This window comes from Pseudoalteromonas sp. J010 (assembly GCF_003934235.1).
Classification (GTDB): domain Bacteria; phylum Pseudomonadota; class Gammaproteobacteria; order Enterobacterales; family Alteromonadaceae; genus Pseudoalteromonas; species Pseudoalteromonas peptidolytica.
This window is the reverse complement of the sequence record NZ_RDBW01000028.1, coordinates 1-57,671: the sequence shown is the minus strand read 5'-3', so window position 1 is coordinate 57,671 and position 57,671 is coordinate 1. Positions and strand designations below refer to the sequence as shown.

42 protein-coding genes and 1 pseudogene (1 of these 43 running past the window's edge) are annotated in these 57,671 nt (G+C 42.0%); 35 read left to right on the top strand and 8 right to left on the bottom strand.

Annotated elements, in window-relative coordinates:
• Both EAG18_RS15185 and EAG18_RS15180 read left to right on the top strand, forming a co-directional pair.
• Positions 1-1,883 carry the 3' portion of a collagenase gene (locus EAG18_RS15185; RefSeq protein ID WP_125253227.1) on the top strand. The gene continues 913 nt to the left of window position 1, outside the view, so the window shows 1,883 of its 2,796 coding nt (coding positions 914-2,796); its start codon lies off the left edge, out of view; it ends in the stop codon at positions 1,881-1,883.
• 339 nt (positions 1,884-2,222) lie between these two features.
• Complete coding sequence (locus tag EAG18_RS15180; RefSeq protein WP_125253226.1) at positions 2,223-2,975, top strand: transporter substrate-binding domain-containing protein; 753 nt, start codon at positions 2,223-2,225, stop codon at positions 2,973-2,975.
• A gap of 135 nt (positions 2,976-3,110) precedes the next feature.
• Here EAG18_RS15180 and EAG18_RS15175 read toward each other — a convergent pair whose 3' ends face one another.
• Positions 3,111-3,551: a VOC family protein gene (locus EAG18_RS15175; protein ID WP_125253225.1), complete on the bottom strand. Its 441-nt coding sequence runs from the start codon at positions 3,549-3,551 to the stop codon at positions 3,111-3,113.
• Between the two features lie 160 nt (positions 3,552-3,711).
• On the opposite strand from EAG18_RS15175, the gene EAG18_RS15170 reads away from it, so the two are divergent.
• The 11 genes from EAG18_RS15170 (at position 3,712) to EAG18_RS15120 (ending at position 15,208) form a co-directional block, all read left to right on the top strand.
• Positions 3,712-4,890 carry a sensor domain-containing diguanylate cyclase gene (locus EAG18_RS15170; RefSeq protein ID WP_125253224.1) on the top strand — a complete coding sequence of 393 codons (1,179 nt, stop codon included), beginning with the start codon at positions 3,712-3,714 and terminating at the stop codon, positions 4,888-4,890.
• 117 nt (positions 4,891-5,007) lie between these two features.
• A complete protein-coding gene (locus tag EAG18_RS15165; protein WP_125253223.1) occupies positions 5,008-6,069 on the top strand; it encodes a DUF2066 domain-containing protein in 1,062 nt (353 codons plus the stop codon).
• Between the two features lies 1 nt (position 6,070).
• Complete coding sequence (gene hda / locus EAG18_RS15160) at positions 6,071-6,775, top strand: DnaA inactivator Hda (protein ID WP_125253222.1); 705 nt, start codon at positions 6,071-6,073, stop codon at positions 6,773-6,775.
• An 83-nt stretch (positions 6,776-6,858) separates the two neighbouring features.
• Positions 6,859-7,839 carry a phenylalanine--tRNA ligase subunit alpha gene (gene pheS / locus EAG18_RS15155; protein WP_125253221.1) on the top strand — a complete coding sequence of 327 codons (981 nt, stop codon included), beginning with the start codon at positions 6,859-6,861 and terminating at the stop codon, positions 7,837-7,839.
• A 13-nt stretch (positions 7,840-7,852) separates the two neighbouring features.
• On the top strand, positions 7,853-10,240 hold the full coding sequence (gene pheT / locus EAG18_RS15150; RefSeq protein ID WP_125253220.1) for a phenylalanine--tRNA ligase subunit beta: 2,388 nt from the start codon (positions 7,853-7,855) through the stop codon (positions 10,238-10,240).
• A 2-nt stretch (positions 10,241-10,242) separates the two neighbouring features.
• Positions 10,243-10,542 carry an integration host factor subunit alpha gene (gene ihfA, locus EAG18_RS15145; protein WP_099641651.1) on the top strand — a complete coding sequence of 100 codons (300 nt, stop codon included), beginning with the start codon at positions 10,243-10,245 and terminating at the stop codon, positions 10,540-10,542.
• 111 nt (positions 10,543-10,653) lie between these two features.
• On the top strand, positions 10,654-12,240 hold the full coding sequence (locus EAG18_RS15140; RefSeq protein ID WP_125253219.1) for an EAL domain-containing protein: 1,587 nt from the start codon (positions 10,654-10,656) through the stop codon (positions 12,238-12,240).
• A 563-nt stretch (positions 12,241-12,803) separates the two neighbouring features.
• Entirely contained in the window at positions 12,804-13,541 is a 738-nt protein-coding gene (locus EAG18_RS15135; protein WP_275557311.1) for a nucleotide-binding protein, read from the top strand.
• Positions 13,542-13,658: 117 nt separating this feature from the next.
• A complete protein-coding gene (locus EAG18_RS15130) occupies positions 13,659-14,048 on the top strand; it encodes a hypothetical protein (protein ID WP_125253217.1) in 390 nt (129 codons plus the stop codon).
• A 53-nt stretch (positions 14,049-14,101) separates the two neighbouring features.
• On the top strand, positions 14,102-14,587 hold the full coding sequence (locus tag EAG18_RS15125; RefSeq protein WP_125253216.1) for a GNAT family N-acetyltransferase: 486 nt from the start codon (positions 14,102-14,104) through the stop codon (positions 14,585-14,587).
• A 108-nt stretch (positions 14,588-14,695) separates the two neighbouring features.
• Positions 14,696-15,208 (top strand): hypothetical protein, encoded by a 513-nt coding sequence (locus tag EAG18_RS15120; protein WP_125253215.1) that lies wholly within the window; start codon positions 14,696-14,698, stop codon positions 15,206-15,208.
• A gap of 216 nt (positions 15,209-15,424) precedes the next feature.
• On the opposite strand, the gene EAG18_RS15115 is transcribed toward EAG18_RS15120, so the two are convergent.
• On the bottom strand, positions 15,425-17,047 hold the full coding sequence (locus EAG18_RS15115; RefSeq protein WP_125253214.1) for an alpha-glucosidase: 1,623 nt from the start codon (positions 17,045-17,047) through the stop codon (positions 15,425-15,427).
• Between the two features lie 617 nt (positions 17,048-17,664).
• On the opposite strand from EAG18_RS15115, the gene EAG18_RS15110 reads away from it, so the two are divergent.
• The 5 genes from EAG18_RS15110 (at position 17,665) to EAG18_RS15090 (ending at position 28,368) form a co-directional block, all read left to right on the top strand.
• Positions 17,665-20,520 carry a TonB-dependent receptor gene (locus EAG18_RS15110; protein WP_125253213.1) on the top strand — a complete coding sequence of 952 codons (2,856 nt, stop codon included), beginning with the start codon at positions 17,665-17,667 and terminating at the stop codon, positions 20,518-20,520.
• 318 nt (positions 20,521-20,838) lie between these two features.
• Positions 20,839-22,353 (top strand): tryptophan halogenase family protein, encoded by a 1,515-nt coding sequence (locus EAG18_RS15105; protein WP_125253212.1) that lies wholly within the window; start codon positions 20,839-20,841, stop codon positions 22,351-22,353.
• Between the two features lie 230 nt (positions 22,354-22,583).
• Positions 22,584-24,458 carry an alpha-amylase family glycosyl hydrolase gene (locus tag EAG18_RS15100; RefSeq protein ID WP_125253211.1) on the top strand — a complete coding sequence of 625 codons (1,875 nt, stop codon included), beginning with the start codon at positions 22,584-22,586 and terminating at the stop codon, positions 24,456-24,458.
• A 3-nt stretch (positions 24,459-24,461) separates the two neighbouring features.
• Positions 24,462-25,961 (top strand): MFS transporter, encoded by a 1,500-nt coding sequence (locus EAG18_RS15095; RefSeq protein WP_125253210.1) that lies wholly within the window; start codon positions 24,462-24,464, stop codon positions 25,959-25,961.
• Between the two features lie 10 nt (positions 25,962-25,971).
• A complete protein-coding gene (locus EAG18_RS15090) occupies positions 25,972-28,368 on the top strand; it encodes a glycoside hydrolase family 15 protein (protein ID WP_125253209.1) in 2,397 nt (798 codons plus the stop codon).
• Positions 28,369-28,422: 54 nt separating this feature from the next.
• Here EAG18_RS15090 and EAG18_RS15085 read toward each other — a convergent pair whose 3' ends face one another.
• Positions 28,423-29,442 (bottom strand): LacI family DNA-binding transcriptional regulator, encoded by a 1,020-nt coding sequence (locus tag EAG18_RS15085; RefSeq protein ID WP_125253238.1) that lies wholly within the window; start codon positions 29,440-29,442, stop codon positions 28,423-28,425.
• Positions 29,443-29,758: 316 nt separating this feature from the next.
• Here EAG18_RS15085 and glk point away from each other — a divergent pair, with 316 nt between their 5' ends.
• From glk to EAG18_RS22190, 7 genes are all read left to right on the top strand, one after another.
• Positions 29,759-30,766: a glucokinase gene (glk, locus tag EAG18_RS15080; protein ID WP_125253208.1), complete on the top strand. Its 1,008-nt coding sequence runs from the start codon at positions 29,759-29,761 to the stop codon at positions 30,764-30,766.
• A 4-nt stretch (positions 30,767-30,770) separates the two neighbouring features.
• A complete protein-coding gene (locus EAG18_RS15075; RefSeq protein WP_125253207.1) occupies positions 30,771-31,790 on the top strand; it encodes a LacI family DNA-binding transcriptional regulator in 1,020 nt (339 codons plus the stop codon).
• Positions 31,791-32,483: 693 nt separating this feature from the next.
• Positions 32,484-34,337, top strand: coding sequence for a phosphogluconate dehydratase (gene edd, locus EAG18_RS15065; RefSeq protein ID WP_125253206.1), 1,854 nt, complete (start codon positions 32,484-32,486; stop codon positions 34,335-34,337).
• Between the two features lie 23 nt (positions 34,338-34,360).
• Positions 34,361-34,981: a bifunctional 4-hydroxy-2-oxoglutarate aldolase/2-dehydro-3-deoxy-phosphogluconate aldolase gene (locus EAG18_RS15060; RefSeq protein ID WP_125253205.1), complete on the top strand. Its 621-nt coding sequence runs from the start codon at positions 34,361-34,363 to the stop codon at positions 34,979-34,981.
• A gap of 17 nt (positions 34,982-34,998) precedes the next feature.
• Complete coding sequence (gap, locus tag EAG18_RS15055) at positions 34,999-36,003, top strand: type I glyceraldehyde-3-phosphate dehydrogenase (protein WP_125253204.1); 1,005 nt, start codon at positions 34,999-35,001, stop codon at positions 36,001-36,003.
• 167 nt (positions 36,004-36,170) lie between these two features.
• Positions 36,171-36,815, top strand: a complete 645-nt coding sequence (gene adk, locus EAG18_RS15050; RefSeq protein ID WP_125253203.1) for an adenylate kinase — start codon at positions 36,171-36,173, stop codon at positions 36,813-36,815.
• A 566-nt stretch (positions 36,816-37,381) separates the two neighbouring features.
• On the top strand, positions 37,382-37,531 hold the full coding sequence (locus tag EAG18_RS22190; RefSeq protein WP_161972780.1) for a hypothetical protein: 150 nt from the start codon (positions 37,382-37,384) through the stop codon (positions 37,529-37,531).
• Positions 37,532-38,002: 471 nt separating this feature from the next.
• Here EAG18_RS22190 and EAG18_RS15045 read toward each other — a convergent pair whose 3' ends face one another.
• From EAG18_RS15045 to cmoA, 4 genes are all read right to left on the bottom strand, one after another.
• On the bottom strand, positions 38,003-39,325 hold the full coding sequence (locus EAG18_RS15045; protein ID WP_125253202.1) for a hypothetical protein: 1,323 nt from the start codon (positions 39,323-39,325) through the stop codon (positions 38,003-38,005).
• Between the two features lie 208 nt (positions 39,326-39,533).
• The gene (locus tag EAG18_RS15040; protein ID WP_125253201.1) at positions 39,534-39,953 is read right to left on the bottom strand and encodes a hypothetical protein; all 420 of its coding nucleotides are present in this window, start codon (positions 39,951-39,953) and stop codon (positions 39,534-39,536) included.
• Positions 39,954-40,470: 517 nt separating this feature from the next.
• Positions 40,471-41,439, bottom strand: a complete 969-nt coding sequence (gene cmoB / locus EAG18_RS15035; RefSeq protein ID WP_125253200.1) for a tRNA 5-methoxyuridine(34)/uridine 5-oxyacetic acid(34) synthase CmoB — start codon at positions 41,437-41,439, stop codon at positions 40,471-40,473.
• A gap of 8 nt (positions 41,440-41,447) precedes the next feature.
• Positions 41,448-42,173 carry a carboxy-S-adenosyl-L-methionine synthase CmoA gene (gene cmoA, locus EAG18_RS15030; protein ID WP_125253199.1) on the bottom strand — a complete coding sequence of 242 codons (726 nt, stop codon included), beginning with the start codon at positions 42,171-42,173 and terminating at the stop codon, positions 41,448-41,450.
• Between the two features lie 115 nt (positions 42,174-42,288).
• On the opposite strand from cmoA, the gene EAG18_RS15025 reads away from it, so the two are divergent.
• Positions 42,289-42,966 (top strand): DUF3334 family protein, encoded by a 678-nt coding sequence (locus EAG18_RS15025; protein ID WP_125253198.1) that lies wholly within the window; start codon positions 42,289-42,291, stop codon positions 42,964-42,966.
• A 392-nt stretch (positions 42,967-43,358) separates the two neighbouring features.
• On the opposite strand, the gene EAG18_RS15020 is transcribed toward EAG18_RS15025, so the two are convergent.
• Positions 43,359-47,090 carry a response regulator gene (locus EAG18_RS15020; RefSeq protein WP_125253197.1) on the bottom strand — a complete coding sequence of 1,244 codons (3,732 nt, stop codon included), beginning with the start codon at positions 47,088-47,090 and terminating at the stop codon, positions 43,359-43,361.
• 103 nt (positions 47,091-47,193) lie between these two features.
• On the opposite strand from EAG18_RS15020, the gene EAG18_RS15015 reads away from it, so the two are divergent.
• The 9 genes and pseudogenes from EAG18_RS15015 to EAG18_RS14970 form a co-directional block, all read left to right on the top strand.
• Positions 47,194-48,315, top strand: coding sequence for a hybrid sensor histidine kinase/response regulator (locus EAG18_RS15015; RefSeq protein WP_125253196.1), 1,122 nt, complete (start codon positions 47,194-47,196; stop codon positions 48,313-48,315).
• 383 nt (positions 48,316-48,698) lie between these two features.
• On the top strand, positions 48,699-49,541 hold the full coding sequence (locus EAG18_RS15010; protein ID WP_125253195.1) for a 2OG-Fe(II) oxygenase family protein: 843 nt from the start codon (positions 48,699-48,701) through the stop codon (positions 49,539-49,541).
• Positions 49,542-49,858: 317 nt separating this feature from the next.
• Entirely contained in the window at positions 49,859-50,770 is a 912-nt protein-coding gene (locus tag EAG18_RS15005) for a BadF/BadG/BcrA/BcrD ATPase family protein (RefSeq protein ID WP_125253194.1), read from the top strand.
• On the top strand, positions 50,770-51,897 hold the full coding sequence (nagA, locus tag EAG18_RS15000; RefSeq protein WP_125253193.1) for an N-acetylglucosamine-6-phosphate deacetylase: 1,128 nt from the start codon (positions 50,770-50,772) through the stop codon (positions 51,895-51,897). Before EAG18_RS15005 ends, nagA begins: the two co-directional genes overlap by 1 nt.
• Positions 51,898-52,311: 414 nt before the next feature.
• Entirely contained in the window at positions 52,312-53,445 is a 1,134-nt protein-coding gene (locus EAG18_RS14995) for a DUF5009 domain-containing protein (protein WP_125253192.1), read from the top strand.
• A 282-nt stretch (positions 53,446-53,727) separates the two neighbouring features.
• Complete coding sequence (gene nagB, locus EAG18_RS14990) at positions 53,728-54,522, top strand: glucosamine-6-phosphate deaminase (RefSeq protein WP_125253191.1); 795 nt, start codon at positions 53,728-53,730, stop codon at positions 54,520-54,522.
• Positions 54,523-54,669: 147 nt separating this feature from the next.
• Entirely contained in the window at positions 54,670-55,572 is a 903-nt protein-coding gene (nudC, locus tag EAG18_RS14985) for an NAD(+) diphosphatase (protein ID WP_125253237.1), read from the top strand.
• Between the two features lie 2 nt (positions 55,573-55,574).
• On the top strand, positions 55,575-56,753 hold the full coding sequence (locus EAG18_RS14980) for a cystathionine beta-lyase (protein WP_125253190.1): 1,179 nt from the start codon (positions 55,575-55,577) through the stop codon (positions 56,751-56,753).
• 699 nt (positions 56,754-57,452) lie between these two features.
• Positions 57,453-57,662, top strand: a pseudogene (locus EAG18_RS14970) (transposase); the annotation flags it as partial.
• Between the last annotated feature and the right edge of the window lie 9 nt (positions 57,663-57,671).

Here is a 57,671-nt window from a genome sequence, read left to right as displayed (position 1 = left end):
GCGAACTGGCAAGACTAAAGCTGTATGATGGTGCAGCAATACAAGACAACGTAGACAATCAACTAGTCTCACTATTTTCACGCTATGAGAGCTATGGCTTTGGGGATGGAGTATGGTTGGCTGCGGCTGATGTTGCAACGTATTACTCGGATTGTAGTAAGTTTAATATTTGTGACTTTGACAAAGAGCTAGAAGCGAAAGTTCTGTCACAGCAGCATAGCTGTAGCGACACCATTAAAATACGTGCACAAGAGTTAACACCCGTACAGCTTACATCTGCTTGTGAAAAAATGGAAGCAGAGGAAGTGCGTTTCCACGATATGCTTGAGACAGGTCGCTTACCCGTAGCAGACGATAACAATGATTTTCTTCAGGTTAATATCTTTAACAGTAGTTCAGACTATAAAAAATATGCTAAAGCCATTTTTAAAATAAGCACAGACAATGGTGGTATGTATCTGGAAGGGGATCCAAGCGATGTGAATAATATTGCCAACTTTGTTGCTTACGAGGCAAGCTATGCTAAACCCGAACACTACATCTGGAACTTAGAGCATGAGTATGTGCATTACCTTGATGGTCGTTTTGACTTGTATGGAGGATTTAATGCCCCAACCAAACCAATCGTGTGGTGGAGTGAAGGGGTTGCTGAATACATCGCAAACCTTAACGACAATCAAGCTGCTATCGATACGATTCAAGATGGCTCCACTTATACGCTAGCTGAAATCTTTAGCACCACTTACGATGGATTTGACCAAGATAGGATCTATCGTTGGGGATATTTAGGTGTCAGATTTATGTACGAAAGACACTTTGATGAAGTAAAGGCAATGCGACAAGAAACCAGAACCGCAAATTGGGATGGTTATCAAGAGCGTGTCAATCGTTGGGCGTCTCAGTATCAGTCTGAATTTGTGCAATGGTGTAATAGTTTGGTTGATGGCGGACAAAATAGCGCGCCGACATCACAAATTAATGGCCCATATACAGGGACTGCTGATCAAGCCGTTCAGTTTTCTAGTCAAGGAAGCATAGATCCAGATGGTGACACATTAACGTATCTTTGGAGTTTTGGAGACGGTAGTGAGAGCAACATCGCTAATCCCACACATAACTATACTCAACCTGGTGAGTATCAAGTAAGTCTTACGGTTATGGATCCTGCCGGTTTAAGTCATGTAAGTAATACGATTGCTTCCATAAGTGCAGCGTCATCAGAAAAGTTACGTTCAGGAAGTCCAGTAATTATTTCAGGTGAACAAGATGARCAACTTACCTTTTCCATTGACGTTGCTGCGGGTGTAGACAAATTAATTTTGACGACATCTGGAGGAACAGGAGATGTTGATCTGTATGTAAAAGCGGGAACAGCGCCAACATTCAATGAATTCGATTGCCGGCCTTATAAATCTGGTAACGAAGAAATATGCGAAATTGCTACCCCGGAAGCCGGCACTTATTACCTTATGCTACATGGTTACAATCGCTTTGAAAATGTTCAGTTATTAGGAGCGATCCAAACTAAGTCAACGGTTGAGGATATGTGCAAGTCTCAAGGTAGTATATCCAATGGCAGATTAACAGCCGGTAAAACGGTGTGTCTAGGTAGCCAAGATCCAATGTGGTTTAGCCTTGAAAATGTAAGTGCACAGCAATCAATTGTAATACAAACTGCCCATGGCAGCGGTGACTTGGGGCTTGAGTACAGTAATGGGGGATGGCCAAATGGTAGCAATGTGGAGGCTAGCTCTTTTAATCAAGGTAATGTTGAATGTATCGAGCTCGGTGCACAATCTTCGTATTGGGGATATATAAAAGTATCAGGTGCCCCAGCTGGTGCATCAATCAAAGTATCGTATAACGCGGGGAGCTGCAATTAGCTATAAAAGGGTAATCGACTATAATGTTTGAGGAGCTTTATGAGCTCCTTTTTCGTTACCCAGAGAATGATGTGACAGTTTTACTCAAAAGAGGCTAGGCTGTATTGATAATATAATACCAATTAGACTTAATACTTGCTCAATTTGAAAGTGTAAATCTGACGCTAACCGCGTTAAAAATTTCTTATTTAGAACAACTAAATAAGACTTTTTCCTTGCTTACTTGGATGTAGATACCATAGCGAGAGTAGAACGCGGTAGCGGAGTTATTGACAAGATTTTCCCGCCTCAAAATAGATCACGTAATTAAGATAATTGGTGTAAGTGATGAGGCCTGTGGTGTTAAAGATAGCTTTTCTTTCTATTTTTCTATTTCTGTTAGGGTCGTTTCCAGCATATAGCGCTCTGCAACAGACACTATATGTGTATCATAATAAGCCGCCATACATCACAGACTTAGACGCTCGTGAAGGCCTCTATTTTGATATTGTCAGGCTGATAAATAGCCATGCGACTGAGCTACAGTTTGACTTGCGATTTATTCCCCGCAAGCGTCTGGATAAACTGCTTCAAGAAGCACAGTTACCAGGCTTTATATTAGGGGTTAACCCAGCTTGGTTTGGGGACATAAAAAAACAGAAGTACCTTTGGAGCAGCCCATTAATGTATGACACGGATGAATTCGTATCGCATATTGAACATCCGTTTGAATATTATCATCCAAGCTCGTTGTCTGGCAATTTGGTCGGTACAATCGCTGGTTACTATTATCGATACCTTGATCAAAAAAATGAATATTCAAAAGTGCAAAGAGTAGATGTTAATTCTGAGGAAGCCTTGCTTGAAATGGTGTTGAAAAAACGGGTTAATGTTGCCATTGTCAGCCGCTCGACCACAGAGTATTTAGCCACTAAAAATGGTTGGAAAGAGGTGTTTTACTTTTCTCAAAATCCACATGAGACATATTACCGAGCGATTATGGCACCAGAGTCACTCAAAGCAGAATTTACGTTACTACAACATGCACTAGACTCTGAGTTATTTAAAAAGCAACTTGTGACATTGCTAAAAAGTTATCATTTAGTCTACTGAAAAATCAAACTACAGTGGTGCCAAGTGCATGCTAACGTGCAACATCAATTTTAACTACAACATGAGCGCTAATCGTTGAGTGTTTAACGGGCGGCATTAACGCTATTTTTCGAATCACGACAGCTGGGCGTTACGTTACCAGCTACCTGTATTTTCCATCGATTTCCACGGCTCTTGTGGTGGTAGTGCATCACCCTGTTGCAGTAATTCGATAGATATACCATCAGGTGACTTGATAAAGGCCATGTGGCCGCACCGAGGAGGCCTATTTATAATTACGCCGGCTTCTTGCAGTTTATGGCAAAGATCGTAAATATTTTCAACGGCAAAAGCCAAGTGCCCAAAATTACGACCGCCATCATATTTTTCGGGATCCCAGTTGTAGGTTAGCTCAATCGTGGGTGAAAAGCCTTCTCGCGCTTGCTCTGCTTGCTCAGGAGCTGCAAGATAAATCAAACTAAAACGACCTTGCTCACTGTCATACCGTTTTACCTCAATAAGCCCCAATAGATCACAATAAAAATTAAGTGACTCATTTAGATCGCTTACACGAACCATGGTGTGTAAATATTTCATTACTTATTCCTTCTGGGTTACTAACATCAATTTTAAAGCTTTACCTCATGGATTAAAAGCGAAGGCTTAACTTTATAAAAATGAGGCGGATTTCTGGCAATTTCTACATCGGGTAGTTAAGCTTTTTGACGATGGATAACGAATTAAAAGAAGGTGCTCGATGATGGCAGAACTTCCAGAGGTAATTGATAGCATGACAGACATCGTATCATGCTTAAATACAAGTGAGTCTTTGGAGCATTTTTTATTAAATGTTCACTGTATTGTGCAAAAAATTACCTATGCCGATAATTTTTATGTTGTGTTGCAACGTCAAGATGGCTCATTTGAGTTTCCTTATTTTCATGACGTCAAGGATAGTATTTCACTAGAAGAGTTAAATAATTTAACTACAGCTGAGTTAAACAAGACGCTGACCTATTATGCGCTTAGTTCAGATAGCGTAAAAAATTACACCGAGCACTCGCTAAAGGCACTCACTTCCACAGGTGTTATCGATATGCTAGGGAGCTTTCCCAAACAGTGGTTGTGTTTCCCATTAATGAATAAAGACAAGCATTTAGGTGCTTTTGTACTCCAGTCTTACCGCCGTCAAGATGAATACTCAGACAGCATGGTAGATCTTTTATACACGGTGAGTCATGTAATCGCTTCTGCAATGGATGCTTTTGCAAACCAGCAAGCATTAATTGACGCCAATCAAGCATTAAGAAAACACGAATTAGAGTTAGAAAAAACGGTACAAGCGCGAACCTTCGAACTTCAAGCGAGCCTGTCTGAGTTGCAATCAGAAATCGACAAACGCAAAGCGCTTCAAGAAAAGCTGGAATTTGATGCCTATCACGACAATCTCACGCAGCTTGCCAATAGAAAGTATTTGTTAAATGAGTTACAAAAATTATCCGCGCGTTCATCTCGTCAGCCAATTAATGTGTACCTAGGATATTTAGATTTAGATAATTTTAAACCAATCAATGACACTCATGGTCATCATAGTGGCGATGAAGTGCTGGTACATGTTGCTAGAAGATTGCAGGAGACAGTAAGGGAGTATGACTTTGTATGTCGGATTGGTGGAGATGAATTTGTGTTTGTTATTAATGAAAGCATTGCATCAGACATGTTATCTCGATTAACAGAACGTATTCGCTCTGAGATTAACCAAGATATTTTGTTGAGTAATGGTCAGCTTGTACAGGTCGGTTGTAGTATTGGAGTGGTGATTGCTGAAGGGGTGAGCGTGAGTGCTGAGTCGTTGTTAAAAAGAGCGGACAATGCACTTTATGAAGCAAAGAAGCAAGGTAAAAATCAGGTCTCATTTAGCTTTGAACCACGCTGAACTTGAGATTAAGATCCTTATATTTATCATGTTTTTATAATTTCTTTTGGTGATTGCATGTTGGCCTTTGCTTTACGTTGGTGATTGTTTTAGGATCAAGCTTTACAGATAAAACAATTGCATTCTATGACCATTAGGCTGATCTTTATTGCACTTATTTGCTTTACCTTGACGGCAAAAGCTGTTGAAGTTCAAAATCTATATGAGACTTCACTGACCGTTAGCGATAAATCTCGTGCGACACGGGCTAAAGCGAGCCAACAGGCGCTGTTAAAAGTATTACAAAAGCTCACCGGTAAAGCTGACGATTTTTCCCATTCGGCAATTCAGTCAAGCCTAAGGCGGATCTCGGACTACATGTTGAGATATGAATATTACGACATGCAAGGCGCAACGAAAATAAAGGTTGAATTTGAGCCGGGGAAAGTTGAAGAGCTGGTTAGAGAAGCAGGCTTACCTCTTTGGGGAAATCGACGCCCTATGATTGCTATTTGGATGGTAATTGAAGACAACTTTCAGCGTGATTTCGTGACACAAGAAAGCTACCCCCAATTAGAACGATTAATTTACGATACCGCTGATGAATGGGGAGTGCCTGTTGTTGTCCCCTTGATGGACTTGGTAGACCGAAGTAACGTTAGTATTGCTGAAGTATGGGGAAACTTTTCCAACGAAGTGGAAGCTGCATCACGTCGGTATGAAGCCGAACGTGTGATTACTGCAAGGTTGTTTCAACCTCCTCATACCAGCTCTTGGCAATTAGATTGGCGTTATACTGATGCAGAGCTTTTTGAACCTGAGCAATATGTTGGCGATAAACAGCAAGTGATCATTGATATGATAAATTATGTATCTAGTACCTTGGCTCAGCAATACGTAATAGATCCCAATCAAACGCAAGATGTGCACCGAACAGTGATTACGGTCGAACAATTATTATCCTTTGCTGATGTTGAGCATGCTAGGCGTAGGCTATTGTCTATGAGCACAGTGATGGATGTTGACGTCATCTATCGAGCAAAAACGGCTGTCAAGTTTGCCATTGAGCATACTTCAACAGTTTCTGATTTGCGTAAAACAATAGGCTTAGAGCAAAGCTTTAAAATATTCGTTGACCCTAGGGCGTACTACCAAATTGCCGATGATGGTAATTTAAAATATAACTGGGTGGGTCGCTAAGATGGAATCGCCACGTCAAATGGCATTGCCCGTCACATTACCTGATGACGAAACATTTTCTTCTTATTTCGGTGGTGAAGCTTCCTTAGAAGTAAGCCACCTAAAAAATGGCCTAGCTCAGCGCTCAACGGGGTTTCAATATACTTATTTGTGTGGATTAGCAGACTCTGGCAAGTCGCATTTACTCTATGCTACTTGTATCGAAGCTCAGGAGTTAGGGCTTTCCACCATTTTGTTGTCATTGCGAGAAGTACTCGATTTCGGTCCTTTGGTGCTTGATGGTTTAGACGCCTTAGATGTTGTGTGCATCGATGATGTCCATTTGGTTGCTGGGAACGAAGCATGGGAAAAAGCATTATTTAACTTTTTCAATCGCTTCAACGAAAAAGGTAAGTGTCTCGTGGTGACTGCAGACTTACTTCCTAATATGCTAAACCTGTCGTTACCAGACTTAGAATCGCGCTTGACGTGGGGTACGACATTTCAGATCCGCTCAATGAGTGATGACGACAAAGCCGAAGCATTGGTAAAAAGAGCGTATATGCGTGGCCTTGAACTTTCAGATGACTGTGCTCGATTTTTGCTCACTCGGCTGAGCCGTGACATGCGAGCACTGCTCGATGTACTAGACAAACTTGATCACGCATCCATGGCAGCGCAAAGAAAGTTAACGATTCCTTTTATAAAAGCCACTTTAAAGCTGTAACAGGGCTAGAATATCGCCTTGCAATTCAGTTATCATAAGAGATTAAATAACAGCAAATTACCTCAGCAAAGATCAGGTAGACAATGAATTTAGAAAATATTTTAGCGCAAGCGCTCGAAGCCGTAGAGCAGGCAAGCGAAATTGCGCACCTTGAGGAAGTTAGAGTTAACTACCTTGGTAAGAAAGGTGAGATCACCGGTCTTCTAAAAACGCTAGGCAAACTAGCGCCGGAAGAGCGTAAAGACGCAGGTCAAGTGATTAACCAAGCTAAAACCCAAGTACAAGATGCGATTACGGTAAAACGTGAAGCGTTAGCAAATGCAGCACTTGAGCAGAAGTTAGCCGCTGAAACCATCGATGTGACCTTACCAGGTCGTACTATGCCTGCTGGTGGCCTTCACCCAGTAACTCGCACTATTGAACGAATTGAACAATTCTTTGGTGAGCTAGGATTTGCTGTTAAATCTGGCCCAGAGGTTGAAGATGACTTTCATAACTTTGACGCGCTAAATATTCCTGAGCATCACCCAGCGCGTGCTGATCATGATACTTTCTATTTCAATCCTAAATTGGTACTGCGCACACAAACCAGTGGTGTTCAGATCCGTACAATGGAAGCAGAGCAACCACCTTTACGCATTATTTCGCCGGGTCGTGTTTATCGTAACGACTACGATCAAACACACACACCGATGTTCCATCAAGTTGAAGGCCTGATGGTAGATACTGACGTAAGCTTTACTGAACTGAAAGGGATCTTGCATGATTTCCTACGTAATTTCTTTGAAGAAGATATGGAAATTCGTTTTCGCCCTTCATACTTCCCATTTACAGAGCCTTCAGCAGAAGTAGATGTAATGGGGAAAAATGGTAAATGGTTAGAAGTGCTCGGTTGCGGTATGGTGCACCCGAACGTATTGCGTTCGGTAGGCATTGATCCTGAAAAATACACAGGTTTCGCCTTTGGTATGGGGGTTGAGCGTTTGACGATGTTGCGTTATGGCGTAACTGACTTAAGGGCTTTCTTCGAAAACGATTTAAAATTCCTAAACCAATTCAGATAAGAGCGACAAAAGTATGAAATTCAGTGAAAAGTGGTTACGCGAGTGGGTTAATCCAGCAATTGATACTGATGCACTATCTGAGCAATTATCAATGGCTGGTTTAGAGGTTGATGGTGTAGACCCAGTAGCTGGTGACTTCCAAGGGGTTGTTATCGGTGAAGTAGTTGAGTGTGAACAACACCCAGATGCCGACAAACTTAGAGTAACAAAAGTAAACGTAGGCGAAGACGAGCTACTAGATATTGTCTGTGGTGCCGCTAACTGCCGTGTAGGTTTAAAAGTAGCGGTTGCTAAAGTGGGCGCAACGCTGCCTGGTGATTTCAAAATCAAGAAAGCGAAACTTCGTGGTCAGCCATCACATGGTATGCTTTGTGCGTTCGAAGAGCTGGGCATGGCAGAAAGTTCAGACGGTATTTTAGAGCTACCGATGGACGCGCCAATTGGCCAAGATATTCGCGAATACTTTGGCTTAGACGACGTGACTATTGATGTTGACTTAACTGCAAACCGCAGTGACTGTTTAGGGATCAAAGGTCTTGCTCGTGAAGTTGGAGTACTAAACAGTATCGATGTAACAGAAGTGGCTATCACGCCAGTTACTCCAACAATTGATGACAAAATCGCTATTGAGTTAGTAAACAGCGAAGCATGTCCACGTTACTTAGGTCGAGTGATCAAGGGAGTTAACGTTAACGCAGACACCCCATTATGGATGGTTGAAAAACTGCGCCGTTGTGGCGTGCGCTCAATTGACCCTGTGGTTGATGTTACTAACTACGTTTTGCTTGAGTTAGGCCATCCGATGCACGCATTCGATTTAAACCAAATCGAAGGTGGGATCAAAGTACGCAACGCCCATGAAAATGAAGAGCTAGTATTATTAGATGGCAATACGGCGAAGCTTAAGCCATCAACGCTGCTTATTGCAGATGACAATAAGGCATTGGCCATGGCGGGTATTTTTGGTGGTGAGCGCTCTGGTGTTAATGAGCAGACAACAGACATTTTATTAGAAAGTGCCTTTTTTGCACCGTTGGCAATTGCGGGTCAAGCGCGTAGCTATGGTTTGCATACTGATGCGTCGCACCGCTACGAGCGTGGTGTAGACCCTGTACTGCAGCGTGACGCAATGGAAAGAGCAACAGGTTTGCTGCTTGAAATCGTTGGTGGTGAAGCAGGGCCGATTGTTGAAGCGGTATCAGAAACAGATTTACCAAAAGAGCGTGAAGTGACTTTACGCCGTGAGCGTTTAGATCGCGTTATCGGTTATCATATCGAAGATGCTAAAGTATCTGATATCTTAACGCGTCTTGGTTTATCGGTAACATTTGCAGGCGGCCAGTGGCAAGCAACAGTACCGAGCTATCGCTTTGATATCAGCATTGAAGAAGATTTGATCGAAGAAGTGGCTCGCGTATTTGGCTACAATAATATTCCAAATGTGGCGCCAACCGCGGCGTTAAAGATGACAGATCATCAAGAAGCGCGTTTGCCAGTAGCGCGTTTTAGAGATGAATTAGTAAGTCGTGGCTACCAAGAGGCGATCACCTACAGTTTTGTTGATCCAAAAGCTCAGCAGTTGTTGCACCCACAATCTGATGCGTTAATCTTGCCACACCCAATTTCAGTGGAAATGTCGGCAATGCGCGTAAGCTTGATGACGGGCTTAATCAATGCGGTTTCTTATAACCAAAATCGTCAACAATCACGCATTCGCTTATTCGAAACTGGACTGAAGTTTATTAAAGATGACAGTGCAGAAAACGGTGTACGTCAAACGGCTGTAATTGGTGGTATTGCCTATGGTAATACACATAATGAACACTGGTCAGTTCCTTCTCGCAAGGTTGATTTCTTTGATGTAAAAGGCGATGTAGAAGCATTACTGACACTATGTAATGATAAAGCACGTTTTAGCTTTAAAGCCGAAGCGAGTGATGGCTTGCACCCAGGCCAATCAGCTGCAATTTATGCAGATGGCAAAAAGGTCGGTTTTATCGGTGCAGTACATCCGCAGCTATTAAAGCCGTTAGAGCTTAAAGATACGCCATATGTGTTTGAAATTGACATGGCTGCTTTAGAAAACCGTCTGCTTCCTGAAGCGGTAAGCATCTCTAAATTCCCATCAAATAGAAGAGATATTGCTATTTTAGTTGCAGATGACGTAAAAATAGGCGATATTTTAGAGTGCATTGAGAAAGTTGGCGGAAATCAATTAGTTGACCTAAACTTATTCGATGTGTACAAAGGGCAAGGTGTTGAACCTGATCATAAGAGTTTAGCTATTGCTCTAACATTGCAAGCGGTTGATAGAACACTCGAAGAGAAAGACATCAACGCGGTTGTAGAAAACGTGGTGGCCGAATTGGCCAAACAATTCAATGCATCGTTGAGGGACTAGATATGGCGCTTACTAAAGCCGACATAGCTGAACACCTATTTGATAAACTGGGGATCAATAAGAAAGATGCCAAAGACTTAGTTGAAGCGTTTTTTGAAGAAATCCGCTCAGCGCTAGAAAACGGCGAGCAAGTAAAGCTCTCCGGGTTTGGTAACTTTGACCTTCGCGACAAGAAGGAACGCCCAGGTAGGAACCCAAAAACTGGGGAAGATATTCCTATCTCTGCGCGACGCGTGGTAACTTTTAGGCCAGGCCAAAAGTTAAAAACCCGTGTTGAGGTCGGCACAAGCAAAAACTTGTAAAAGTAAAAAAGCCTTGGTAGCGATACCAAGGCTTTTTTTAATTTGAAATAGTATCGTCATATACGCACGCTACACTCTGCGCCTTGTCGCATTTTGTGGAGTGAGAAGTATATGCGAGGAGCACACTCCTTAAGCAAGTTGTTAAAGAATATCTTTATTGCTTGGCTTTCTTGTAGTTTTGTTTTTTCGATAGCGACTTTATTTAGCTATGTGCACCTAAAGGAAACGGCAAAAGCGAACCTAGCTACCGTAGTAAATCGAATTGTCTCTGATATTGATAAAGAGTTTACCGTTGTTGACGACACACTCAAGTATGCAGTAGATCTCTCTCTAAACTGTGATCCGCACAGTCTTCATCATATGCGCAGGCTAGTGTTTGAAAACCCTGGTATGAGCGAAATAGGGATTATAGATCCCAAGGGAAAACTCGTCTGTAATTCGTTTGGAAGATTGACTCCCCCAGTTAACACTAGCACGCCTTTAAAACAGTCTGGTTTGAGATATTATGGCCCCATTATTACTGATTATTTGGAGCTACCAGCATTTGTTCTTGCCCGTACTCGAGATGATGGCTATGAGGTAAACGTGCTGATGCCAGATCATTGGCTGAAAAGAATGTTAGACATATCAGCTCACCATGATACTGATTTTGCAGCTTTAGTTGATAACACGACAGGCGTACCTATTTTCCTAAACGGTAATTATTCATTGCCGATCCGTCAGAAACTTTTTCCAGCTAAAAACCGACAAGCTGTAGAAGGGCACTTTGACGATGGCATTGTTAAATTTGCTTATATTTCCGTGATCCCGAGTTTGCCGCAGTTAAGCTTGATCATTGCCAAAAACGACGACCGTTTGGTCAAAATGGAATGGATCTGGGGGCTACTGTGGGGGGTCTTGTATTGCTGCTCTTGGGGCGGGTTAACCTTTCTGTTAATTAACTATGATAAACGTCAGCTGAGCAGTAAAACGCAAATTCTACGAGCACTTGCAAATGAAGAGCTTTTCAATGTTTATCAGCCACTAGTATGTGCTCAGTCAAAAAGTATTGTTGGCGTAGAAGTATTGATCAGATGGCGCCACCCGCTAGAAGGCATTTTGGGTCCCGCTTATTTTGTACCAGAGGCCGAGAGAGATGGCACCATACTGGACATTTCTATCACCCAAGTGGAAGAGGCAATACGAGACTTAAGCGAGATCTTATTGCAGCAACCGAAGTTTAAAGTGTCATTTAATGTCAATGGCTTATTGCTGGGATCAAAGCGATATATTGATACGTTGCTTTGCGCAAAAAAGTATATTTCATCACTCACCATTGAGTTAACTGAACGAGATGTGCTGACACAGGCACAAACCAAAACGGTCTTAAATGAACTTAAGCGTGCAGGCATTGAGATAGCTATTGATGATTTTGGCACAGGTTATAGTGGCTTACAGTATTTACAGAGCTTTCCAATAGATTTACTCAAGATAGACCAAAGCTTTGTAGCTTCGATAGGCTTAGACACACTTCAGTCTCCAGTACTCGCGGCTGTAATAGATATGGCGGAAAAGCTCGATAAGAAACTAATTGCAGAAGGAGTCGAAACACAGGATCAGGCGGATTATCTGCAAAGTCGGGGCGTCAACATTCATCAAGGATGGTTATATTACCAAGCGCTCGAGCTACCTCAGCTAAAGCACGAGATGAATAAGTGACTCGTCCTAGCATGGACTGACACTATTTGAAATTAAAACGCTCAATGAACCTCATCGGGCGCTTTGTATTTTAGTTACTGGAAAATGTATCACCCAACGGGTTGGATGTTAGCTCGGTTATCAAATATGGCCTTGTTAGCATTGTAAGGTAGGTCTCTTGCGGTTAATTGGCGCAATCAAGTTAGAGGCAACACCGATCAAAGTAGAGCGAACGAGTTAGCAGTTAGATAGCTGCTCAAAATCAATTAGTTAACCTGCTTAATTGCTCAGGCTAGCGGCCTCGTATGCTAAAAAAATATAATTGCTTATTAAGGCAAATTTAGGTGTAATGAATACATAATAAGCGCTGAGCGATGTAGGGAAAGCTTAATTAATAATAGATTAGCTGTTCAAACCAAATGATTTGGCTAATGTCTCTAAAAAGCAAATTCCCATAGCATAAACAACACCAACTCTGTTACACCGAGCAAGTAGCAGCTCAGTCCAACAAGCGATTATGCAACACAAATAGTATGTCGTATAAATACTAAAGTGTTATGTGTCAAACCAATCAAGGAGTAGATATGTCATTTAAAGACATGCTCAATGATAGAGTAAGAGTGATGCGCTCTAGTGGCGAAGAGCATGCAGACATCCCTGCCAGTGTTCAAAAAAATAAAATATTTATTCAGCAACCCGATATCCTGATTGAGGTGGGAGATTTTATTGAACGAAAAATGCCCAATGGCGGCATTGAATTGTACGAAGTTGTTGATCCTGGATTTCATGAAGGCCTTGGATCTATACCGGCAGGTTATCAAATGGTTGTCAAAAAATCAGATGGGAAAAAAGAACCTCAACTGGTCGCATCTCAGAGTGGTAATAATCCAAAGGTTTTTATCGTTCACGGACACGACGATCTAGCTAAATTAACTTTGGCTAGGTTTATTGAGCAGATTGGGTTAAATCCAATAATTCTTCATGAGCAGGCAAGTTCAAGTAAAACCATAATTGAAAAAATCGAGTCCTACGGTGACGTTGGGTACGCTATTGTTTTATATACGCCATGTGATGTTGGCTCAAAAGCAGGGGAGGAAAATAAGCCGAGAGCACGTCAAAACGTAGTGTTTGAGCATGGATATTTCATTGGGCGATTGGGGCGCTCTAAAGTTACAGCCCTCGTCAAGGGTGGCGTTGAAACCCCAAATGATATTAGCGGTGTTGTGTATATCGATTTAGATGAGCGTGGCGCGTGGAAAATGGATATTGCAAAAGAACTACAGCATGCGGGCTATGAAGTTGATTTAAGTCGTGCACTATAGATCACATAACAAACAGCTCAAATTTGTTCCGGCCACAAAAAGAGTGGCCTCCACCGGACTCGCTGGCGCTCGCCTTTTAGCGGGGCGTTAGCTATGCAGTATAGAATGGAGTATTAAATGACTAGATTTGAAAAACTGACATTAACATTTTCAGCAATAACTATAGCGATTACTTTGGCTGCAACGGTTTACTTTATTGGTAGTTTAAATGAACGAGTCAATATTTTAGTAAAAGAAAAAGAAGATTTCGATCAACAAAAAATTGAGTTGATTGCTCAAATTAATAACTTGATTAATGAGAAATTAGAAGTTGTTTCAGAATATGAAACTCGTATTGCTTTGTTGGAAAATGTAGCTAATGAAGAACTTCCTGAAGTTAGAAAGGATTTGGTCTTTTTAGTTCAACAGACTCGCGGTACTAATGGCCACAAGACTATGGTGTGTATGGAAGAAAAGTATTTTGTGCCAAAAGTTAATTATAAGAAAAGTTGTCGTGTTGGTAGCTAACAAGGCAATTATAAATGGGACGTATTGCGGCGTTATGTTCTAGGAGGAAATTTATGATTAGGGAAATCACAAAAGCCGATTTTGAGTCGTTTTGGCCAACATTTTCAGCGGTAATTCAGGCACAGGAAACTTATGCCTTTGACCCAAATATGACGCTAGAACAAGCCTTCGCTTTATGGTGTGAATCTCCCCTGAAAGCTTTCGCTTTCGTAGAAAATGATGCTGTACTAGGCTCTTACTACATCAAGCCAAATGCAATGGGGCCAAGTAGCCATATATGTAATTGTGGATACATGGTTTCTAGCGAAGCTAGAGGTAATGGCATTGCACGTCTTATGTGTGAACATTCTCAGGAAACAGCTCTAAGACTTGGCTTTGATGCCATGCAATTTAACAGTGTGGTCTCTACCAATGAAGTTGCGGTGAAGCTTTGGGAGAAGCTAGGGTTTCAAATCATAGGTACAATTCCCAAAGCATATAAGCATGCTCATCTAGGGTTAGTTGATAGCTACGTCATGTACAAATGGCTACGAACATAACAATTTACTCAAAAGGACGCAAAACGCTTGGCTTGCGCTCCTTAGCCACTAAGTATAGCTAAGCATTTATGCGCCCTATATTGAGGCGTAGGCTTTCAGGGAAGTTTTGTGAAATATTTAATTTTAGTTTTAATATCAATACTATCGTTCTTGGTTAAATCAAATCCTGTCGGTGATTGCATTGGCACGCCTAAAGCAGCTGTAACTGCGTTACCTTCGCCTCTCGATAATTGGGGGCAAATAGTTTGCACACCTTACGGGCACATTATTTCCAACAAGCAGGGTTATATTTGGTCAAACGTTGGTTCATATAGTCCAGTGATGATTCCATCACAAATGGTTCGGACAAACCCCAAAAGCGTTGGAAACAATTCATATTTCACATCAATCGAGATGAATTTACTACAAGGTGAAGAAGCGGCTTCTTCAATTGAATTATTTGAAACCGGATTTGATAAATCGCCTAATAGACCAAAGGTGTATTCTCTTATTGTTAAATCTATATCAGGTAAAGAATTGGGCTTTAAGTTTTTTGATTTCGGCGATTCTCAATGGGGTATGTGGTGTAAAAAATCATGTGATCCAAACTCGAAGTTTATGATTTTAAATATGGCAAAGTAAAAGCCTAACAAGGACACAAAGCAGCAGGCTTGTGCTCCTTCGTCGCCAATTTTAGGCTACTATTTTGTGCCGTTTACGACAAGCGTTAACAGCTTACCGAGCAAAGTTGGAAAACTCTAGTTTACAGGTGTCTCACTAACGGAGAGGTGGACAGGGACAAAAATCCGGAAAATAAAAAAGAGCGGCTTAGCGCCGCTCTATGCTGATATAGCTGTATTAAATCACTTCAGCAAAATAACAACCAAAGGCGCTCAGCTGAAGTACATTGTTAGTAATGCTGCCACTTTGATGTTTGACGTCGCATTCTGACAGTGTTAGCTCAGGTAAAGTGAACGCCTGCTGGGTATCTGCTAAGTTAAAGATACATAACAAGGTTTGTTCATCCACTTTTCGATAGAAAGCTAATACCGGCTCTGGCGTGTCGATAAACTCAATTTCACCAGTTTTTAGTGCAGGCTGTGCACCTCGCCACCTCAAAAATGCTTGATAGTAGCTAAGTGTTGAGTTGTTATCTTGTACTTGTTCATCAACTGCTCGCTCGCTATGTTCATTGGACACTGGGAGCCAAGGCTTAGCTTCTGAAAACCCTGCGTGTGGTTTGGCTTTTGTCCACGGCATTGGTGTACGGCAGCCATCTCGACCTTTAAAATTAGGCCAAAATGTGATCCCGTATGGGTCTTGCAACTCTTCAAATGCCACCGCAGCTTCACCAAGGCCAAGTTCTTCACCTTGGTACATACAAACACTTCCTCGTAGCGAACCGAGTAGGGCAGTGAGCATTTTTACTTGTTCGTTATTGACTACGCTGTTAGTACTCCAGCGACTTGCGACACGTTCGACATCATGATTAGCAAATGCCCAACATGGCCAGCCCTCGGTCATGACAGCTTCGAGGCGAGATACGGTGTCTCGAATATATTTCGCACTGTAGTCGCGGGTGAGAAGTTCAAAGCTATAGCCCATGTGCAGCTTATTATCATCTGCGGTGTACTCAGCCATAGTTTGTAGCGAATCTTCTGAACTTATTTCTCCAAGGCTAACGGTTCCTGGATAGCGGTCAAGCAGGGCGCGGATCTCTTCCATAAACGCCAAGTTTTCAGGCTGGGTATTATTATAATAGTGGTATTGGAAAGCATACGGGTTGTCTTCGCTAAAACCTCTTCCCTGACGTAACGCAACTGGCTTTGCTGGGTTATCTCTTAATTGTTGGTCATGAAAGCAAAAGTTAATTGCATCTAACCTAAAGCCATCAACACCTTTTTTCAGCCAGAACTCAACATTATCTAGGATAGCTTTACGTACATCTGGGTTATGGAAATTAAGATCTGGCTGCTCAGTCAAAAAATTATGTAAGTAATACTGACAACGTCTAGGCTCCCATTGCCAAGCAACACCGCCAAAGATAGACAGCCAGTTATTAGGCGGACTACCGTCAGGTTTAGCGTCAGCCCAAACATACCAGTCAGCTTTATCGTTGATTTTATTTTCACGACTTTCAATAAACCATGGATGTTGGTTTGAGGTATGACTCAGGACTTGATCAATGATTATCTTAATATCACGCTCATGAGCTTGGTTAATCAATTCATCAAAATCTTCAATCGCACCAAACATAGGGTCTACATCACGATAATCGCTAATATCATAGCCAAAATCTTTCATTGGTGACTTGAAAAACGGTGAGATCCACACCGCATCTACGCCAAGAGATTTGATGTAGTCCAGACGATGAATTATTCCTTTTAAGTCGCCGATACCATCTGCATTACTATCTTGAAAACTGCGAGGGTAGATTTGATAAATAACCGCACCTTTCCACCATTCATTATTACTAGCCATGTACATTCTCCGGCTGCTCACCTTATTGCTTTGTGGTTGTGTTGCTTACTAGTCTTGATAAGCACCACTATATAGTGGCAAAGAATACGTCATGGTTTTTAGGCTGTAAAAAACCTGCATACGTATGCAGGTTTTGCATTGCGGGATAAAGTAAAGTCCAAGCAAGATATATTTTTGTAAAAAGACTTTACCAATTAGATGTAATTGATTTGATTGTTCTGTATTTATTGGGTCTAGCAGCGCTTTATTGGTAAGACCAATTCAATCTTGGTGAGCGAATACACAACAGCTCCGGTATTATAGAGGTATAGCAAATGACCGTAACGCGTTTGGGTTAAAATTTAGTGAATTTTAAACCGAATAAAATTAACGAGAGGACTAATAACCTTTAATCATAAAAAGTCTTATATTTCATATTTTTAGGCTTTATTTTCGTAAACTACCTGTAAATTTTATTAAAATACACTAGCTTTGAATACGTATGCACAAAGTTGTTTGCAAATTTAATCAACCGCTAGTATTTACCAGACAACAATAGTGCCAGATTGTTTTTTCATCAAATTGCACGCCGATGAGCAAATCGCACAATATAATATGGTTAATTGGGATAAAACATTATGTCTAAGTTCAAACCGAGTATGCTAACACTTGCACTGATTGCAGCGGGTGTGAGTCACGCAGCTCCAGTCGAAGATAACGCCGCTGACAAAGATGAAAATGTAGAAGTGATAGAGGTTCGTGGGATCTCGCGCAGTATTATCGCTTCTATTGATAAAAAAAGGTTCAGCGATACGGTCTCAGAAATAGTGGATGCTGGAGATTTGGCGGCTTTACCAGATGTTTCTATTGCAGACTCGTTAAGCCGTTTACCAGGCATAACGGCTGTTAGAGCAAGTGGACAGTCTTCTCAGTTAAATATCCGCGGAATGAATGGCGACTTTATTCAAACCACACTCAATGGACGCGAGCAAGCCAGTACTAGTGGCTATACTGCTGGTAGTCGCTGGATCTCGTTTGACCAATATCCGTCTGAGCTTATTAATCAAGCTGCGGTCTATAAGTCTCCTAAAGCTTCTCTTGTTGAAGGCGGGGTTGCGGGAACGGTAGAGCTAAAAACCGCTAATCCACTCGATGCTGAAAATGAGCATAACTTTAACTCTTCAGTTAGATATTCATACAACGATGCTGCGTCTGATGTTGGTGCTGATTCTACAGGAGAGCGCATAAGCTTTTCTTATCGTGGTAAGTTTCTTGATGAGACACTGGGCTTTGCAATAGGGGGAGCTTATTTAAATCAACCTAATAATGCCATCGATATTTCTGCACATGCCCCAACTCGCTCCCAAGATTTTGACGGTGATGGTAATAAAGAGCGCTCGGTTAACGGTTTTCAATATCGCTCGGCAAAAGGAAGCGATGAGAGGCTTGGCCTGTTAAGTACTTTGGTTTACCAACCGACAGACACATTCAAGGTACAATTTGACTATTTTCACTCAAAATTTGAATCGGAAGATAAAAAGAGCGGTTTAAATATTGAAGGCTTTTCAAAAGATCTGAACTCTCTGTATTCCATTGACAATGCTGTTGTAAAAGATGGTTTCTTGGTTGCCGGTGACGTGACGATTACTGACCCTACAGGCCCTTGGGTGGAAATGCGCTCTGAGGATCAATCTACAGATTCGACGACAGACAGCTTTGGCTTAAACTTGCAGTACACCACTGACTCTTGGGAAATAGCCCTTGACATCGCACACAGTGAAGGCGAAAAAACTCGAAGAGATATGATTGCCTCTATGCACGCCTACGAGTTCGGTACGGCGACACTGGAAGATGGTACGCTGGTAAATACATGGCAGGAATTAAGAAACCAAACCTTTTCTTTTGAGCAAAGAGAAAAAGACTCACCGTTTTTAACTTTGGGTAATGGCTATACCGATCTTTCAAATATGCGCTTGGGAGACTGGGAGCAATTTCCACATAAGTATACGGATGAGTTGGACAGCGTAAAAGTTGACTTCAAATATTATATTGAAAATAGCTTTATTTCATCGATTGAGGTTGGCGCACGTTGGTCAGACCGAGAGTTTACCGATCAACGTTCGACGTTTAGATGGGGCGCTCGTGAAGGGCAAAATGGTTATCAGCTACCTGATGGCACTATTGTCACGAATAAAGGCTGTGAGTTTAATGATCAAAACCACCCATGTATTCCTCACGATGTGACGGGGTTTGTCTCGCTTAGAGAGACGCGTGGCTTCCAATACTTAGAGTTAGACCTTGAAGGTATCGCTGATCAGGTCTTTGGGCCTGGCAATTACGACGCGCAACAAACTTGGGGTCATAACTGGACACTTATTGAAAGTGGTGCGGTTAAAGAAGAAGTACTTGCAGGTTACATCATGGCCAACATAGACACCGAAATCGCAGACATTCCTGTGACTGGTAACTTCGGTGTAAGAGTTGTTAGAACTGATACTAAATCTATTGGGATCCAACAGATCCAAGGTGATGAAGTAGGTGATTCAATCGTAGATGATAATGGTGTTGAAAGAACGGATTATCGCCATGTCAACTATGGTCCAGAGTACACTGACACACTACCTTCATTAAACCTGAACTTTAGAGYAAGTGACACCGACCAAATCAGATTTGCAGCAGCAGAGGTGATAGGTCGACCGCCTGTCTATCAACTAAGAGGGGGGGCAGGCTCATGGGCTGATACGGCAAATGATGGTAAAACTCCTCGTTACAATGTGTGGTCAAAAGGTAATCCAAATCTAGACCCATTTAGAGCAACTCAAATAGATTTGTCATACGAGCGCTATTTTGAAGATGGTGGTGCTTTTGTTGCAGCCTTATTCTGGAAGGATATTGAGTCATTAATTGAAAGTATCACTTATCAAGAAGGTGAAGTCGATTGGGCTGATATTGGTCTGGAAGTTCCGGAAGGATTTGTGGCTGGTCAGTATCAGACCACACAAAATAATGATCAGGGCGGCTATGTCCGAGGTATCGAACTTGCCTACACGACAATGTTTGATAACTTACCGGGGATTTTTTCCGGCTTAGGCTTCAATGCTAACTATTCATATACCGAAAGTGAAACCACCGTTGATGGTGGCGGTAACTTCCCAGATCAACAGCTACCACTGCCTGGTTTGTCTAAAAATGTCTGGAGTGCAACGGTATTTTGGAACATCGATTCATTCACAACTCACTTAAATATTCGTTACCGTGACGAGTACGTTTATGAGGGGGCGTCACCTGGAGGGTCATCGTTAGCATGGGCTGATGAATATACGGTAGTCGATTGGCAAGCATCATATAATTTTGAAAATGGCTTAGAGGCTGTGTTGCAAGTAAATAACCTGACTGACGAACCGAATACGACAAATTATGGTGCAGCTCTGGCGACAGGGGAGTACAAGGAATTTGGTCGCCAGTATTATCTGGGCTTTAATTATAGTTTTTAATCAATAAGAACTTGATAGCCACCAAAGTAAACCCTGCTTTGGTGGTTTTTTTATAATCGCTGAAGCAGTAGTTGATTGCTATCATCTATTTTTTAACAAGGCGTATTTATACCAATTTGACTTAATACTTGCTCAATTTGAAGGAGTAAATCTGACGCCAATAGCGTTAAAAATTTCTTATTTAGAACAACTAAATAACAAAATTTTTGCCTAGTTATCGACAAGATTTTCTCGCTTCAAAATAGACCACTTAATTAAGAAAATTGGTATTACTCAGCTTTTTATAGGCGATGTTAACAGTTTTAAGGTATGAAGAAGATGAAAAGCCAAAAAATAGTGATTTTAGGTGGCGGAACTGCTGGTTGGATGGCTGCAAATATGATGGCTAAGAGTTGGGCAGATAAAGCGATCGAAATCACCGTTGTTGAGTCTTCCAGTATCGGTATTATTGGGGTTGGTGAGGGATCAACACCACAATTTAAGGGCTTTATGGATTACCTTGGTATTTCGGAAGCTCAATGGATGCCAGCTTGTAACGCGACATACAAAAATGGGATCCGATTTATTGATTGGTCAACGAAAACCGGATTTTCCAGCTACTTTCATCCTTTTCCCGCACAGCCAGATGACTACTCTGCACCTGCATTTTTTCATAATAGCTTCGTGAGGCGTAAGGCAATTGATGTTGAAGGTCATCCAGACCACTTTTTTCTGGCCACTCATTTAGCGAACACAAATAAGTCGCCAATTGCTGCACAAAACTTTCCGTTCGAAATCAATTACGGCTACCACTTTGACTCAAGTTTGTTGGGAGAGTTTTTGGCACGTGAAGCCGAAAAGCGCAATGTAAAGCATATTGATGCAACAATTTCAGATGTGAGAAAGCATGTGAATGGTGACATTGCGGCACTTGTTACCTCACAGGGCGTAGAAATCGCTGGAGATATTTTTGTCGATTGCTCAGGTTTTAAGAGTTTACTGCTACAACAAGCACTTGATGTCGGTTTTGAATCATTTGGCAATAACTTGTTTAATGACGCTGCGGTGGTATTAGCAACCAAGCAAGGCGATATCATTCGCTCTGAAACCCAGTCGGTGGCGCGCAAATACGGATGGTCTTGGCATATCCCATTAACCAACCGGATCGGTAATGGCTATGTATATAGTCAGCGCTATTGCGATAGAGATCAGGCCGAAACAGAGTTAAGGGCCGCATTGGGTTTACTAGACTCAGACGTTGAAGCTCGCCATATAAAAATGAAAGTGGGTCAAGTGGAAACCCACTGGAAAAATAATTGTATTGCTGTTGGCTTATCTCAAGGGTTTATAGAACCATTAGAGGCGACAGCTTTACACATAGTTCAAGAGACTGTGCAAAGCTTTATAGAGTGTTATCAAGAGGCAGGATTCACGGATGGGAACCGAGACAAACATAACCATTCGATCGCAACGCGCTATCAAGCCATTAGAGATTATATTGTTGCCCATTATCGTGTAAATAGTCGCACGGATACGCAGTATTGGCTTGATAATACAAATAATAACAACCTATCTCGCTCACTATTTAATGTGCTGCAAACTTGGGTGTCAGGCAATAATTTATCGGATGAATTGGCGCGCCAAAATATTGATCAGTACTACCCATCGGTTAGCTGGCACTGTCTGCTTGCAGGCTATGGAGTCTATCCAGATCAGGCTCAGCTCAAACCAGGCAACGCGTTAGCTAAGCAATATAATATCGAAAAAATTGAAGATTACTTGAGACGATGTGGATTGAATTTTAAAGCACATCGGTTGGAACTAGATGCGCTTGCCTCAACTTTTCATAAATAACCAGACCAAGTTACTTGAAGGTAACCGACTATTAGCATCGAGTTCAACACAGTGAGCGTGAAAAAGGCATTTATTCTCAGGAGCTTAAGTTAAATATTGCTTAACAGCGCTTATCACTAGTCATAAAGCCTGAAGAATAACGATGAGCAGTTCTGTGAATACGTATGCAGGTCGTTCTAAATAAACAGTGAGGCAAGTAGACTCTGTTAAAACAGCAGTATGACAACATTATGAAAAATAAATCTTTATTATTGGCTGTTTCAGCCCTTTTAGGTGGTGCAGTGAGTATAGCTGGCTGTAGTCCTGCGCCTATCGACAAAAAGTCACAGCAGATGACGCTACAACCTGAGGTTGTGCCATTGAGTAAGCCCGTCGTGTATCAGGTATTTACTCGGTTATTTGGTAATACTAAACAAGTTAATAAACCTTGGGGAACACTAGAAGAAAATGGTGTAGGCAAGTTTTCTGACTTCACTCCAACGGCGCTGCTGGCGTTAAAAAGCATGGGGGTAACCCATGTTTGGTATACTGGCGTGCTTCATCATGCACTTGTCACTGACTATAGTAAATATGGCATTGGTCAAGATGACCCAGATGTGGTGAAAGGCAGAGCTGGCTCACCTTATGCAATCAAAGACTACTATAACGTTAACCCTGATCTTGCTAATGACCCCTCAGCACGTCTTGCAGAGTTTGAGGCGCTAATTAAACGCACCCACGAGGCGGGGCTTAAAGTCATTATCGATATTGTACCAAATCACGTTGCCCGTAATTATCAATCTTTAGGGGCACCGAATGGAACGATAGATTTTGGCGATAATGATGACACGCAAGTCACTTATGCGAAGAACAATAATTTTTATTATGTCGTAGGTGAATCATTTGAAGTGCCAAGCAGCGATGATTATCAAGTGCTAGGTGGTGATGTACACCCACTTGCTGATGGTAAGTTTACTGAAATTCCGGCGAAGTGGACAGGGAACGGCGCTCGAGCAGCAAAGCCAGATATCAATGACTGGTATGAAACCGTCAAAGTAAACTATGGGGTTAAGCCTGATGGTAGTTATGATTTTGACCGCCTACCAGATGAATATGCAGACAAGGGCTATCAAGCACACTTCGAATTTTGGCAACACAAATCGTTGCCAGACAGTTGGTATAAGTTCCAAGCTATTACCCATTTTTGGCTAGAAAAAGGGGTGGATGGTTTTCGTTATGATATGGCTGAAATGGTGCCAGTAGAGTTTTGGAGCTTTTTAAACTCATCGATTAAAACAAAAAAACCGGACGCATTTTTGCTAGCTGAAGTATATAACCCAGCTTTATATCGGCCTTATATCAAACAAGGGAAGATGGATTACCTTTATGATAAGGTTGGTTTTTATGACACCCTAAAAGCTTTAATGCAGGGAAAAGGAGATGCTCAAGCTGTATTAGATATTCATCAGTCAGTTGCGGATATTGCCCCGCATATGCTGCACTTTTTAGAAAACCATGATGAACAGCGGATCGCAAGTCCTGAGTTTGCTGGAGATGCACTTAAAGGTAAACCTGCCATGGTGGTAAGCCATCTGATAAGCACAGCTCCGTCTATGATCTACTTTGGTCAAACGGTAGGTGAAGATGGCTCGGAACAAGCAGGGTTTGGCAGCCCCAGCCGTACCAGTATTTTTGATTATATTGGGGTGCCCGAACATCAAAAATGGATGAACCACGGTAAGTTTGATGGTGCATTGCTGAGCGAAGAGCAAGTATCGCTGCGCAACTACTACATTAAGCTTTTGAATCTGGCTAAGCAACCCGCGATAGCTGCAGGACAATACAGTCCAGTGGCTACACACAGTGATGACCCTATCAATACTGAGAAAATAATGGCATTTGGCCGCAAGCTAGGCCAACAAAAACTGCTTGTTATCAGTAATTTTGACGCACAACAATCTCGAACTGTCACAGTGCACTTGCCTGCAGATTGGCAAGGTCGATACAGCGATATTCTCGAGGCGCACCCGAATTTACAATTACAACAGAGTGAAGTTGGCGAGCAGGTCAAAGCCACAATTACCCTTGCACCACTGGCGAGTGCGGTATATCAACTAGAGAAGTAATCTATGCAACAAGAACAACAAAAACCACAACTCAGTTTTTGGCAGATATGGAACATGTGCTTTGGTTTTCTAGGGATCCAATTTGGGTTTGCATTGCAAAATGGCAATGTTAGCCGGATTTTTCAAACGTTAGGTGCTCAAGTCGATGACATTCCTATTCTGTGGGTTGCTGCGCCACTAACAGGCCTTATTGTTCAACCTATTATTGGCTATTGGAGTGACAGAACTTGGGGTAAGTTGGGACGCAGGAGACCTTTCTTCCTGTGGGGCGCGATTCTCACGACGTTGTCACTGTTTATTATGCCAAATTCACCAACCCTTTGGATTGCAGCCGGTATGTTATGGATCATGGATGCGTCAATTAATGTGACAATGGAGCCGTTTCGAGCGTTGGTTGGCGATAACCTAAATGAAAAGCAGCGTGCCAACGGTTATGCGATGCAAAGCTTTTTTATTGGCGTTGGTGCTGTGGTTGCGTCAGCCTTACCTTGGATGATGACCAATTGGTTTGATGTCAGTAATACAGCACCAGCAGGACAAATTCCTGAATCGGTAAAATATGCTTTTTATTGGGGTGGGGCGATCTTATTCGTTGCGGTGATGTGGACTATTGTCAACACAAAGGAATATAGCCCAGAGCAATTAGCTGCATTTGAAAAAGCGCAAACTCATCAACCGCAAATAAGCACCGCAAATGTACCGGTCAACTTTTTAAAAGGCGCTGTAATCGCGGGTGGTTTTGGTGGTTGTGTGTTACTTGCTGTAGCGATAATGAAGCTTGAAAAGGAGCTTTATTTATTGAGTGGCTTATTAATTGCGTTTGCCATGGTATTTGCCGTAGCTCATGTAATGCAGCGAAAGCAAAGCGTAAATAATGGCTTTTATCATGTGATTTTTGATCTATTCACGATGCCAACAACCATGCTGCAACTTGCAGTGGTGCAATTTTTTAGCTGGTTTTCTTTATTCGCGATGTGGATTTACACCACTTCCGCGGTAACGAGCTTTCATTACGGTACTTCGGATGTAACCAGCAAACTTTATAACGACGGTGCAGATTGGGTTGGAGTGCTGTTTGCGGCTTACAATGGCTTTGCGGCCATCGCTGCAATGGTGATCCCGTTTATGGTGAAGCGTATCGGGCTTAAAGGGGCGCATGCTGCAAACCTGTCACTTGGTGCTGTTGCATTAATCAGTTTTAAATTTATCGGTGACCCAACATTACTTTGGATCCCCATGGTTGGGATTGGCTTTGCTTGGGCATCAATTTTGTCACTACCTTACGCCATGCTGAGTAATGCACTTCCAAGTAATAAAATGGGAGTATTTATGGGCATATTTAACTTTTTTATCGTTATTCCACAATTACTCGCTGCCAGTATTTTAGGACTTATTTTGCGCCACGGTTTTGATAACCAACCGATATTTGCACTGATTATTGGGGGCGTATCTTTTTTACTCGCTGCACTAGCTGTTTCAAGAGTCACAATTAAGGCTCAATAAGGAGAACAACATGATTAAGTATTCAACAATTGCACTTGCGCTTGTCAGTGCGGGCCTTATTGGTTGCGGTACTCAGCAATCAGCAATCGATTCAAATTTAGCACCGGGCGCCCCCGGTGCTAAACCTTATTGGGCTTACTCAGGTAAAACAGGTATTGGCACGTCTTACGAGGCTTATCAAAGTGGGCAATATAGTGATGCAGCTTCTACCAAAGCTGTGTCAAAGGTATGGTTTTCGCTTGCTAAAGGCATGATCACAGAAACTATGTTTGGTCTTATCCACCAAGCACAAATTAAAGACATGCAGTTTATCATTGTTGGTGATGGGTTTGTGGTTAAAGAATCGGATACAGATAGCTTGGATGTCACCATAGATTACTTGCACAAGGATGATAGTGGCCGTCCACTGTCTCTAGCCTACAAAGTGATCAGCAAAGATAAGCAAGGTCGCTTTACGCTTGAAAAGCATATTTTTACAGACCCTGAAAGGCAAACGCTATTTGTCAGAGCAAAGGTGGATAGTAAGTTAAACGCTGTTAAGGCGTTTGTGAACGTTAATCCTTACGTCAATAACAATGGTTTAAATGACTTTGCAAAAGTAACAGATCAAGGGCTGTTAGCGTGGGAAGGTGATAATTATCTATCGTTGCAAAGCAAAACGGGGTTTGTTGAAGCTTCTGTTGGCTTTACGGGCACCAGCGATAATTTATCAATGCTGGAGTCTACAGGTAAATTAGCTCAAGCTTATACCACCACAGGGGAAACGCCAGGGAATGTGAACTGGCTGGCAAATTTAGGCACTATTAGCGGTAGTAATACCTTTGATTTAACCTTGAGCTTTGGTCACTCAGCGCAAAAAAGTTTTGCTGAAGGCGCAGCTTCTTTAGCTAAAGGGTATGGGCAAGTATTGGCAGATTATAATGGTGAAGGAGAGGCGATAGGGTGGCAAGACTATATCACCAGCCTTAAACCACTTAACTCAATGACCGCTAACACAACAGATAATGGCAAGCTCTTGTATACCAGTGCACTTGTATTAAAAGCACAAGAAGATAAAACCCATGCAGGCGCCTTGATCGCATCATTATCTAACCCGTGGGGAGATACAGTGCCTGCAGAGCAAGGCCATACGGGTTATAAAGCAGTATGGGTACGCGATTTTTACCAAGTGGCAATGGCATTTTTAGCGATGGGTGATGAGCAAACAGCACTAACTGCATTTGAATATTTAGAAAAAGTCCAAGTCACGGATAAAACACCAGGTAACCAAGGTGATACGGGGTGGTTCTTGCAAAAGACCCATGTTGATGGTGAACTTGAGTGGGTGGGCGTACAGCTTGATCAAACTGCAATGCCAATCATGCTAGCATGGAAACTGTGGCAAGCAGGTGTCCTAAGTGATGAGAAGTTGGTGTACTGGTACAACAAAATGCTCAAACCGGCTGCCAACTTTCTGGTTGAAGGGGGACTGGCGAAAATACTATGGAATGACACACAGATCATGCCTCCAGCAACTCAGCAAGAGCGTTGGGAAGAGCAAAATGGTTACTCCCCATCAACTRCGGCTGCCATCATTTCAGGCTTAGTCACAGCAAGTGACATTGCTAAGTTAGCTGGTGACAAAGCTGGAGAAGAAAAGTTCCTAGCAACAGCACAGCAGTATAATCGTGAAGTTGAAGCCTTAATGTTCACCACCGAAGGTAACTTACAGAGTAAGCAAAGTGATGGGCGTTATTTCTTCCGAATTGGTCAGGATAAAGACCCGAACTCGAGTACACCATTAAACGCAAATAATGGCCGTCAAGGTATGGATAAGAAACAGATCATTGATGGTGGCTTTTTGGAGCTTGTGCGTTATGGGGTAAGGGCGGCAGATGCGCCAAGTATTGTAGCAACAATGCCTGAATATGATGATGAAACGATTGCAGAAAACTTGAGGGTAAAATATAGCTTTAAATTTGATGGCGATGTGAATAGCTACCCGGGTTATCGCCGCTATGGTAATGATGGCTATGGCGAAGATGAAAAGCGCGGAACAAATTATGCTGAAGGCGGACAAAATACTGATGGTCAGCGTGGTCGGGTATGGCCATTTTTCACCGGTGAACGGGGTCATTATGACATTGCATTAGCACTGCTAGACGGTGAACTGAGTATCGATGAGCAGAGCAAAATAAAAAATACTTATGTCAAAGCGATGGAGCATTTTGCTAATGAGGGCATGATGTTACCAGAGCAAGTATGGGATGGCGTGGGTAAGAATACCTTTGAATATACGCTCGGTGAAGGAACTAATTCAGCGACACCACTAGCTTGGACACACGCAGAATACGTAAAGTTGGTTCGTTCACTACAAGAAAAACAAGTGTGGGATCACTACCCAATTGTAGATAATAAATTGCAATAACGAATACAAGTGATAAAAATGCCAAGGTTTACCTCGGCATTTTTATTGCGACTGTTACCGTGAAGACTGTCTGATAATCAGTTTAGGTGGCAGTAGTGTATCGGCTACTTGTTCTCCTCTGATCAGACGAAGTAAATTATCAACCAGCATTTGACCTGCCAGCGTGGTATTTTGCTGTACTGTTGTCAAAGATGGAGAGACATAACCGGCCGCAGCTATGTTGTCGAAACCAACAACATGTACGTCGTGCGGTACGCGGATCCCAGCTTCTTGTAGCGCTTTGATAGCGCCAATTGCAATAAGATCACTGGCGGCAAAAAGTGCATTGAATGTCACGTTATTGGCAATAAGTGAGCGGGTCGCATGGTAACCTGAATCTTCTGTGGAGATGGCATTGGCTATTTTACGATCGCTGACTTCGATCGCCTTTTGCTTGAGAGTATCTCTAAAGCCCTTAAAGCGAGCGAAAAATTCAGGACTATGATCCGAAGCATCGCCAATAAACGCACAATCAGTCCTAACCATGTCAATTAAGTGCTTAGCAGCTAACGCACCACCACCATAATTGTCACAGCTCACTGTTAGATCAGGGCGAGCATCAACAGATGCCCCCCAACAGACGAATTTAGTGTGATTGTCGAGTAAGGTTTGTAATTTAGATTGGTAGTCGATGTAATCACCGTAACCCAGTAAAATAAGGCCATCAGCACGATGGCTATCTTCATAGTCAGCATGCCAATCACTGCTGGTGGATTGGAATGAGACTAATAAATCGTAACCTTCTTTTGCACATGCGCGAGTAATACTGCCCAGCATGCTTAAAAAGAAAGGATTGATCTGAGATTCATCCTCCGTTGGGTCTTCAAATAGTAATAGTGCAAGTGTGCTACTTTGCTGGGTGCGCAGGTTACTGGCGTTTTTATCGACTTTATAATTCAGCTTTTTTGCAATCTCATGGACACGGCGGCGTGTTTCTTCGTTAACCAATGGGCTATTTCTTAAGGCGCGTGACACGGTAGATTGTGATACGCCTGCATAATGGGCAATATCAAATGAAGTTGCTTTACCTTTCATGTTTTTCTCAACGCTTTGGACTGTGATATTGTCAGCCATTGAGAATTTTTTTCAACCAATTTAAGAGAATTTGCAAATTTTTATTGATACAGTCTGACACCGGTGTCATAATGTCGGTGTTTTATCATTTTGTTGTCAAAACGTATTTAGCTGCCCTATGCCAAGGGCAGCATTTTTTTACCAATTAATTCAGTTTAGGTAAGAGCAAAAGCCAAGGCGTGCAAATTTTGGCTAGCTGAGACAATAAATTGCAGGACGTGTGCTGGCAGCTCTGATGTTAGCCCAAGCATAATCGCAGTGATAAAGAGATAATAATATGAGCCAGACAACAAGCCATTCATCCGTGCCGTTTGAACCGATTGTCGTTGCCGACATCGGGGGAACAAATGCTAGATTTGCTATAGTGTCAGATTTCGACWTACAAACTAATCGTTTTTCAATCACTCACCAAGTTACTTTTCCAAGTGCTGAATTCCAATCTTTTGAAGCCGCTATCCAAAAATATTTAACTGAGTTACCCATCCCACAACCACGCCGAGCGTGTTTAGCGGTTGCAGGTCCTATTAAGTCTCAGCAAGTACACCTAACTAATCTTGGTTGGCATTTTAATTCTGAAGACATTCAATCACAGTTTGACTTTTACGAACTGGCGGTTATAAACGACTTCGCCGCGTTTGCGTATGCTTCACCATATTTAGCATTAGAGAAAAACCTTGTAATTAAACAAGGTCAGCCAGAGTTAGGGGCTAATATTGGGGTGATGGGACCCGGAACTGGTTTTGGGGCTGCGTGTCTTGCGCGAGATATTAACGGCAGTGCAGTGATGAGCTGTGAAGCTGGGCATATTTCACTTGCACCGGTGACCGCTTTAGATAAAGAATTATTGACCGTCCTTCGTGCCAGCATTCAGCATGTCTCTGTTGAGACTGTATTTTCTGGCCCCGGTATCGCGAGACTTTACAAAGCCATGGCGCAAGTGCGTGGTGAGCAAGCAAAAGACTTAAACGCTGCGCAAGTTAGTGCTCTTGCCAAAGAATGTAAAGTGTGTGACGCGACGCTTACACATTTTTGCGACTGGATGGGCAGTGTAGCAGGCGACTTAGCGCTGACTTTTGGTGCTTTAGGTGGCGTTTATATTGGCGGTGGGATATTGCCTCGCATGCAGACTAGATTGCAAGCAAGTAGCTTTGTTGAGCGCTTTACTGAAAAAGGCATGATGTCGCAGTATACCAGCCAAATTCCAGTAACTTTGGTGGTGCAGGATAATATTCCACTAATTGGTGCTGCGGCTTGTATTCACGAGCGACGAGGATCGTTAAGGTAGGCCAATGAAAAAAGTAACTATCAATAGCGTTGCTGAGTATGCTGGAGTGTCAAAAAAGACAGTTTCTCGGGTTCTGAACAACGAACCTAATGTCAGTCCGGCAACTCGCGAAAAAGTGCTAAAAGTTTTTGAAGAATTAAATTATAAACCAAATCCAATCGCGCGGGGTCTGGCACAAAACCGCAGCTTTATTATTGGTTGCCTTTACGATAATCCATCAAAGAGTTACATCACGCGCGTGCAAAGTGGTGCGCTTGAGGCATGTCAAAAACACAGTTACAACTTATTGATCCACCCATGTGAACTGCGTGGTCAAGACCTTATTGATAACGTTGAGCAGTTACTGACGACTTCAAGATTAGATGGAATTGTACTTACCCCACCATTTTCAGACTCCAAAGAGCTGATAGCTTTTTTAAAGCAGCGAAAAATTCCGTATGCACGTGTCGCGTCGGCAATTGAAGGAGATGACTCCATTTCGATTAGAAGTAACGATGAACAGGGCGCGTTTGAACTTACAGAGCACTTGATTAAGTTAGGTCACACCGAAATTGCATTTATCAAAGGTCACCCAGATCACAGTGCCACAGAAAATCGTTTTTCCGGTTATCAGCGCGCGATCGCAAAGCATGGTATAGATTTTCAGCCGCGTTTAGTCGCAGAAGGTAACTTCAGTTACCATTCGGGTGCAGACAGCGCAAAAGCGATTTTAGATCTAGACCCTAGGCCGACCGCTGTTTTTGCTTCAAATGACTATATGGCGGCTGCCGTTTTAAAGTTGGCTACGCAACGTGAAATTAAAGTGCCGCAACAGTTGTCTATTGCAGGCTTTGATAATGCGCCGATCGCTCGGCATATTTGGCCTGGACTAACGACCATTGCACAGCCTGTCGAAGAGATGACACGTATTGCAGTAGAGGAGTTAATAAAGCATATTTCTCAGCCGCAAGAAACGCCATTTCAACATGTACTTGAAGCTAAACTCATTACTCGGGAGTCGACCCAAGCGCGCTCGAACTCATAACATTTTCAATTTTTATACTTGCCCCAAAGCCCAATGCTTAGTCATTGGGCTTTTTATTTTCGCTGTTCTTAGGAAAAATGTTAAAGACAGCGCGTTCAAGTAATCCTCAGATTTGTATCGCATTAATGAAGCTTGTTGACCCATCAGTTATACCAATTTGACTTAATACTTGCTCAATTTGAAGGAGTAAATCTGACGCTAACAGCGTTAAAATTTCTCATTTAGAACAACTAAATAGCAAAATTTTTGCCTCGTTATCGACAAGATTTTCTCGCCTCAAAATAGACCACTTAATTAAGCAAATTGGTATTAAGCTGCATATCGTCATGCTAAGGCCAATTGAGAATTTAACTCTACAATAGTGATTCTGATCAGACATTAGAATAATTATTTTTGTCATAATAATTAACAATAAAATCAAACAACTAACGATTCTTGTTGCACAGACACCAGTTAAGTTTTTAATGGTTATAATTTGGTCATTTTAAAAAGTTAGACTAAATTTATAAGAAAGGTTGACACCGGTGTCAGCTTTGTGAGTAAATATAGTGACACCGGTGTCAGGTTGGGGTGAGAGACAACCTGATAGCGTACCTTTGAACGGGTAAATCAAAGCAGCTCTGTACAAGGATTGCCACGAATGCTGGCAATCGTGCAGAGCCTTTTTCCTCTAACAGTTAGAGAGTCAGTATTATGTTGCATCCACGAATTCAGGAAGTCACCGAACGCGTCATTGAGCGAAGCAAAGCAACACGTCAAGCCTATTTAGCTCGAATCCAACAAGCAAAAAAACAAACGCGCGTACGAGCAGGACTGGGCTGTGGAAATCTAGCACACGTGATGGCTGCATGTTCAAGCAGTGACAAAGCACGTCTGAAAGAAGACGAACAACCAAATTTAGCAATTATTAATTCGTACAATGACATGCTGTCGGCGCACGAACCATATAAAGAATATCCAGATTTAATAAAAGCAGTGGCAAATAAGTTTGATGCGACTGCACAAGTGGCAGGTGGTGTACCTGCGATGTGTGACGGGGTGACACAAGGCCGCGATGGTATGGAACTGTCTTTGTTCTCTCGCGACGTAATTGCCATGTCAACAGCGGTGGCATTATCGCATGATGTTTTCGATGGAGTTTTCTGTCTTGGCGTATGCGACAAAATCGTCCCAGGATTATTAATCGGCGCGTTATCTTTTGGTCATTTACCTATTTTCTTTTTGCCAGCAGGCCCAATGCAGTCGGGGATCCCAAATAAAGAAAAAGCTCGTATTCGTCAAAAGTTCGCTCAAGGTCTAGTAAGTCGGGATGAACTACTAGAAGCCGAAAGTGCTTCCTATCACAGTGCTGGTACTTGTACTTTTTATGGCACAGCAAATTCTAACCAGATGCTAATGGAGATCATGGGTCTTCATTTACCTGGTAGTTCGTTTATCAACCCATACACTGAGCTAAGAGATGGCCTAACAGCGAGTGCAGTTGAGACCATGTTGGCGCAACTACTCGATGGAAAAAGTGGCAATGTACTTGCGGACATCGTGAGTGAAAAAACCGTTATTAATGGTTTAGTTGGTCTATTGTCTACTGGTGGTTCTACTAACCATGCTATCCACTTGGTGGCGATGGCAAAAGCGGCAGGTGTGCAAATTACCTGGAAGGATATGGCCGACTTGTCTGAAGTGGTGCCGTTATTAACGCGTATTTATCCAAACGGGCATGCAGATGTAAACCATTTCCAAGCAGCAGGGGGCATGGGCTTCTTGATGCGTGAATTGAGAGATGGCGGCTTCTTACACAATGACGTGAAAACAATTGTGGGCGAAGGACTTGATGCTTACACCATGGAGCCATTGCTGGATATTAACAGCAATGTGATCATTAGCGATAACCAAGGGCCAGCTAAAGTAAAGTGGGTACCAGTGCCTGAGAATTCGCTAGATGAAGAAGTGCTTCGTCCAGTCGCAAATCCATTTAATAAGCAAGGTGGCTTGCAATTACTCAGTGGTAATTTGGGTAAAGCGGTGATTAAAGTATCTGCGGTACAAGAGCAGCATCAAACTGTGACGGCGCCAGCAAAGGTATTCAGTTCTCAAGGTGAATTACAAGAAGCTTTTGCTGCTGGCAAGCTTAACCAAGATTTTATTGCCGTGATTAAAGAACAAGGCCCTAAAGCGAAAGGTATGCCTGAGCTTCATAAACTGACACCAGTGATGGCTACACTACAAGACCAAGGCTTTAAAGTGGCAATTGTCACCGATGGTCGTATGTCTGGTGCTTCGGGTAAAGTACCAGCAGCAATACACCTTGCGCCTGAAGCGGTTGAAGGTGGTGCAATTGCTAAAGTGCACGAAGGTGATTTGATCACTCTAAATGCACCTAAAGGCGAATTAGTGCTACACGTCTCTGATGAAGAAATGGCACAGCGTGAATTACAGCTATCACCACAGTCACAGACATTTGGTACAGGCCGAGAGCTATTTTCAGGATTTAGACACATAGTGAGCAGTGCAGATCAAGGCGCATGCTCATTTGGCATCGAAGAATAATAACAGTGGGAATGAGGGTGAGCATGAGTATTAAAGAGATATTGTCAGCAGCACCAGTGGTTCCGGTTATCGTTATTGATAACCTAGAAGACGCGGTACCGCTTGCTAGGGCTTTGTTTAATGGTGGCTTGCGAGCACTTGAAGTTACACTTCGCACACCGGTGGCAGCGCAAGCGGTGAAAGACATTAAAGCGGCTTTACCAGAGGCCTATGTCGGTACTGGCACGGTAGTGGATAAAGCAACTTTCAATGCCTCTGTAGAAGCCGGCGCTGATTTTATGGTAAGCCCTGGCGTAAATGACGAATTATTGGAACTGGCAAAGTCTTCAAGTATTCCATTCCTTCCAGGTGCCGCAACGCCAAGTGAGGTGATGAAACTTGCAAGTCATGGTTTTGAATTCTTGAAATTTTTCCCAGCAGAAGCTGCAGGTGGTGCACCAATGCTTAAGTCTATTGGCGGACCAATTCCACAAGTAAAATTCTGTCCAACGGGTGGTATTTCGTTGGCAACTGCACCTAAGTATTTAGCACTCGACAATGTGGTATGTGTGGGCGGTACTTGGATGCTTGATAAAGCGCTTATCGCAAACAAAGACTGGCAAGCCATTGAAGCGCTTGCAAAACAAGCAAGTGAAGTAAAATAGATTAGGGGACAGTTATCATGATTAATATCGCAATTAATGGCTATGGACGTATCGGTCGTAATGTACTTCGCGCACTATACGAGTCAGGTCAGAATAAAGACATTAAAGTTGTTGCCATTAACGATCTTGCACCTGCAAACGTAAACGCGCATCTAACTCAGTTTGACTCTGTACACGGTCGCTTTCAGGAGCAAGTTGTACTGAATGACAATACATTGGTTATTGGTGGAGATGAAATTACGTTAACCCAAGAGCGTGATCCTGCAAACCTACCTTGGAAGGCATTGAATGTCGATATCGTGCTGGAGTGTACGGGGTTGTTCACTTCTCGCGAAGCCGCTGCAAAGCACATTGAAGCGGGCGCTAAGAAAGTGATCGTTTCTGCACCGGGTACTGATATGGACGCAACGGTTGTTCATGGCGTTAACAGTGAAGTACTTAATGCTGAGTCAACGATTATTTCTAACGCATCTTGCACCACAAACTGTCTTGCGCCTATTGCCAAAGTGTTAAACGACACTATTGGAATTGAGCAAGGTAGCATGACGACTATCCATGCTTACACGAACGACCAGAACTTATCTGACGTATACCACAAAGATTTGTACCGCGCTCGAAGCGCAACACAATCGATGATCCCAACAAAAACAGGCGCAGCAAAAGCAGTAGGCCTTGTGCTGCCTGAGCTGGCGGGTAAACTAGACGGCATGGCGGTTCGCGTGCCAACTATCAATGTATCGCTAGTTGATTTAACTTTTGTTGCTAAGCGCGAGACGTCAAAAGAAGAGGTCAACGCGGCAATTAAAGCAGCTGCTGAGGGCGTAATGAGTGAAATCTTAGAGTACAATGAGCTACCTCTGGTTTCGATCGATTTTAATCATAACCCAGCTTCTTCGGTATTTGACTCAACGCAAACCAAAGTTGATGGCAAACTTGTAAAAGTGATGGCTTGGTATGATAACGAGTGGGGCTTCTCTTGCCGCATGTTAGACCAAGTGAAGGCACTAGGTACATTCTTATAATCAGGATTAATTTCTGACCAAAAGCTCTGTTAATCGCAGAGCTTTTTTGTTTTTACGAGAAAAATGACCATTCTGCCTTATCAATTGGTATAAGTCCCTTGAGGATTGGCAGCGTATATGGAAAAATTCACACACAAATACCAATAACTCCAAACGAGGATTTAATTATGCGCATCATCTTGCTAGGCGCACCGGGTGCAGGTAAAGGTACTCAAGCTCAATTTTTAATGGACAAGTATGGGATCCCTCAGATCTCTACAGGTGACATGTTACGTGCCGCAATTAAAGAGGGAACACCACTGGGTCTTGAAGCGAAAAAAGTCATGGATGCCGGTCAATTGGTGTCTGATGAAATTATTATCGGCTTAGTTAAAGAGCGCATTGCTAAAGAAGATTGTGCAAACGGCTTCTTGCTTGACGGTTTTCCACGTACTATCCCACAAGCTGATGCAATGAAAGAAAATGGCATCAATGTAGACCATGTCATCGAGTTTGACGTTGCGGATGAGATCATTGTTGAGCGTATGAGTGGTCGTCGTGTACACCCAGGTTCTGGCCGTGTTTACCATATTGTTTACAATCCGCCTAAAGTTGAAGGCAAAGACGATGTGACAGGTGAAGACCTTATCATCCGTGATGACGATACAGAAGAAACAGTACGTAAACGCCTAGCAATTTATCACGAGCAAACTAAGCCACTTGTAGATTACTACAGCGCTGAAGCGGACGCCGGTAACACGCAGTATCACAAACTTGATGGTACTCAAGCTGTTGATGCGGTCAGCAAGCAGCTTGGTGAGCTTTTAGGCTAAAGTTTCCAAATCGAAATTAAAAAGGAGCTAATTTTAGCTCCTTTTTTAGTATATTAACCTCGCAACAAAAAGAATATTTAAGTCTCCTAAAAAGGTAAAAGTTTCACTCTACATGCCTAAGCTCCAGTTCTAGCGAGCAGTTTGCTAGCAAATCCAGACTGGCCTAGCAATTTTCATAGATTAGCAGGTGTTACGGTACAGTTGCTTCCTCTCAGCTAGATATAGTGAAGGTTTTTAGCAGTAATAGTTGGTTAAGTTCGGATCCTGGTGATCCACACCTTCACAAGGTGTTGTATTCATCCAGAGAGATTTTTTAATTAAAGTAGTTGTTGAAAGCTTAAAAAAAGCTGTATGCAGTATACCTTAGAGCAACTAGCGGATAGGGGCTCAGGTCGTTTACTCGTCACCTGAGTAACAAGTCTTTCTAACGCAAATTCATACGTTCCGTATTAAAAAACAGGACAATTTAAAAGCAAATGTTTGCTAACCATCTCAATGTTGTTATTATTTTTTTACTTGCAATGTAAGCAAGTTGAAAATTCAGATTGTCATTAAGGATAAAAAAAATGAAACTAAAAGTAAAAAAGAAAAACATGTTAAATCTATCTGATAACAAGTCATTAAACCAAAAACTGACACCGCAAGTTGCGGGAGGCGGATTTACTTCCAGTTGGTTTAAAGAGTTAAGTAAGGCATATTGCGACATTGCAAAATAACTTAAACCATGGGTGATAAAACAACTAGGTAGGCTTCTCTTATAGTGTAAAGATAAGACTTGCCATTAAGGGTTGATATATCTACATGATTTGGAGCGTTTTAGCTCCTTTTTCACTTTATTTCTTGCTTAGAGATGAGCATAAAGCCGTATGACATTCGTACTATCCTATTGTTTTGATTAGTCACAAAACTTCTTATTTAGAACAGCTTAGAAGCAAAATTTTTGCCTTGCTTACAGGACGTAGTTACCGCGGTAATAGCAGGACGCGGGCGTGGTGTTATCGACAAGACTTTCTCGCCTCAACATAGACCTCTTAATTAAGATAATTGGTTTAAGGCTGCTATAGCGATGGTGTTAATCGATAGTGGGAATTACAGCTAAGAGGCTCTCAATGGAAGTTAGATGATATAAGTCGAGCTTCTGAGCTTTTTACGCGTTTAAGCTCGCCTCATATCACCTTTAATAAAGCTTAATTGGAGTTAAGTTCAAACTCTATTCTGATGGAAGCGCCACCATCATATATACCACTGTCTATCGATTGTTCGTATGTTTGGCGTTGAAACACATTGATAAGGTCAATGTAATTACCTTCATGATTATAATCGTAAAGGTTAAATGAGAGGTACATAGAACTTTCATCCATCGTCTCATCAGTGAGAATATCACCAAATTCCAAATCAGGGATTGTTCCTTTAGCTTCAGAGTTGATATACCAACTTACCGCACCATGCTTGTAATCATTAAACCCTATCATATATTGTACTCTGTCAGCACTGGGTACAGCGTTGGTGTAATCATAAGATAATACGTTACTATTTGATGATACTAGGGCATTAACAAAGCTGTTTGAAAACTCATAACCAACATCGTAGGCCGAAATCTTCTGCGGTTGATCGAAGTGACCATTTTCGTCGATATGCTGATATGCAGCATTAAAGCTCTTAAAATTACCCTCTGCAAAGCTGTTTTCCTCAAAGCTCACAAGAGAAAGTAAATTGGTATCGGCAATAGAGGGGTAGATATAAAGATTATCTTTGGTTCTATATGAAACTTGATGAAAAACAGAGCGGTTATCAATGGCACCACGTATGTTAACAGTCCCCATACTATGCTCATCAATGTGTGAGTAGTCGACTTTAACGCCTTGATGAATAAAGTCAGACTCTTTTACACTGATTGCTCCGGAAGAGAGATCAAATTTCGCCGCTTTTGAGCCGCCAAAGTATGGCGTTTTGATTGAAAGATAAGCGAGTTTATCCTCGCTACACATTGGCAATACGTCATCAGCAACATCAATATGAATTGGGCGGCGATTTACCCCCTCCAAAATAGCATCAGGTGTAGATATTTTAAGTTCAGAAATATCGACTTGCGCCTCATATGTACATGAACAAGAGTCATCACTGTTATAAAAACTGAGTCTATCTAGTGTTAATCCGTTAGAAACATCAAGATACGTGTCGACATAAGTCACCTTTTCACCATCATTGTTTTTCATTGGTATTATGACAGAGATATGTTGTGTCCCTTGGGGAATATCGGTATCTATCTTCCCTTGATTGTCAGATTTTGTGGTACCGTTTACGGCACCATCAAGTTTATGGAATACAACATCAAAAGCTGGTCGAGTGACTTCACCGCACGAGTTAGTCACGCTAGTCATTGTTGTGAATTTTGCTAGAGCAGCACTGCTGCTTCCTGAACCTTGTGTACTGTTGTTATTATTACTACCGCCACAAGCTACTAATGAAGAGATAAGCGCAAGCGCGATGAGTGTTTTTGTAGTTTTCATTGATTTAGTCCATTATTGAATCAGTGCAGATGCTACCCAAAACCAGGAACAAAGTATAGCGCTGTTTCGGACTTATCCTTGATAATTACTATATAAATTAATCGATTATAAACTTGTACTGTTTTAGAGTAAGAAGCAAAAAAGATTTCTACTTACTAYGTAATCTGGTGTTTGGGTGCTGGCTAAATCATTGCTTCTTCTACATACCTTATTCCAAATTAAACACTTCTTTGAAATGATCCCATAAGCCCAGTGATTCACCAGCAAAGATATCAATACCTAGCCAAGACTTTAATAAGTAAAGCGCAACAAACAAGATCCCAAGCAAAATAACACTGAAGACAAGTAGCGTGATTAAAAAAACGATAGCGGCGGTAACACGTTCGCTCGAGCTTAGCTTGCGCCTGTTTACACCGCCAAGGAAAACAAAATAGAAACTCCAGGGTAAGAATGGCAGTGCTAATGTCGGCCTAAAGTCAATCTTATGGTTGTTCCAACTACGCGTATCCATTGCTTTTTGTAGTGCTTTGCGTTGTTTGTAACTAAAGCTGGCAGCTATATCAGGATCCATTTTCTTTAACAGTTGCCGCACATGGGTATATTCTTGATCTGATTTATTTACAGCCATTTAGTCTCCTTTTATGATGAAATAAGCCATGTAATGACAGCTGAGCTTTGTGTGGGGTACCTGAACAGAAGGCTTTTAGGCTGATCATGATCCCATTTTTTACGGATTACTTCTCGCTTGTTTCAAAGCTAGGATTACCTGCTCCCCAAACTCTCAGGTTTTTTTAGCCACTGCTCTGGTACTATTGATGAATAGCCATTACAGTGCCGGTTTTATAAATGGATGCGGTAGTATGTTCGATGAGCGATAAAAGTAAGCCTGCTCACCTATTGTCCAAAATGTTGGTTACTTATTACATATAGTGTAGTTCGACATATCTTACTATCAATATTAACGGTCAATCTAAAATACTGAGCTTGGGTGGGGTGCAACAGCTTCGCTTGGATTAAAGGGGGGAGGTTGATTTGTAAGCTATTACAACGATAAACACATTGGAGCTTATTGTTTTGTAGAGCTAAATATCATAGCTTACCTAACCTGCAGAATGCAGGCTAGGCAAATTTGCACATTAACTTCCTTACGCCTTAGCAGTAAAAATGGCGCGAAGTGGAGCCGGATAGCCTTCTATCGTTTTGCTTGGGTCATCAGGGTCTAAAAAGTCAGCAAGTGACTCTGTTTCCATCCACGGGGTCTGGCGCTGCTCGTCCAATGACGTCACATCCCGGTTAACAACTTTAATGTCTTTGAAGCCAACTCGCTCCAGCCATAAGGTTAGTGCATCACAACTTGGAATAAACCATACGTTACGCATTTTTGCGTAACGATCGGTGGGCACCAATACCGTGTTAACATCCCCTTCAACGACGAGAGTTTCTAGTACCAACTCGCCGCCTTTGCGTAGTTGAGCCTTAAGCTGAGCTAAAAAATCAATCGGGGAACGACGGTGATACAAGACACCCATCGAAAAAACGGTATCAAAGGCTTTAAGCTCTGGCAATTGCTCTACACCAAGCGGTAATAGGTGAACATTAGGGTCTGGATTATAGTGCTTGATAGTTTGAAATTGACATAGAAATAGGTCAGATGGATCTATACCGACAACCAGTTCTGCACCTTCACCACGCATACGCCAAAGGTGGTAGCCTGAGCCACACCCAATATCAAGCACATTGCGGCCTTTTAAATCGCTAATGTGTGGTAACAATCTATCCCACTTCCAATCACTGCGCCATTCTGTGTCAATATGTATACCATGCAGGTGAAATGGCCCTTTTCTCCACGGCATCATACGCTTAAGAAGGTGTGTCAGTTGCTTTTGGTGACCTTCGCTGATTTCTTCTACCGTGCCAATTTCAACTTTTGTAGTGATGTTGACATGCGAAGTAGAAATGTCAGGTAAGTTTTTAAGTACTTTTTCCCATTTTGGCCAGTCTCCATGCTGCGCTTCTTTTTGCCAATGACTTAGCTGCGCAGGAAGTGTTTCGAGCCAATGGCTCAGTGGTGTCTTTGCTATGGTAGCGTAAAAGTCAGTAAACCAATGATTCATAATTGCCTCTATTTTATAGCTACCAGTGAGCAGAAGTTAAAACATTGATACCAGACTTGAGTTTGACTAAAGCCAATATCTTCTAATCTTGTCAAATGTGTGCTCAAAGAGTCTGTGCGCATCACGTTTTCAATCGCTGTACGCTTTTGGCTGATTTCCAATTCGGAATAGCCATTGTGACGTTTAAAGTCATGATGGAGATCGATCAATAAATTGTCTTTAATGTCATTTTCCCCACGAATTTTTTCGCTCAATAGTAATACACCACCGGGTTTTAGGCCCTGATATATCTTCTCAAGCACCGCATTGCGGTTTTCTGGTGGAATAAACTGTAGCGTGAAATTCATCGCAACCACCGAGGCGTTATTAATTTCTATTTCATTAATGTCGCCTAAAATGACAGAGACGGGCACATCAGATTTAAAGCCTTTTAAGTGAAGTTTACAGCGTTCAGTCATTGGCGCAGAATTATCTACAGCGATAATGTGACAATTTTCTTTGCCGATGTTTCTGCGCATACTTAATGTCACTGCACCTAAAGAGCATCCTAAGTCATATAAATTGGAGTTACTTTGTGTATATGCACCAGCAAGTTTACCCATTGTACTGACTATCGTTGCATATCCAGGCACGGATCGCTGGATCATGTCTGGAAATACTTCGACAACATTTTCGTCAAAAGTAAAGTCTTTTACTGCTTGCTCAGTGGCATAAATACTGTCTTTGCCCGTCACATTAAATCTCTCTTTGAAAATAATCTCGCTATTTTAGCATTTTATGCTGGATAGTCAGTGATAAATTCAGTAGCTTGGCTACTATTAATGATAAGAAGTAAATATGAGATAAAAAATGGCGAAAAACAAAGTGATTAGCACAGAAGATATTCTTTCAACTCTATGCCACTCGGTAACAGAAGTGCTGTCGTCGGCAAGCGGCAATCAAATAAGCTATTCTGCAATGGTACAAAAGATTACCCGTACTTGTATGAGACCAGATATTGGCTGCTTTGTACTTTTTGATGGTGGATTTACCGGTTTAGTTGTGACCAATTTTACGGCGCAAGCTGCGATGGAAGTTTATACTGACTATATGCGTAACATGGGTATGCCTGAAGACGAAATTGCACATAGCCATTTGTCAGATGACGTTGCAAATGTTTTAGGTGAGCTGATGAACCAAATTGTTGGTGATTTTACCAACAAGGTTCGCGAGCAGCTACATACATCTATCACACAAAACCAGCCCAAGATGATGGCGATTAATAAACAAGTACAAATCTCAGTTGATACGACCATGGATCGACCGCAAGCGCGACGTGTTACTTTTACCACGCAAGGTCAAAATATTTTCTATCTTGAGTTAGCGATGGATAAGACTGAGTTTATTAAACTTCACGACTTTGACATTGCAGAGTCTGTAGATCCGGATGATATCATTGCAAGTCAAGCGGATAAAAAGACGTCAACAAAAGCTGCACAGGAGCAAGACACTGCTGATGATGATTTTATGGATCAATTAGGTCTGTAAACGGGTAGCATTTTTTTATTGTTGCTGTGTAGACTCTGCGGCCAAGTTACCATAAAGATGCACATGTCATTACGTATGTAGCTGCACCTATGGTGGCTGGGTTGCACGATTGCAAAGCATTATATAGCAGTCAAACAAGTTGGATGAGGTAATGGCTCTTGTCATTACTCACTCAAATGTCAGACTGCATAGTCATCTATGCTTTTTTTGGGCTATGTTTTGGCTGAGGTGTTAAGCTCTCGATAAAAGTGCTTTTAATGCTGAGTTATATTGGCAGATGTACTGTTTGCTGTGCCTTAGGCTGAAGTAGTAAGTCTTTAGCCTTTTTCAGTTTTCTCCCTTGTTTGGCTTAATGCAGTAGAGTGCGCAGAAGTAATAATTGGATTGTTGAATTAGTGGACGGAGCCCTTATCGATATTTAAGTCTTTAGCTTCCTCAACACGCTTTATTGACGTTAACATCATGTATGCCTCATTAAACTCGAAGCGTGCAATAGCCGTTTTTAGCTTCTGTAACTCTGCCTCCGATAAATAGCTACTGGCCGTTATGGTATCGACTAACTCAGTCGCTTGGGTATCGTAATCTCTCAGTGCTCTAGCCAATTGTATTAGCTCCTCTAGCTGGCTATTCTCGCTCTTCGTCACGCTGTTACTGGCCTCCGATTCTATTACTTTATCTTGCTTGCGACGTAACTGACATTGCCCCAGCGCATATTTTACGTACTTGATAAGCTCATCTATTTCTTGTGCTTTAGGTGGGTTAATATCAAGTGAGGATTCAATTTTTTTGAATTCAGTGACTAATTTTACAATAGATAAATTAGCACTCGCGCCTTTTAAGGCGTGAAGCATACTTTGTGCAAGTTCCAAATTTTCTATTGCCAATGCTTGTTTTAAGTTGATGAGCTCTTCAACTTGCTGTGAAAGAAACTTTTCAAGAATATCAAAATAAACTTTTTGATTTCCGGCAGCACGGGCAATACCTTCTGAAATATCAATACCGTTAAACTCAATAGTTTCCTCTGATATCAAAGTTGATGTCGTGGTCACGATGTCGTTTTGTAGATCGTCTGGCTCAAGTGGTGGTAGCGAGTGGTTGACTTGTGTGTATTGTAAAATACGCTCTACTAATTGCTTCACGTCAATGGGTTTAGTTACGTGATCATTCATTCCAGCATCAATACAAATTTGTATGTCCTCTTCCATTGCATTTGCCGTCATCGCCAGCACAGGTAAGGTGTCTTTATCATACTCTTTTCTGATCTTTTGCGTAGCAGTGATACCATCCATTATTGGCATTTGCATATCCATTAGCACAATATTAATGTGCTTGCTTTTGAGTCGCTCAATCGCTTCTTTGCCATTATCCGCAACTACGACATCTGCACCAAAATTTGACAGTATTTCAACTGCAATTTCTTGATTTACAGGTTGGTCTTCGGCGACTAAAATCACAATTCCCTGTAACGCATCATTAGGTATGGATTGCGCTTTTTCGACAACGTTTCCCCTTACTGTGGTTGAACCAAAAAGTGCTGTTTGTATGATATCGATAAGGTTTGATGGATTTATTGGCTTCAATAACACGCCATCAACTAAACTTGCCTGGGTGTCTGTCAGGTGCAATTCTCGTCCGTAAGCCGTGACCAAGATTATTTTACTCTTTAACTCAACAAGTTGAGAGTGAATTTTACTAATTAATTCTATACCATCTAATTTTGGCATGTGCCAGTCAACAAAAATAAGGTCCGGCTGCTCCTTGGTTAGTATAAAGTGGTTTAGCGCTTTATTGGGATCTTGGTAAGCACTGATCTGCATTCCAAAGTTTTTCAGCATACCGCCTAACACATCTAGTGCATGTTGGTTGTCATCGATGATGATGGCTGTTGATTTTGATAAGTAGTTAGAGAGGGGTTTTGTTTTATTAATCTCATCGCTAATCTCCATTTCTAGGGTAAAATAGAACTCGGAGCCAATACCTTCTTCACTTTCTACGTAGATCTCTCCTCCCATGAGTTTGACTAGTTGTTGTGAAATAGTTAGGCCTAAACCAGTACCACCATATTTCCTCGTAATTGAATTATCGGCTTGAGAAAATGATTGGAATAAGTTTCTCTGCTGGCGTTTGTTCATCCCAATACCAGAGTCTTTAACACTGAACTTCATTTTGGCAAGCGTAGTGGTGCAACTCACCAAAGTTACTCGGATCACCACTTCACCTTTGTCGGTAAACTTGACAGCATTTCCTGCGAGGTTGATAAGGACTTGGCTTAATCTAAATTGGTCGCCAATGACACAATAAGGCACTTGAGGGTCGACATCAAAAACTAACTCTAGTTGTTTCTCTTGTGCTTTTACGCCGATAATAGTGGCAACGCTATCGAGTAATTTTTCAGTTGAAAAAGCTTGGTATTCTAGTTCTACTTTACCTGCCTCTATTTTTGAGAAATCTAGAATGTCGTTAATAAGCCGCAGTAGCTGTTTAGCGGCAACATCTATTTTAGAGATATAATCATGCTGTTTTGCGCTTAATTCGCCCGATAATGCCAAATGGGACATCCCTATAATTGCATTCATCGGTGTTCTTATTTCATGGCTCATATTTGCCAAGAACTCGCTTTTTGCTTTTGCTGAATGTTGTGCAGAGTCTTTTGCTTCAATGAGCTCACGCTGTAATTGATTACGCTCTGAAACATCTAAGTACATACCCACGATACCTATTACATCGCCATCCTCATTGAAAAATGGCGCTTCGTATACGATTAATTCGCGCGCGTTTTCTTGACCATCTAGTAATAACACTTCATAGGTTTGCTCGTGTGATGAACGAATGATTTCAGCGGCTTTCGATTCAAATAAACTAGCTACCCCTAAATCAAACACTTCGTCTATCCTGGCACCAATAACATCAACTTCAAATTGGTCAAGGAGAGTTAAAAATGCTTTGTTAATACCCATAAATACACCTTCAGTAGAACGGTAGTATGTGGGGTTTGGGATGGCATTTATGATGTGATGAGTGAGTTCTAGCTGCTCGCCCAAGGCGGACTCTGTTTTTTGTTGTTTCTCCATATTTTCGTTAATGACCAAAGCCAAACTTAAGTCTTTACAGAGATACTCCAAAGCATCAAATTGACTCTCACTTAACGTCTCTGCACTACCGATAAAAATCACATAAACAACTTGGTTATTTATTGTCAACGGCAAGGTATAGCGCCCTTGTATTTTTATCTCAAGATGCTTTGCTTTAAGCCACAACGGCTCGATAAGTATTTGAGATGTGTTTTGATAGGCACACTGAGTTAAACTTGATTCAATTACAGAATAATCCAGCGTAACTCCATGTGCACGGCACAAAGAAAAGGTTTGAGCATCTTGGTGTATATATAAAGCAGTACAAGGTGAATTAAACTCGTTGGCAATAAATGAGAGCGCGTGCTCAACAATTGCGCTTGAGCCTGTGATTGATTTTAGTTCTCTATTATACCTTTCGATTATTGCAGCTGAACGTAACTTTTGATTTTGTGTAGCGGTAGTCTGATGAATCGAACGGATCAGTTCTTGGATTTCAGCATCTCCTTTGGAGAAGGCCAAATCAAGTGTATCAGGACGTTCGGATTGGTTTTGTAAGCTTCTGATTATGCTGTATAACGGGGAAAAATGCTTGGCTCTCATATGCCAAATAAAAGCCGCTAAACAGGCGGCAACAAAAAAGATAGTTAACGAGACGGCAATCAGTAATTGAAGTTGTTGATTATGTACTTTTTCAATCTCAGTGTTTGCCAATATCGGCAGCTTGTCTATGGCGAGTCTATATGTCTCAGGGAAGCTAAGTTGTGCCTGAGGATCAGAAGCGAAGTGAGAAGCTAAACTTTTTTGTGCTTCGTATAGCTGATCCAGCATAAAAGGCGTAGGGGGCCTTTTTGGAAATTTCAGATTATCTAGCCATTTTGTATCCCGTTCTTTTACGTACATCTCTAGCGATAAATGGTTTTGATAGGAAGTCCTCAAATCGTTTGCAATCAAGCGCTGTGATGTAGTGGCGTGAAAGAGCAAAGCTGCGCCGCCAAGTACGCCTAACAAAGCGAATAGGGCGATCCAACTTAGTAACGCTTTTGAAGACATAAGCTATTATTTATGCGTGAATTTATATTTAACCATAGTCGCGATATATGATTTCTCAAGCTATGCTGTTAAAAGTGTCCTGTTCAGGGAGTGGGTAACGTGAATGGCTGATATTTTAATTGTTGATGATATGCCGGAAAACCTCCAAGTATTACAACTTATTCTCCGTAAAGAGGGGTTTAAAGTGCTAGCGGCAAGGGGCGGAGATATTGCCCTCAGCATCGTTAAGAAACATCATCCAGCCTTAATAGTCACCGACATTAAAATGCCAAATATGTCTGGCATCGAGCTCTGTAAAACGTTGAAATCGAACGCAGTGACAGCCGGCATTCCAGTTGTCTTTGTTAGCGCTTACGAAGACAGTGAGAGTTTAGTTCAAGCACTTTCCGTAGGTGGCGTGGATTACATCACCAAGCCGTACAAGCCAAGTGAGATCATAGCGCGAGTTAACACCCAATTTAAATTGATTGAGGCGCAAAAATTAGCGGTTAAACAACAGCTATCGAACACTATTAATCAGATGATGATAGGTATTGCACATGAACTCAACACACCACTTGGCACAAGTATTACCTCGTCTAGCTATTTAAAAGAGATAGCACAAAACTTACAACAAGCATTGACATCACAAACGCTGACACAAGCACATTTAGTTGATGGTTTTGAGCAAATGAAAGAAAGTTGCGAGTTGTGTATACGCAATTTAGAGAAAGTAGCAAAATTTGTCAGCCTACTAAAATCAATATCGCAATCAGAAAGGGACTGTGTTCGTGCGCCTACAAAGCTGTTTGATATTGAGAACCGCTTACACAACAGTTTTTCGAAACAGAATGTTAAAATCGAATTTATTACAGAAATCGTAGCTAATTTATATCTTGATGGTCAGGCGTTACTTGAAGTGTTTGAGAATCTAATTGAAAACTCGATAGCACACGCGTGGTGTTCACCTGAACATAACGTCACAATTAGCTGTCAACACCTTGGCGAACTGCTTCATATCTCTTATGTTGACTACGGCGTGGGCCTAAAAGGTATTTCAACAACTGAACTCCTTAAACCTTTTATTACGACAAAACGAGGTAACGCTGGACATGTTGGATTGAGCGCCAATTTAACTGCTAACTTGATTTCAGGGGCGTTACAAGGCGAATTTGACGTAGATAATACTCCACTAGGATTGGAGTGGCGGATCCGTATTCCGGTTAGTGCACCTGATTGTGATTGATCTGTGTCAAAGTAGTGAGCTCTATTAGGAAAAGCGGACATAAGTCCTTATGTCATTGCCGCTAATTCAATAAGCTCGCTCGCTGTTAAAACGTAATCTGGAAAAGTCACCTGCTATGTATTGAATTAGCGTCACTGACTTATCTAAGAATTATCGACAACACGATCGTATAAGGGCTTTTTTAGCCTTTGCTGTTGCTGTTTTGAGAGGTAAGATTTGATTTACCCCTCAAGCATAAACCCCTAGGTTAACAGACCCGATAACATACGCCTTACCTTCTACTAGGTACGCAGTGTTGAGATGACACGGGAAGTGAGTTATTTACCGAAACAATGTGTTTAGGTAAATAACCATGAATTACTAATAATTTTGGTGGAACCATTATGCAACAGTTACCTACCGTAGACTATCAATCGCCAAATGCTGCGAAAGAATTTGTAGAGTCATTAAGAAATACCGGTTTTGGTGTATTAAAGAATCATCCAATCCCTCAAGAGTTGGTTGAGTCAATCTACAAAAATTGGCAAGAATTTTTTAATTCAGAAGAAAAGCATCAATTTCTTTTTAATAAAGAAACACAAGACGGTTACTTTCCACCAGAGGTGTCAGAAGTAGCAAAAGGCTTTACCGTGAAAGATATTAAAGAATACTTTCATGTATATCCAAAAGGTCAAGTACCAGCTCAATTAGAATCTGAGATCCGTGAATATTATCGTTTGGCGAATGAGTTTGCCCAAACGTTATTAAGCTGGGTTCAATCAGAGGCACCAGAAGAAGTAAGAGCAAAGTTTTCGATTGATCTAAAAGACATGATCAGTCAATCAGAGCAAACGTTATTGCGTATTCTTCATTATCCGCCAATGACAGGTGACGAAGAGCCTGGTGCTATTCGTGCAGCCGCTCATGGAGACATTAATCTATTAACTGTGCTTCCTGCAGCAAATGAGCCAGGTCTACAGGTACAAAGACAAGATGGTAGTTGGTTAGATGTGCCATGTGATTTTGGTTCATTGATCATTAACATTGGTGATATGCTACAAGAAGCATCTGGCGGGTATTTCCCTTCTACTATTCACCGAGTGATCAATCCAACAGGCAAAGCATCGACTAAGTCACGTATTTCACTGCCACTGTTCTTGCACCCAAGACCAGATGTAGTGTTGTCAGAACGATACACGGCTGATAGTTACTTACAAGAACGTTTGAAAGAGCTAGGTGTTAAATAACCTCTGTTTTGAGCGTAACACTACTCAGTGGTGCTAGCTTTGCCTAGTGCCACTTTGGTTTTTTACTCGAAAGGCTGAACTCATTTCTTTCTCTAATTTCTCATCCTCGGTTATATTATTTCTGTAATTTTTGCTGTTTTTCCCTGACAATTTGCTCAAACTATGCAATATTCATTTTTTCAAAATGAATAAATTTCTTGAAAAAAATAATGACAACGCTGTCATTTGTTGTGTAACATCAATTCAACATGAATAAAAAACCGCGTCTAACGAAAATAATAACGTGGTGTAATCCAGAATAGAGTAGGGGTCTTTACATGATGGCTAAACAGGTTAACCAAGACCAACTATACATCGGTGTCGATGGTGGTGGAACAAAGTGCCGTGCAACTATTTATTCTCTTCAACATGGCATTTTGGGTACCGGTCTGGGAGGCCCTGCTAATCCCTTACATGGATTAGAGCGCACACTTGAATCTATTATGGTATCGACTCAAATGGCATTACAAGATGCGGGACTTCGTGTTGAGCAGGTTCATGAACTTAATGCCGGCCTTGGTCTCGCAGGTGTTAACTTGCCGCTGTTGTATGACAAGATTATGCAGTGGGAACATCCATTTAAACAGATGTTTCTTACCACCGATTTACATACTGCATGTATTGGGGCACATGAAGGTAGTGATGGTGCGGTCATTATTACGGGGACCGGTTCTTGTGGTTTTGCTTTGGTCAATGGCAAAACAGTCAACTATGGTGGACATGGTTTTGCTCAAGGCGATATGGGCAGTGGCGCATGGATGGGGCTAGAAGCAGTTAAAGCTGCCTTACTTGATCTTGATGGACTAGGTGAGAAAACAACGTTGAGCCAAGTATTGTTAGATCATTTCAGTGCTAAAGATGCGATGGGAATTGCTGAGCAAATGGCAGGGCAACCTTCAAGTGGTTATGCAAAACTTGCCCGATATGTGTTAGATCAGGCTAAACAAAACGATGACATCGCACTTTCAATAGTGAAGTCTGGCGCAGGATATATCAGCCGCTTGGCGAAGCGTCTGCTTGAACTGAATCCACCCAGATTGTCTATGATCGGTGGGTTATCTGAACCATTACAAGCTTGGCTTGACCCAGAAATCGCAAAGCAAGTCCAGCTACCTAAGCAGCCGCCTGAAATGGGGGCTATTTACTTTGCTATTCAAAGTGCAGGTCAAGAATTACAAAAGGCGAACTAATGACGACTCAATGTTACTTTGCTCCAGAGCTTTTTGATGGCGAAAGTTTTAGGAAAGATGTTTACTTCAGTGTAAATAACGGTCGAATTGAACATGCTAATGAATCGCAGGTGACCGATGCTTTGACATTATCGGGACTAGTTGTACCTGGTTTTATTGATGTTCAAGTTAACGGTGGTGGTGGCGCATTTTTTAATGCAGAGCAATCCACAGAGTGTCTAGAAAAAATAGTCAGGGCACATGGGAAATTCGGCTCTACAGGGTTGGTGCCTACACTTATCACAGATAGAATCGAAGTGATGCAGCAAGCCGCCGACGCCACTGCACAGGCTATTGCAGCGGGTCAACCAGGAGTACTTGGGATCCACTTTGAAGGGCCTCATTTGTCCCACCCTAAAAAAGGCACTCATAGCGAACAGTTTATTCGGCCAATTTCAGAGGAAGAATTTGCCGTATACGGCCGTCAAGATTTAGGGATCAAGATGGTTACTTTGGCACCTGAAACTGTTCCTCTTAGCGACATTGAACGTTTGATTGCACTTGGCGTAAAAGTGTGTATTGGGCATTCAAATGCAGATTACGAAACAGCAAATGCAGCACTTAACGTTGGTGTAGATGGATTTACTCACCTTTTTAATGCAATGTCCGCATTTACCTCACGCGAACCTGGTGTTGTTGGAGCGGCGCTATGGGATGACAATAGCTGGTGTGGCTTGATTGTTGATGGTCATCATGTGCACCCATTGTCCGCACAGCTTGCCATTCGTACTAAGCAGCGCGGTAAAGTAATGCTTGTGACAGATGCTATGCCACCTGTTGGTACAGATGACACCGAGTTTGACTTTTTTGATGGTAGGAAAGTGATCCGTACAGGCGATCGTTTAAACTCAACAACAGGAGAGCTTGCAGGCAGCGTATTAGATATGGCAAGTGCGGTACGCAATACTGTCAATACGCTTAACGTGAGCCTAGCTGAGAGTTTACGTATGGCTTCCCTATACCCTGCACAGTATCTTGGTTTATCTCAAAAAGGGCATCTAAGATCGGGTGCTGATGCCGACTTTGTGGTACTCGACAGGCGTAACTTGCTTGTTGAGCAGACCTATATCGCAGGGCAGGTGATATAACTGTTCTGTAAATGATTCATGGTCGAAATGACCTTGTAGATTTCCCTGATAAAACCCCGCAGCTGTATCGCGGGGCTTTGTTTTTTGTGTTTAGCCGATATTCGATATGGATGGTTCAATAACTAGAGCTGGTAAACCAATTAGTCTTAATACTTACTAAGTTTGCAGACGTAAATCGGTCGCTAACTTCGTTAAAACTTCTTATCTAGAACAACTAAATAGCAAGATTTTTGCTTAGTTATAGACAAGTTCTTTTCGTCTCAAAATAGTAAGCTTAACTAAGATAACTATTGGTATCGCTTCGATTTACTTTATGGTGGGATAGCGATTACACGCATTGTGAATACACTTTACAGTCAGTCGGTTAGTTTGATTGAACTACCTATCATTATGTTTTAAAACGGATAAATAACCATGGCAACTAATAATAAACCAAAGCGACTTGCGTCTTTAGACGCCTTGCGTGGCATGGATATGTTCTGGATCTTAGGTGGCCAGTCAATTTTTGCTGCACTATTTGTATTGACCGGATGGCAAGGGTGGAAAGCTTTCGAAGCACATACGATCCACAGCCCCTGGCATGGTTTTACTTTTTATGATCTTATCTTTCCACTATTTATCTTTTTATCAGGTGTAGCAATGGGCTTATCGCCCAAGCGTATTGATCATCTACCTTTTAAAGAGCGTCAACCGTTTTATATCAAAGCACTGAAGCGCCTCTTATTACTGTGTGGTTTTGGCGTGCTATATAATCATGGTTGGGGTACGGGGATCCCAATGGATCCAGAAAGTGTTCGTTACGCGAGTGTCTTAGGTCGGATCGCGTTTGCTTGGTTCTTTTGTGCTTTACTGGTTTGGCACACTAGCTTGCGAACATTGGCCTATGTAGGTATTGGTATATTGTTATTCTATTGGATTTTGCTTTGCTTCATTCCTGTCCCCGGTGGACAAGCCGGCGACTTAAGTGCAAACGGTGTGGGTAGTTGGAATGCGTTTATCGACACGTATCTACTTCCAGGGATCAGTTATCAAAATCGTCCGATTGACCCAGAAGGTGTGCTATCTAGTTTACCTGCCATCGTTAATGCTATCGCAGGGGTATTTGCAGGTCGTGCAATTGCTAATGCACACACTCAAGGTGAGTGGAAAACGGTAGCTATTCTAGCAGGCTCTGGGATCGTTGCGTTAGCACTAGGTTGGATTTGGGATATGCAGTTTCCTGTTAATAAAGAGTTGTGGACGAGTTCATTTGTGCTCGTAACCGTGGGCTGGAGCGCGATCCTGTTAGCAGTATTTTATGCGGTTGTAGATATACTGAATTTTCAGCGCTGGGCGTATCCCTTTGTTATTATTGGAGCCAACTCTATTATTATTTATTTGGCGTCGAGTTTAGTGGACTGGAGCTTTATTAGTAAGAGTGTGTTTGGTGGGATTATTACTGCTGTACCAGCTGCATGGCAGCCGCTAATGGCTGTTTTTGCGTTATTGGCAGTGCAGCTTCTGGTGCTTCACTGGATGTATAAACGCCGCATTTTTGTAAGTGTATAGCGGCCCTCGGTGGTTATCAGCAGCTCAGGTTAATTAGTAAAAGTGCCCACTATTGTGGGCTTTTTTATACCTGCTGAATATATAGCGTAAAAAATATCCATGTTTTTTTTCACTTTTGCTTTACAAGAGAATTATTTCTGATAATAATGACAGCGTTGTCATAATGGTAATAACCTAATGCTGTGTATCCCAATTAGGTTCGATCTGGCCTTGTCTTGATTGCACGCGAGACAGGGTTCAGATCCCATTTTATTCTAATCATCTCAACATTTGGTTAATCGTATGCAAGTAGTCATTTTAAAAGACGCTACCGAAGTGGCAGCATATGGTGCAGACATTTTTACAACGCAACTAAAGCGTAAAGCTAACTCTGTGTTGGGATTAGCAACTGGTTCAACACCAGTTGCTTTGTATCAAGAATTAATTAAGCGTAATCAAGCAAATGAAATTAGTTTTGCTGAAGTTACCAGTTTTAACCTAGATGAATATTTAGGTTTAGATGGCTCACATCCACAAAGTTATCGATATTTTATGCAGCAGCAGCTGTTTGACCATATCAATATTGATAAAAGTAATACGCACGTTCCCCCAGGTGACGCAAAAAATCCAATTACGGCGTGCGGCGAGTATGAAGCGCGTATTAAGTCAGCTGGTGGAATTGATGTACAGCTTTTGGGCATTGGCAGAAATGGCCACATTGGTTTTAATGAGCCATCGTCAGGATTAACTTCACGTACTCGCGTAAAGACCCTAACGAAAGCAACAATTGATGATAATGCACGATTTTTTAAAGCTGATGAGTACCAGCCACATTTATCCATCACAATGGGTATTGGCACTATTTTAGATGCTAAAAAGGTAGTGTTGCTAGCAACCGGTGAAAACAAAGCTGATGCGGTTGTTGCGATGGTAGAGGGGCCGTTAACTGCCGCATGTCCGGCCTCAGCGCTACAAATGCACCGAGATGCAGTGATCGTTATTGATGAAGCTGCGGCATCTAAGCTAAAAGACATTGAGTTTTATAAGCATATTGAAAACGAGAATCAAAAGTTGCTGGATTATCTTGCCTCTCTGTAGTGTGAAATCACACTGTAGTTTTCGAAAGCCCATTTATGGGCTTTTTTTTTGCCAGCATCTTTGCGCTGTGTTAGTTTTAATCTCTCTAAGAGATGGCTAATTTGGTCCGAGAAATGAGGGAATAGGGGCTTGTTGTATTACACTCAAATGACATTAGACAGAGCATCTAACGAACGAAAAGATAAAAATTGGTTATTGTCCCAAATGGGCGATAAGAGTCGCTGGCTATTAATTCAAGACGACGCAAATTTAGTGCACATTCAAGCTAACGAATTATATTATCTTTCTCGAGCAGATGTTTCCGACTTAGCACTTCAAGATGCGATATTTTTAGGTCGTGATGAATCGCACAGTTACTTTGCTCTTGATGTTTCTAAGCAACGAGACAAACTTTCTTTTATTGATGCTGAGTCTGAGTTTATCGACATGCGTCAGGTAGGTCGCAATTTGCCAAAACAGCAAGGCTCGATAGGAGTGCTCGCTCGGGGCTTATGTTACTGGCATAAAACCCACTGTTTTTGTGGGCGCTGTGGACAACCTAATAAAATGGTTGAAGCAGGTCATGCAAGGCGCTGTGTGAATCCAGAATGTCGACATATGACGTTTCCCCGTACAGATCCTGCCGTTATCATGCTTGTAACGCATGTATTCCCCGATGGTATTGAACGCTGCTTATTGGGTCGTCAGGCCATTTGGCCTGAGGGCGTATTTTCAACACTGGCGGGGTTTGTTGATCCGGGGGAGACTTTAGAGCAAGCAGTAATAAGGGAAGTGATGGAAGAAGCGGGAGTTGAAGCATACGATGCCACTTATATTGCCTCGCAGCCATGGCCATTTCCGTCTTCACTTATGCTCGGATTTATCGCAAAAGCGAAAACCACAGAAATCTTTGTTGAGCAAGATGAGCTTGAGCAGGCTAGATGGTTTTCACGGGCGGAGATTAATACATTTTCAGAGTGGGGCGATACCAAGCCCGGCTATAAACTGACCAGAGAAGACTCTATCTCCAGATATTTAGTTGAATACTGGCGTGCACAACCAGAAGAGTAATTATGAAAAAGCATACAAAAATTGTTGCTGCTGGAAGAAAAGCAGAATATACAGCAGGGGTGGTAAATCCAGTCGTTCAGCGCGCTTCGACTGTAGTGTTTGAAAGCGTTGCTGAAATGCAAGAAGCAATAAAAGGTCGTGGCCATCGTACACTGTTTTATGGTCGGCGAGGCACCAACACCCATTTTGCTTTGCAAGATGCCATTGCAGAGCTTGAAAATGGCGCGGGTTGTGCCTTGTACCCGTGTGGGGCAGCAGCAATTGCACAATCGCTCTTGTCGTTCTTGAAAGCCGGAGACCATCTACTGATGGTGGATACTGCTTATGAACCCACCAGAGATCTCTGTGACAAGTTACTGAAGGGTTACGGAATAGAGACCACCTACTATGATCCAATGATTGGCGCTGGTATTGACGCGTTAATTCAAGACAATACCAAAGTGTTGTTCTTAGAGTCTCCAGGTTCAATCACGATGGAAGTACAAGATGTGCCAGCGATGGTTGAAGTTGCAAAGCGCCGTGGCGTTATCACTATGCTTGATAATACGTGGGGTAATGGCTGGCAGTTTAGGCCACTTGATCACGGTGTTGATATTAGTATTCAAGCAGCAACAAAATATATTGTTGGACATTCGGATGTAATGATGGGCGTAGCCGTTGCAAACGAGCGTTATTGGCCCGAATTGAGAGAACACTCTTATTTATTGGGGCAATGTACCTCCGCAGATGATGCTTATTTAGCGCTGCGTGGATTACGCACTATGCCCGCGAGATTAAAACAACATGAACAGTCGGCAATGACTGTGGCCAAATGGCTTGACGCACATCCACTTGTCGATCACGTTAGACACCCAGCTTTTGAAACTTGCCCCGGTCATGAGTTTTTCAAGCGCGACTTTGATGGCAGTAATGGTTTATTTTCAATTGTAATGAAAGAAGGTAGCCAAAAAGCGATTAATCGTTTCTTGGATGCCTTATCCCATTTTAAAATGGGCTTTTCATGGGGGGGATACGAGAGTTTGGTTACAGCCAATAAAACCATGGAGCATTTGCGATCAGCCACAGGTTGGACACTTGGTCCCGTTATCCGCCTTCACATAGGTCTTGAAGACGTAGAAGACTTGATAGAAGATTTAGAACACGCACTTAAGGTCTACGAACAAAATCTTGGTAAACCTTAAAACCTCGGCTCAACTTATCAGTATTGGGTACTTCATTTTAAAAGAGGTACCTCGGATTTATTGAGCCACAATAGCTCTTGGATCAAGACTGAAAACTGTGGAGAGCAATACCAGTTTGGTGCAGTTTAAGCGTGAAGCACAGGGAACCTTCAAAGGGTGGATATGTCTAAGAGTTACGTCATAAAAGTATTGCAAACTGAATTCRAGGAAAGGTGATGAAATTAAACAGACTGATTATGTTACCGATAATCTCACTCAGCGCTTGTGTAGTAATGCCTGTTCAAGATACTGGTCACACCAACAAGTGCGAGATTTCATCGGATAGAAAAACCCTAAAGATAGTAGATGTCGCAGACGAAACTAATACGTATTATTCCGTGAGTGGAATTATTTTAACGCCAATACTCGTTCCTACTACCGCAGTTCTTTCGGGGTCTTATATGCTGATAAATAATACCTATCGTCTTGGGGAAGAGACGATAAAATGCGAAAGCAAATCTTAAAAGTAACTACAGACTTGTATAATTGTTGCGTTGTGTTTTGGTTTAAGCACTGCGCAATGCTCCAACTATTTAAACCAGACAACTATTTAAACCAGACACCCACCTATTTAAACCAGACACCCACCACTAATTTGCACCTTCCTAAGATACCGCCTAAGCTTTAATTCTGCACTCAATGGATTGAGGAAGCAAAACTATGGCGACCGCCCGTAAAAGACAAATCAGTTTAACCGACACCAAATATTATCACTGTATCTCCCGTTGCGTCAGGCGCGCATTTCTCTGTGGCGAAGATAAATTTACTGGTAAATCATACGAACACCGCAGGGATTGGGTTGAAGAAAAGCTATTGATGTTGGCTTCCGTATTTTGTATTGATGTCTGTGCTTATGCCGTGATGAGTAATCAGTAATCA

Coding starts and splice junctions, on each gene's coding strand:
- EAG18_RS15175 (WP_125253225.1), bottom strand. CDS start 3,551: ATGAAATATTTACACACCATGGTTCGTGTAAGCGATCTAAATGAGTCA.
- EAG18_RS15170 (WP_125253224.1), top strand. CDS start 3,712: ATGATGGCAGAACTTCCAGAGGTAATTGATAGCATGACAGACATCGTA.
- hda (WP_125253222.1), top strand. CDS start 6,071: ATGGAATCGCCACGTCAAATGGCATTGCCCGTCACATTACCTGATGAC.
- pheS (WP_125253221.1), top strand. CDS start 6,859: ATGAATTTAGAAAATATTTTAGCGCAAGCGCTCGAAGCCGTAGAGCAG.
- pheT (WP_125253220.1), top strand. CDS start 7,853: ATGAAATTCAGTGAAAAGTGGTTACGCGAGTGGGTTAATCCAGCAATT.
- ihfA (WP_099641651.1), top strand. CDS start 10,243: ATGGCGCTTACTAAAGCCGACATAGCTGAACACCTATTTGATAAACTG.
- EAG18_RS15140 (WP_125253219.1), top strand. CDS start 10,654: ATGCGAGGAGCACACTCCTTAAGCAAGTTGTTAAAGAATATCTTTATT.
- EAG18_RS15135 (WP_275557311.1), top strand. CDS start 12,804: ATGTCATTTAAAGACATGCTCAATGATAGAGTAAGAGTGATGCGCTCT.
- EAG18_RS15130 (WP_125253217.1), top strand. CDS start 13,659: ATGACTAGATTTGAAAAACTGACATTAACATTTTCAGCAATAACTATA.
- EAG18_RS15125 (WP_125253216.1), top strand. CDS start 14,102: ATGATTAGGGAAATCACAAAAGCCGATTTTGAGTCGTTTTGGCCAACA.
- EAG18_RS15115 (WP_125253214.1), bottom strand. CDS start 17,047: ATGGCTAGTAATAATGAATGGTGGAAAGGTGCGGTTATTTATCAAATC.
- EAG18_RS15105 (WP_125253212.1), top strand. CDS start 20,839: ATGAAAAGCCAAAAAATAGTGATTTTAGGTGGCGGAACTGCTGGTTGG.
- EAG18_RS15100 (WP_125253211.1), top strand. CDS start 22,584: ATGAAAAATAAATCTTTATTATTGGCTGTTTCAGCCCTTTTAGGTGGT.
- EAG18_RS15095 (WP_125253210.1), top strand. CDS start 24,462: ATGCAACAAGAACAACAAAAACCACAACTCAGTTTTTGGCAGATATGG.
- EAG18_RS15085 (WP_125253238.1), bottom strand. CDS start 29,442: ATGAAAGGTAAAGCAACTTCATTTGATATTGCCCATTATGCAGGCGTA.
- EAG18_RS15075 (WP_125253207.1), top strand. CDS start 30,771: ATGAAAAAAGTAACTATCAATAGCGTTGCTGAGTATGCTGGAGTGTCA.
- edd (WP_125253206.1), top strand. CDS start 32,484: ATGTTGCATCCACGAATTCAGGAAGTCACCGAACGCGTCATTGAGCGA.
- EAG18_RS15060 (WP_125253205.1), top strand. CDS start 34,361: ATGAGTATTAAAGAGATATTGTCAGCAGCACCAGTGGTTCCGGTTATC.
- gap (WP_125253204.1), top strand. CDS start 34,999: ATGATTAATATCGCAATTAATGGCTATGGACGTATCGGTCGTAATGTA.
- adk (WP_125253203.1), top strand. CDS start 36,171: ATGCGCATCATCTTGCTAGGCGCACCGGGTGCAGGTAAAGGTACTCAA.
- EAG18_RS22190 (WP_161972780.1), top strand. CDS start 37,382: ATGAAACTAAAAGTAAAAAAGAAAAACATGTTAAATCTATCTGATAAC.
- EAG18_RS15045 (WP_125253202.1), bottom strand. CDS start 39,325: ATGAAAACTACAAAAACACTCATCGCGCTTGCGCTTATCTCTTCATTA.
- EAG18_RS15040 (WP_125253201.1), bottom strand. CDS start 39,953: ATGGCTGTAAATAAATCAGATCAAGAATATACCCATGTGCGGCAACTG.
- cmoB (WP_125253200.1), bottom strand. CDS start 41,439: ATGAATCATTGGTTTACTGACTTTTACGCTACCATAGCAAAGACACCA.
- EAG18_RS15025 (WP_125253198.1), top strand. CDS start 42,289: ATGGCGAAAAACAAAGTGATTAGCACAGAAGATATTCTTTCAACTCTA.
- EAG18_RS15020 (WP_125253197.1), bottom strand. CDS start 47,090: ATGTCTTCAAAAGCGTTACTAAGTTGGATCGCCCTATTCGCTTTGTTA.
- EAG18_RS15015 (WP_125253196.1), top strand. CDS start 47,194: ATGGCTGATATTTTAATTGTTGATGATATGCCGGAAAACCTCCAAGTA.
- EAG18_RS15010 (WP_125253195.1), top strand. CDS start 48,699: ATGCAACAGTTACCTACCGTAGACTATCAATCGCCAAATGCTGCGAAA.
- EAG18_RS15005 (WP_125253194.1), top strand. CDS start 49,859: ATGATGGCTAAACAGGTTAACCAAGACCAACTATACATCGGTGTCGAT.
- nagA (WP_125253193.1), top strand. CDS start 50,770: ATGACGACTCAATGTTACTTTGCTCCAGAGCTTTTTGATGGCGAAAGT.
- EAG18_RS14995 (WP_125253192.1), top strand. CDS start 52,312: ATGGCAACTAATAATAAACCAAAGCGACTTGCGTCTTTAGACGCCTTG.
- nagB (WP_125253191.1), top strand. CDS start 53,728: ATGCAAGTAGTCATTTTAAAAGACGCTACCGAAGTGGCAGCATATGGT.
- nudC (WP_125253237.1), top strand. CDS start 54,670: ATGACATTAGACAGAGCATCTAACGAACGAAAAGATAAAAATTGGTTA.
- EAG18_RS14980 (WP_125253190.1), top strand. CDS start 55,575: ATGAAAAAGCATACAAAAATTGTTGCTGCTGGAAGAAAAGCAGAATAT.